The organism is Nocardia citri (assembly GCF_054065835.1).
Map to the genome: position 1 here is coordinate 1 of NZ_JBSUQM010000027.1, position 56,679 is coordinate 56,679.

56 protein-coding genes and 1 pseudogene (1 of these 57 only partly in view) are annotated in these 56,679 nt (G+C 66.0%); 15 read left to right on the plus strand and 42 right to left on the minus strand.

Translation table 11 applies throughout. The annotated features are described in order from the left end of the window. Positions 1-95: 95 nt before the first annotated feature. Both ACW2Q0_RS26300 and ACW2Q0_RS26305 read right to left on the minus strand, forming a co-directional pair. On the minus strand, positions 96-674 hold the full coding sequence (locus tag ACW2Q0_RS26300; RefSeq protein WP_457193590.1) for a recombinase family protein: 579 nt from the start codon (positions 672-674) through the stop codon (positions 96-98). Between the two features lie 191 nt (positions 675-865). Beyond that, a complete protein-coding gene (locus ACW2Q0_RS26305; protein WP_457193591.1) occupies positions 866-1,747 on the minus strand; it encodes an alpha/beta fold hydrolase in 882 nt (293 codons plus the stop codon). Between the two features lie 132 nt (positions 1,748-1,879). Here ACW2Q0_RS26305 and ACW2Q0_RS26310 point away from each other — a divergent pair, with 132 nt between their 5' ends. Further along, a complete protein-coding gene (locus ACW2Q0_RS26310) occupies positions 1,880-2,503 on the plus strand; it encodes a TetR/AcrR family transcriptional regulator (RefSeq protein ID WP_457193592.1) in 624 nt (207 codons plus the stop codon). 143 nt (positions 2,504-2,646) lie between these two features. Here the strand turns inward: ACW2Q0_RS26310 and ACW2Q0_RS26315 are convergent, their stop codons facing one another. The 3 genes from ACW2Q0_RS26315 to ACW2Q0_RS26325 all read right to left on the minus strand — a co-directional run bounded on the left by ACW2Q0_RS26315 (position 2,647) and on the right by ACW2Q0_RS26325 (position 6,708). Further along, a complete protein-coding gene (locus ACW2Q0_RS26315; protein WP_457193593.1) occupies positions 2,647-5,661 on the minus strand; it encodes a Tn3 family transposase in 3,015 nt (1,004 codons plus the stop codon). Between the two features lie 102 nt (positions 5,662-5,763). Further along, positions 5,764-6,228 (minus strand): nuclear transport factor 2 family protein, encoded by a 465-nt coding sequence (locus ACW2Q0_RS26320; protein ID WP_457193594.1) that lies wholly within the window; start codon positions 6,226-6,228, stop codon positions 5,764-5,766. Positions 6,229-6,429: 201 nt separating this feature from the next. Continuing rightward, positions 6,430-6,708 carry an SIS domain-containing protein gene (locus ACW2Q0_RS26325; protein ID WP_457193595.1) on the minus strand — a complete coding sequence of 93 codons (279 nt, stop codon included), beginning with the start codon at positions 6,706-6,708 and terminating at the stop codon, positions 6,430-6,432. A gap of 47 nt (positions 6,709-6,755) precedes the next feature. Between ACW2Q0_RS26325 and ACW2Q0_RS26330 the strand changes: the two genes are divergently transcribed. The 5 genes from ACW2Q0_RS26330 to ACW2Q0_RS26350 all read left to right on the plus strand — a co-directional run bounded on the left by ACW2Q0_RS26330 (position 6,756) and on the right by ACW2Q0_RS26350 (position 12,460). Continuing rightward, positions 6,756-7,406 (plus strand): hypothetical protein, encoded by a 651-nt coding sequence (locus tag ACW2Q0_RS26330; protein ID WP_457193596.1) that lies wholly within the window; start codon positions 6,756-6,758, stop codon positions 7,404-7,406. A 61-nt stretch (positions 7,407-7,467) separates the two neighbouring features. Then, a complete protein-coding gene (locus ACW2Q0_RS26335; RefSeq protein WP_457193653.1) occupies positions 7,468-7,875 on the plus strand; it encodes a TIGR03668 family PPOX class F420-dependent oxidoreductase in 408 nt (135 codons plus the stop codon). Positions 7,876-8,081: 206 nt separating this feature from the next. Continuing rightward, entirely contained in the window at positions 8,082-8,291 is a 210-nt protein-coding gene (locus ACW2Q0_RS26340; protein WP_457193597.1) for a TOBE domain-containing protein, read from the plus strand. Positions 8,292-9,155: 864 nt separating this feature from the next. Continuing rightward, complete coding sequence (locus ACW2Q0_RS26345) at positions 9,156-11,507, plus strand: arylsulfatase (RefSeq protein ID WP_457193654.1); 2,352 nt, start codon at positions 9,156-9,158, stop codon at positions 11,505-11,507. 47 nt (positions 11,508-11,554) lie between these two features. Further along, entirely contained in the window at positions 11,555-12,460 is a 906-nt protein-coding gene (locus ACW2Q0_RS26350) for a formylglycine-generating enzyme family protein (RefSeq protein WP_457193655.1), read from the plus strand. Between the two features lie 761 nt (positions 12,461-13,221). On the opposite strand, the gene ACW2Q0_RS26355 is transcribed toward ACW2Q0_RS26350, so the two are convergent. Further along, positions 13,222-13,782, minus strand: coding sequence for a DinB family protein (locus ACW2Q0_RS26355; RefSeq protein ID WP_457193598.1), 561 nt, complete (start codon positions 13,780-13,782; stop codon positions 13,222-13,224). Positions 13,783-13,845: 63 nt separating this feature from the next. Here ACW2Q0_RS26355 and ACW2Q0_RS26360 point away from each other — a divergent pair, with 63 nt between their 5' ends. Together ACW2Q0_RS26360 and ACW2Q0_RS26365 are read left to right on the plus strand one after the other, a co-directional pair. Next, positions 13,846-14,814: a helix-turn-helix transcriptional regulator gene (locus tag ACW2Q0_RS26360; protein ID WP_457193599.1), complete on the plus strand. Its 969-nt coding sequence runs from the start codon at positions 13,846-13,848 to the stop codon at positions 14,812-14,814. 413 nt (positions 14,815-15,227) lie between these two features. Then, positions 15,228-16,274 (plus strand): fatty acid desaturase family protein, encoded by a 1,047-nt coding sequence (locus ACW2Q0_RS26365; RefSeq protein ID WP_457193600.1) that lies wholly within the window; start codon positions 15,228-15,230, stop codon positions 16,272-16,274. Positions 16,275-16,625: 351 nt separating this feature from the next. On the opposite strand, the gene ACW2Q0_RS26370 is transcribed toward ACW2Q0_RS26365, so the two are convergent. The 26 genes from ACW2Q0_RS26370 to ACW2Q0_RS26495 form a co-directional block, all read right to left on the minus strand. Then, positions 16,626-17,366 carry a DUF6390 family protein gene (locus ACW2Q0_RS26370; RefSeq protein WP_457193601.1) on the minus strand — a complete coding sequence of 247 codons (741 nt, stop codon included), beginning with the start codon at positions 17,364-17,366 and terminating at the stop codon, positions 16,626-16,628. Beyond that, on the minus strand, positions 17,366-18,472 hold the full coding sequence (nicT, locus tag ACW2Q0_RS26375) for a Nickel transporter NicT (RefSeq protein ID WP_457193656.1): 1,107 nt from the start codon (positions 18,470-18,472) through the stop codon (positions 17,366-17,368). Before nicT ends, ACW2Q0_RS26370 begins: the two co-directional genes overlap by 1 nt. Positions 18,473-18,519: 47 nt before the next feature. Continuing rightward, positions 18,520-19,608, minus strand: coding sequence for a hydrogenase expression/formation protein HypE (gene hypE / locus ACW2Q0_RS26380; RefSeq protein WP_457193602.1), 1,089 nt, complete (start codon positions 19,606-19,608; stop codon positions 18,520-18,522). Then, a complete protein-coding gene (gene hypD / locus ACW2Q0_RS26385; protein ID WP_457193603.1) occupies positions 19,601-20,713 on the minus strand; it encodes a hydrogenase formation protein HypD in 1,113 nt (370 codons plus the stop codon). Before hypD ends, hypE begins: the two co-directional genes overlap by 8 nt. Next, positions 20,710-21,075, minus strand: coding sequence for a HypC/HybG/HupF family hydrogenase formation chaperone (locus tag ACW2Q0_RS26390; protein ID WP_457193604.1), 366 nt, complete (start codon positions 21,073-21,075; stop codon positions 20,710-20,712). The genes hypD and ACW2Q0_RS26390 overlap by 4 nt, the downstream gene beginning before the upstream one ends. A gap of 16 nt (positions 21,076-21,091) precedes the next feature. Beyond that, a complete protein-coding gene (gene hypF, locus ACW2Q0_RS26395) occupies positions 21,092-23,386 on the minus strand; it encodes a carbamoyltransferase HypF (RefSeq protein WP_457193605.1) in 2,295 nt (764 codons plus the stop codon). Beyond that, positions 23,383-23,628, minus strand: a complete 246-nt coding sequence (locus ACW2Q0_RS26400; RefSeq protein ID WP_457193606.1) for a HypC/HybG/HupF family hydrogenase formation chaperone — start codon at positions 23,626-23,628, stop codon at positions 23,383-23,385. Before ACW2Q0_RS26400 ends, hypF begins: the two co-directional genes overlap by 4 nt. 2 nt (positions 23,629-23,630) lie before the next feature. Continuing rightward, entirely contained in the window at positions 23,631-24,101 is a 471-nt protein-coding gene (locus ACW2Q0_RS26405; RefSeq protein ID WP_457193607.1) for a hydrogenase maturation protease, read from the minus strand. A 1-nt stretch (position 24,102) separates the two neighbouring features. Further along, positions 24,103-24,222 carry a DUF6893 family small protein gene (locus ACW2Q0_RS26410; RefSeq protein ID WP_457193608.1) on the minus strand — a complete coding sequence of 40 codons (120 nt, stop codon included), beginning with the start codon at positions 24,220-24,222 and terminating at the stop codon, positions 24,103-24,105. A 22-nt stretch (positions 24,223-24,244) separates the two neighbouring features. After that, positions 24,245-25,546 carry a hypothetical protein gene (locus ACW2Q0_RS26415; RefSeq protein ID WP_457193609.1) on the minus strand — a complete coding sequence of 434 codons (1,302 nt, stop codon included), beginning with the start codon at positions 25,544-25,546 and terminating at the stop codon, positions 24,245-24,247. After that, positions 25,543-26,187 carry a DUF6084 family protein gene (locus ACW2Q0_RS26420; RefSeq protein WP_457193610.1) on the minus strand — a complete coding sequence of 215 codons (645 nt, stop codon included), beginning with the start codon at positions 26,185-26,187 and terminating at the stop codon, positions 25,543-25,545. The genes ACW2Q0_RS26415 and ACW2Q0_RS26420 overlap by 4 nt, the downstream gene beginning before the upstream one ends. Continuing rightward, complete coding sequence (locus tag ACW2Q0_RS26425) at positions 26,184-26,816, minus strand: DUF5947 family protein (RefSeq protein WP_457193611.1); 633 nt, start codon at positions 26,814-26,816, stop codon at positions 26,184-26,186. Before ACW2Q0_RS26425 ends, ACW2Q0_RS26420 begins: the two co-directional genes overlap by 4 nt. Next, positions 26,813-27,760 (minus strand): NifU family protein, encoded by a 948-nt coding sequence (locus ACW2Q0_RS26430; protein ID WP_457193612.1) that lies wholly within the window; start codon positions 27,758-27,760, stop codon positions 26,813-26,815. The genes ACW2Q0_RS26425 and ACW2Q0_RS26430 overlap by 4 nt, the downstream gene beginning before the upstream one ends. Then, on the minus strand, positions 27,757-29,553 hold the full coding sequence (locus tag ACW2Q0_RS26435; RefSeq protein WP_457193613.1) for a nickel-dependent hydrogenase large subunit: 1,797 nt from the start codon (positions 29,551-29,553) through the stop codon (positions 27,757-27,759). The genes ACW2Q0_RS26430 and ACW2Q0_RS26435 overlap by 4 nt, the downstream gene beginning before the upstream one ends. 12 nt (positions 29,554-29,565) lie before the next feature. Next, complete coding sequence (locus ACW2Q0_RS26440) at positions 29,566-30,621, minus strand: NADH-quinone oxidoreductase subunit B family protein (protein ID WP_457193614.1); 1,056 nt, start codon at positions 30,619-30,621, stop codon at positions 29,566-29,568. Positions 30,622-30,734: 113 nt separating this feature from the next. Continuing rightward, positions 30,735-31,526, minus strand: coding sequence for a hydrogenase nickel incorporation protein HypB (gene hypB, locus ACW2Q0_RS26445; RefSeq protein WP_457193615.1), 792 nt, complete (start codon positions 31,524-31,526; stop codon positions 30,735-30,737). Beyond that, entirely contained in the window at positions 31,484-31,858 is a 375-nt protein-coding gene (locus ACW2Q0_RS26450; protein WP_457193616.1) for a hydrogenase maturation nickel metallochaperone HypA/HybF, read from the minus strand. Before ACW2Q0_RS26450 ends, hypB begins: the two co-directional genes overlap by 43 nt. 36 nt (positions 31,859-31,894) lie before the next feature. Next, a complete protein-coding gene (locus tag ACW2Q0_RS26455; protein ID WP_457193617.1) occupies positions 31,895-32,053 on the minus strand; it encodes a hypothetical protein in 159 nt (52 codons plus the stop codon). Positions 32,054-32,094: 41 nt separating this feature from the next. Further along, entirely contained in the window at positions 32,095-32,964 is an 870-nt protein-coding gene (locus tag ACW2Q0_RS26460) for a universal stress protein (protein WP_457193618.1), read from the minus strand. A 38-nt stretch (positions 32,965-33,002) separates the two neighbouring features. Next, positions 33,003-33,920, minus strand: coding sequence for a universal stress protein (locus ACW2Q0_RS26465; protein WP_457193619.1), 918 nt, complete (start codon positions 33,918-33,920; stop codon positions 33,003-33,005). Positions 33,921-34,355: 435 nt separating this feature from the next. Continuing rightward, on the minus strand, positions 34,356-35,522 hold the full coding sequence (locus ACW2Q0_RS26470) for a site-2 protease family protein (RefSeq protein WP_457193620.1): 1,167 nt from the start codon (positions 35,520-35,522) through the stop codon (positions 34,356-34,358). A 1-nt stretch (position 35,523) separates the two neighbouring features. Beyond that, the gene (locus ACW2Q0_RS26475) at positions 35,524-36,189 is read right to left on the minus strand and encodes a DUF2267 domain-containing protein (RefSeq protein ID WP_457193621.1); all 666 of its coding nucleotides are present in this window, start codon (positions 36,187-36,189) and stop codon (positions 35,524-35,526) included. A gap of 41 nt (positions 36,190-36,230) precedes the next feature. Further along, positions 36,231-37,229, minus strand: coding sequence for an Acg family FMN-binding oxidoreductase (locus ACW2Q0_RS26480; protein ID WP_457193622.1), 999 nt, complete (start codon positions 37,227-37,229; stop codon positions 36,231-36,233). A gap of 124 nt (positions 37,230-37,353) precedes the next feature. Beyond that, a complete protein-coding gene (locus tag ACW2Q0_RS26485) occupies positions 37,354-38,358 on the minus strand; it encodes an Acg family FMN-binding oxidoreductase (RefSeq protein ID WP_457193623.1) in 1,005 nt (334 codons plus the stop codon). A gap of 237 nt (positions 38,359-38,595) precedes the next feature. Beyond that, positions 38,596-39,450, minus strand: coding sequence for a universal stress protein (locus tag ACW2Q0_RS26490; RefSeq protein WP_457193624.1), 855 nt, complete (start codon positions 39,448-39,450; stop codon positions 38,596-38,598). Positions 39,451-39,461: 11 nt separating this feature from the next. Next, positions 39,462-39,914, minus strand: a complete 453-nt coding sequence (locus ACW2Q0_RS26495) for a CBS domain-containing protein (protein ID WP_457193625.1) — start codon at positions 39,912-39,914, stop codon at positions 39,462-39,464. A 309-nt stretch (positions 39,915-40,223) separates the two neighbouring features. Here ACW2Q0_RS26495 and ACW2Q0_RS26500 point away from each other — a divergent pair, with 309 nt between their 5' ends. From ACW2Q0_RS26500 to ACW2Q0_RS26510, 3 genes are all read left to right on the plus strand, one after another. After that, on the plus strand, positions 40,224-40,628 hold the full coding sequence (locus ACW2Q0_RS26500; protein WP_457193657.1) for a pyridoxamine 5'-phosphate oxidase family protein: 405 nt from the start codon (positions 40,224-40,226) through the stop codon (positions 40,626-40,628). A gap of 97 nt (positions 40,629-40,725) precedes the next feature. Beyond that, positions 40,726-41,658, plus strand: coding sequence for a universal stress protein (locus ACW2Q0_RS26505; RefSeq protein WP_457193626.1), 933 nt, complete (start codon positions 40,726-40,728; stop codon positions 41,656-41,658). 9 nt (positions 41,659-41,667) lie between these two features. Next, positions 41,668-42,141: a DUF2267 domain-containing protein gene (locus ACW2Q0_RS26510; RefSeq protein WP_457193627.1), complete on the plus strand. Its 474-nt coding sequence runs from the start codon at positions 41,668-41,670 to the stop codon at positions 42,139-42,141. Between the two features lie 158 nt (positions 42,142-42,299). Here ACW2Q0_RS26510 and ACW2Q0_RS26515 read toward each other — a convergent pair whose 3' ends face one another. From ACW2Q0_RS26515 to mgtA, 5 genes are all read right to left on the minus strand, one after another. Further along, entirely contained in the window at positions 42,300-42,899 is a 600-nt protein-coding gene (locus ACW2Q0_RS26515) for an Rv1733c family protein (RefSeq protein ID WP_457193658.1), read from the minus strand. Between the two features lie 5 nt (positions 42,900-42,904). Then, positions 42,905-43,216, minus strand: a complete 312-nt coding sequence (locus tag ACW2Q0_RS26520; RefSeq protein WP_457193628.1) for a DUF1918 domain-containing protein — start codon at positions 43,214-43,216, stop codon at positions 42,905-42,907. Between the two features lie 246 nt (positions 43,217-43,462). Then, positions 43,463-44,434, minus strand: coding sequence for an Acg family FMN-binding oxidoreductase (locus ACW2Q0_RS26525; RefSeq protein WP_457193629.1), 972 nt, complete (start codon positions 44,432-44,434; stop codon positions 43,463-43,465). A gap of 32 nt (positions 44,435-44,466) precedes the next feature. Then, positions 44,467-44,745 carry an SHOCT domain-containing protein gene (locus tag ACW2Q0_RS26530; protein ID WP_457193630.1) on the minus strand — a complete coding sequence of 93 codons (279 nt, stop codon included), beginning with the start codon at positions 44,743-44,745 and terminating at the stop codon, positions 44,467-44,469. A 203-nt stretch (positions 44,746-44,948) separates the two neighbouring features. Beyond that, on the minus strand, positions 44,949-47,666 hold the full coding sequence (gene mgtA, locus ACW2Q0_RS26535; protein ID WP_457193631.1) for a magnesium-translocating P-type ATPase: 2,718 nt from the start codon (positions 47,664-47,666) through the stop codon (positions 44,949-44,951). 497 nt (positions 47,667-48,163) lie between these two features. On the opposite strand from mgtA, the gene ACW2Q0_RS26540 reads away from it, so the two are divergent. The 3 genes from ACW2Q0_RS26540 (at position 48,164) to ACW2Q0_RS26550 (ending at position 50,649) form a co-directional block, all read left to right on the plus strand. Next, a complete protein-coding gene (locus ACW2Q0_RS26540; protein ID WP_457193632.1) occupies positions 48,164-48,841 on the plus strand; it encodes a response regulator transcription factor in 678 nt (225 codons plus the stop codon). Beyond that, the gene (locus tag ACW2Q0_RS26545) at positions 48,838-50,049 is read left to right on the plus strand and encodes a sensor histidine kinase (RefSeq protein WP_457193633.1); all 1,212 of its coding nucleotides are present in this window, start codon (positions 48,838-48,840) and stop codon (positions 50,047-50,049) included. Before ACW2Q0_RS26540 ends, ACW2Q0_RS26545 begins: the two co-directional genes overlap by 4 nt. A 102-nt stretch (positions 50,050-50,151) precedes the next feature. Continuing rightward, on the plus strand, positions 50,152-50,649 hold the full coding sequence (locus ACW2Q0_RS26550) for a hypothetical protein (RefSeq protein ID WP_457193634.1): 498 nt from the start codon (positions 50,152-50,154) through the stop codon (positions 50,647-50,649). Between the two features lie 27 nt (positions 50,650-50,676). Here ACW2Q0_RS26550 and ACW2Q0_RS26555 read toward each other — a convergent pair whose 3' ends face one another. The 5 genes and pseudogenes from ACW2Q0_RS26555 to ACW2Q0_RS26575 form a co-directional block, all read right to left on the minus strand. Next, positions 50,677-51,243 carry a universal stress protein gene (locus ACW2Q0_RS26555; protein WP_457193635.1) on the minus strand — a complete coding sequence of 189 codons (567 nt, stop codon included), beginning with the start codon at positions 51,241-51,243 and terminating at the stop codon, positions 50,677-50,679. 124 nt (positions 51,244-51,367) lie between these two features. After that, positions 51,368-51,550: pseudogene (locus tag ACW2Q0_RS26560) on the minus strand (universal stress protein); the annotation flags it as partial. Positions 51,551-51,853: 303 nt separating this feature from the next. Further along, positions 51,854-53,596, minus strand: a complete 1,743-nt coding sequence (locus ACW2Q0_RS26565; protein WP_457193636.1) for a GAF domain-containing protein — start codon at positions 53,594-53,596, stop codon at positions 51,854-51,856. A 67-nt stretch (positions 53,597-53,663) separates the two neighbouring features. Beyond that, positions 53,664-54,305, minus strand: coding sequence for a response regulator (locus ACW2Q0_RS26570; RefSeq protein WP_457193637.1), 642 nt, complete (start codon positions 54,303-54,305; stop codon positions 53,664-53,666). A gap of 27 nt (positions 54,306-54,332) precedes the next feature. Continuing rightward, a complete protein-coding gene (locus ACW2Q0_RS26575) occupies positions 54,333-55,904 on the minus strand; it encodes a bifunctional aminoglycoside phosphotransferase/ATP-binding protein (protein ID WP_457193638.1) in 1,572 nt (523 codons plus the stop codon). A 268-nt stretch (positions 55,905-56,172) separates the two neighbouring features. On the opposite strand from ACW2Q0_RS26575, the gene ACW2Q0_RS26580 reads away from it, so the two are divergent. Continuing rightward, a protein-coding gene (locus ACW2Q0_RS26580; protein WP_457193639.1) for an Acg family FMN-binding oxidoreductase crosses the window boundary here: on the plus strand, positions 56,173-56,679 show its 5' portion. Its footprint extends 483 nt past the window's final position; only the first 507 of its 990 coding nucleotides appear in the window; the start codon lies at positions 56,173-56,175; the stop codon falls past the right edge of the window.

Below are 56,679 nucleotides of genomic sequence, written 5' to 3' on the forward strand. Positions count from 1 at the left end.
GTGCCCGGCGCGACGAGGGGTCCCGGTAGTAACCGTGCGAAAAACAACGACAATGGCTTGACCAGCAGTGATGATCGGACCATGGTCCTGGTCAGCTATGGGGTTGTCTTGCCGAGGTGGCGATAGATGGTTGGGCGGGTGACGCCGAACTCGGCGGCGATCTGTTCGACGGTGTAGCGACGCTTGCCGTGTTCATCGAGTTCGTTGTACATCTGCTGGGCCAGTTCGACCTGCCTGGGGCCGAGTTTGGGTTTCTGGCCGCCGGTGCGCCCGCGTGCGCGAGCCGCAGCGAGCCCGTCGCGGGTGCGTTCGGACATCAGCGCGTGCTCGAATTCGGCTATCGCGCCGAGGATTTGGAAGAACATGCGGCCGACTGCGGTGGAGGTGTCGATGCCCTGGTCGAGCACCACCAGGTCCACGCTGCGGTCCTGGAGCGTATTGGACAGCTCGATCAGGTGCTCGAGGGAGCGGCCGAGCCGGTCGAGTTTGGTCACCACCAGCTGGTCCTTGGGCCGGTTCGCGACCAGCAGTGCCTTGGTCAGTTCGGGGCGGGAGGCGAGCTTGCCGGAGGCCTTGTCGATGAAGATCTGCTCGCAGCTGGCGGCGGTGAGTGCGTCGTGTTGGGCTTCGGGATGCTGGTCGCGGGTGGAGACTCGCCCGTAGCCGATGCGCATGCCGTGCAGCGTAATACGAACCCCCGACAGGTTGACATTGGCGCGTACACGGAAACCGTTACAGATTCGACGGTATCCGACCTGCGGGGACCTTCAGGGGTGCAACGTGTCTCGTGAACCTACGTTCACGAGACACCGTACCGCACGCATTTGCGGCTTCTTCTGTGTGCCGCTCGGTTGAACTCGCTTGCTTATGCCCGGACCGCATCGTGTTCGGCGATGAACCCGAGGAGCCGGGGTATCAACTTCTGTGGGAGTGCCCACAGAAGTTCATGTCCGACACCCGGGTAGACCTCGACGTCGGCTGCGGGAGCATGCTCGCGAAGGCGACGTACTCCGATCTCGGGATCGTTGGCGACCGTCGTCTCTCCGAACAGCACCAGCATCGGTGCGGTGATCGCAGCGAGTTGTTCGTCGGTGAACGGTTTCGGCCACGGCAAGGCGATTCGGAACTTGAACGCCGCCGTACCTATCGCCCATTCCTTGTCGCTCAACACGACACCTGGGGTTAGCCACTGGACGAACTTCTGCATGCGTTCACGGGTGGGCCGCATGCCTGCGATGACCATTTTCAGCAGCAGGCTCCAGCGCGGTTTGGCAAACGTTGCCCCGCCCGGTTCGAGCATGGACAGACTCGCCAGACGCTGTGAGCGGTGGACGGCGAGCAGGCAAGCCAGCCAGGCGCCGTCGGAGTACCCGGCCACGTGGACGCGTTCCTGGCCGAGTCCATCGAGGACCTCGACGAGCCACTCGACGATCTCGTCGTGGTCGCGGATCGGCACGGTCTGCTCAACGCGGCCGGCCCAGCCCATGACATCGGGTGTGTAGACGACCCTGTCGCGCGCCAGTTCGTCGATGAACGGCAGCCAGAACAGACTGTTTCCAGGCATGCCGGGCAGGAGCAACAGGGGCAGGCCTTCCCCTGTTCCCGACTTACGCACTCGCGTTGTCCCGAACTTCGTCTCGACGTCGATCTCGGTCGACGGCACAGGCCAGTCGGCTGCCAACGCATCGTAGGCCCGCAGATACGCCGTCTTGGCCTTGTCGCTGGTGAACCGCCCGATCTTCGGCATGAACCCTCCCTTGTCTTCGTTTTACGGTACGTCCGTATCAATCTTGATGATATGAACGTATCACAGATGCGGTATGTGCGTACCATCAAGGCTCACTGGATCGTTCGACACGACAGGAAGGCGGCAGGGCTCGTGCCACGATTGGTCGACCACGAAATGCGGCGTCGACAGATCACCGACGCCGTACGCCGGGTCATCGTCAGCGGCGGCCTGGAAGCCGTCACTTTCCAAACGGTCGCCGCCGAGGCCGGGATGTCGATACGGCTGGTGCAGTACTACTTCGGAACCAAGCGAGAATTCCTGCTGGCGACCCACCGCTCGGTGATGGAGGACGCCGGCGCCCGCTTCATGCGACGGTGGACCGCGCTGGGCGAAGACGCCAGCCCCCGCGCGATGATCCACGCGCTGCTCACCGAATTGCTCCCACTCGACGAGCAACGCCGCGAGGAAACGATCGTCCTCGGCACCTTCGGTTGGGCGGCCGTCACCGGTCAGAGCATCACCGCGGAACAAACCTTCGCCGCACCAAACGCCCTGACCACGATCGTCGCCGGGCAAATCGCACGAGTCCGAGGCACGGACCCATCACCGGAGCGCGACGCCGCACTCGTCACCGCGACGATCGGCGGGCTCGCCCAAGGCATGCTCCAGGGGTACGGCACCCCGGAGGAGGTACTCGATCTCGTCGACCTTCTACTGGATCGCGTGCTGGGAGCGACAACCGAAAGCCTTACCCATCAGCACGATCCCGAGTGACCGCGCCCCTGGCCGCCGACCGAAGAAGTCGCATCCACCCGCCGGTTCGGACATGCTCGAGGCCCGGACCCACGATCAGCCGCGTTACGCCACCTACACGTAACGATGCGAATACCCCGCCGCTTATCCCTACGAGGCGGACATCAGAACAGGGTGTCGCGGACTCGTAGCGGTCGGTAACCGGTGGGGCCGAGTTGGGCGAGTTCGGCGTCGATGTCGACCTCGATCGCGCCGAAGAAGTTGATGTTCTCGCTGTGTGCCGGGGAGATGTGGGCCAAGACCTCGTCGTCGACTCGCCGCCCGGCCCGGCGCATCTGTTCGACCGCGAGCCCGTAATACTCTGTGGTCCAGGCGATTACTGCGTTCGTGGCCAGGGTCAGGCACCACGCCTGCTCGGTCTGGGCTTCCAGATGTCGGGCACGGAAGGCGCCTTCGTGGGCGTAGGTGAGGTCGCGTTTGAGGGCATGGATGGATTCGCCCTTGTTGAGCTGGCGCGAGATCTTGCGCCGGTAGTCGGGATCGGTCAGGTATCGGCAGGCGTAGACGGTGCGGCGCATCGCGCCGTACTCCTTGAGCGCCGCTGCCAGAGCATTCTGCCGACCCGAGGCCGACAGCTTGCCGACCAGCAGGGACGCGGTGGCGTGCCCAAACTTCAGCGACCCGGCCAATCTGAGCAGGTCGTCGTAATGCTCGGCGATCAAGTCCAGATTCAACTTGCGGGTCAGCAGCGGTCCTGCGTGCGGGAACCTCGCTTCGGCATCGACGCGCGGTACCGGCCGGTACAGGGTGATCTTGCCCAGGTCCCGGATACGTGGGGACAACTGCATCCCGAGCAGGTCGAACAGCGCAAAGTTGACCAGGGTGACCCCGTGGGTATCTGTCGCATGCTCGGTGATCGGCAGATCGGTTGCGTTGCCCAGGATTTCATCGAGTACGTAGTGGGCTTCGCGGCGGGTGGTGACGATGATCTTGGTGCCGTAGGTGGTGTGCTGATCGGTGACGTGGGTGTAGGTCGATAAGCCCTGGTCAGCGAAGAATTGCGGCACAGTGCGAGCAGTGGTCGACTTGCCGCGCGTCAGGAACCGCTGACCGTCGCTGGAGGACAGGGTTCCGGTGCCGAAAGCCGCTGTCAGCGGCAGTCTCTGGTGGTAGCCGATGATCGCGAGATTCGCCGCGCGCAGCGTTTCCTCGCGCACATACCATTCCGCGGTCCAAGCCAGGATGTCGTAGGTGATGCCACTGGCCTCGGCCATCCGAGTGAGCCCCAGGTTCGTTGAGTAGGCCAGCAGTACCGCGATCAGATTGCGTTTGAGCTCCGGGCTGCGAGCCTGCTTGCCGCCGGCATGGGTGAAACAGTCCAGGTAGCCGGTGCGTTTGTCCAGCTCGATCAGCAACGACACGATCGGCGCGAACGGCAGCATCTCGGTCAACTCGGCCTTCAACGCGATCGCCTCGGTCGGAATGTCCTCGGCGGTCAACGGTGAAATCACCAGATCACCGGCCTCATCCAGGCGCACCGGCCCGTCACCAGCGGTGAGCATCTGCTCCAGTTCACTGACCGCCTCACCCCACTCATCGGACAGCGCGGCCAACGCACGAGCCGGATCAGCCGGTTTGCCGACCAGGCGGCAGAACTCGCCGCGTTGGGGCTCCCACTGCTGCCGGGTGAGCAGGTAGGCGGCTGGATCGGCGTAGCGCCGCGACCCTGGAACGAACACATCCCCACTACGCAGCCCGTCCCGCAGCCCGAGCAGCACACACAACTCCCAAAAGTGTCGGTAGGCCACGGCATTGCCGGTCTTGCGTGCTTCGTCGAGATATCCGCGCCACTTGGTCGGTACGAATCCTGTGGGCACGTCGTCGAACACCTTCCGGCGACCGGTCGCGTTGAGCTCGCGCAACATGTTGACCGCGATCAGCAACTCCGTTGCCGACGTTCCGCCGGCGAAGCGCACCGCCGACAATACCGCCGGAGTGAACTTCCGCAGATTCGAATACGACCCATCGAGGGCGGCCAGGTGCCCGTGATCACGCGGCAGTCGCGGCCGGGCCTGGGCGATCGCGGCCCGCAACCGCTCCCACCCGATGCCCTCACCCCGGATCAACGCACCCACTTCCTCGTCGGGAACCTGCGGGTCGGTGATGATCGCGAGCAGCTCGTCCAGCAGCGCCTGCCGGTTCTCTCCGCTCTTGCCGCGTTCGGCCAGTTCCTCGCGCATCCGGTTCTCGGCGGCACTGAACTTCGCCGACACCGCCTGGTCGAACAGCGCCACCACCTCATCGAGTACCTCGGCGGCCGACTGCGCCAGCACCGTCAACAAGATCGGATACCGGCGCTCGGGATCACGGCGTTCCAGGGCTTGACCGGTCAGGCGGCGACCCAGCGTGGCCAGGAACCGGCGGCGCTCGGCCGGAAGCACCGACAAATCCAGGGTGTCCGCCCCCAGACCACGAACGAACCCCAGCTTCTCGACCTCGTTCTTTACCGCGGCCGCCGACGCCTCCACCGGTCCGGTGGACAACCACCGCAGCCGCGACATCCGAATCGAGGCATCGATGACCAGCAACCGGTCCAGCTCGGCGCGTCGGTGCGGAGTCAGCTCGTGCGCGAGTCGATCGTAGGTCTCCCGTTGTGCCTGTTCGCGAGCATGCACAACGCGGCGCACGACGGTATCGGGGCTGGGGCGGATCACCCGCGCCGAGAGCAGATACTCACACCCCAACCGGAACAGCAGTGTCGGCGAATCATGTTCCATCGCCCGCGCCAGCAAGAACTCGTCCAACTCCTTGAGCTCCATCGCATCGGCCGACCGCCAGCCCAGATACTGAGCCGCCAATCGCAGGTGCTCGGTGCGCGTCTGCGCCCGGCGGCCGTACGAACGGATCAGCGACGCATCAACATCCAGTTGCTGCGCCAACCGGGCCACCGCCACCACAGGCGCGGCAGCCACCTTGTCCGGCACGAACCCCAACCACGGCAGCGCGCACAACGCCACCGACAAACCCAGCCGCTCCGCCGGGCCGCGCCCGCGTCCCGGCGTCAGAAAGGCGATGTCAGCCGGAGTGAGCGTGAAGTGCCGGAACAACTCCTCGCGGCTGATATCCGGGAACTCACGCAGCCGCGCCAACTCCTCGGCCGCGAACACCTGCATCGCCACGAAACCCGACCCCCTGCACGCCGACCAATCTCATCGGCAGTCAAGCCAAGCACCAATCACGATGCCCCGCAGGACAAACCAGAAGACCACTATCTCCGCTGATCAAGCCATTGTCGTTGTTTTTCGTCCGATTACTACTGGGACCCCGACGAACATGAAGCTCTTCTCCTCGACGCGCTGTTTGATCCGCCAGCGGCCATCGACGCGGGCGAAAGTGTCGTGATACCAGAGCCCACATAGCATCAGACTCTGTCGACCTTCGCCGGTCGAGACCAGCATCGGGTTGTGGCACATGGTGCGTCCGGTGGCACTGTCACCGTCGACGGTGATGGACGAATTGCTGATCAGATGTTGGAACGCGAGGAAGTTCGGCATGACGGTGGCCAGGAACTTCTTGGTGGATTCCAGATCACCGGCCGGGCCGCCCATGGCCGAGTAGTCGATGTGCGCATCCGCGGTGAAGATCTCGTCGAGCAGATCCCACTGGTGGGTGTCGACCGCATGTGAGTACTGGACCATGAGGTCCTCGATCTCCAGGCGGTCGGAAATCTCCTGCAGGGACAGCATGGTGCCTCCGAATTGCGGACACATCGTTCCGGCGTGGCGCGGAACTGCGGCTCAGGGTAGCGGTTGGCCGTGCAAGGTTTGGGCGAACGGCATATCGCCATTGCCGCGGAACGGAATCCGTTCTCGTGTCCATTGCCAGCACCGTGTGCGCGGCGCAATTCGTCAGTGCGGATCGTGCCCCGGCCGTCACCGCAACCGTGGTCACGCCCGTGTCGGCGGTCCGGCGCACGGCTTGATCGCCGCCGTCGTTTCGCCCGAGTGCGAGAACGTGACGGTGACATCACCGGCCCGCAGCAGACTCGCCCGGACCAGTCCATCGTCCTCAGATGTGCGTGCGCCGCAACACATTCCGATGCGGGTCAGCGTTTGTGCCATATCCGTCGCGAGGAGTCCGGAGGCGCCGACGCCGACCAGATACACCCGCCGTGATCGGCGAGCGTTCGTTGGGAGAAGCTGCCGATGATATCGGCGAACCCACACAAGAGCTGATACCGCGAATATTCAGCAAACATTTGGAACATCGCCGTATGATGCGTCAGGAATTCGGTTTGCCCTGCTGCGATGACGTCCAGGAGTTCATGCGCGTGGAAGACAACCGATGTCTGACCGAGGCGGAAGATGAAACGGCACGCGAAATGCGCCGCAGAATCGCGCTGGCGCTGCCCGCACTGGGCCTGATGCCACCCGTGGTCTGGAACGGCTCGAACGGTAACGCGGCAAAGTCGCCGACCGTCGAATTCTCGACCGTCCAGGACCGGTCCCCAGGGCCGGGCACGACGATTCACGGTTTGGCCGACCTGAGCTGGCAGCCCGCTCCCGGCGCACCACCGCAGAGCTTCGAAACTGCCGACGCGCTCGGTTCCTCGCGAAACCCCGGCTTCTACGCGAGCTATGCCCGTTGGCATCCCGGTTGGATGAGCGCGCCGCACGCCTACATCTTCGACCGCCACGCCGTGATGCTCTCGGGTGTCTGGACCCTCGGTGCGGGCCCCACCATCGACCTCACCACCACGCTGCCTGTGTACCCCGGCGAACTCGCCACGCGCACAGCGGGTATGCCGCACTACGACGGCTCGCTGTGCGACAGCCCGGAGCCCGCGGTCTTCATTCTGTTCGGAATCGGCCCTGCTGTACCGATTCCGGTGGACCCCACGCGGCCGCTGTTCGTTCGCATCTGATAGCAGAATGGGTCCACGGTCCGAAGACCTGTTCCGATCGTAATGTGGAGGTGCGGTGCGACTGAGTGCGAAGGTGGCGCGAGAACGGTTCATCGCAGAGCCGGTAGCCCGACTGGCCACCGCATCGACCGACCTGCGTCCACATATCGTGCCGATCGTGTTCGCGGTCGCCGACGACACCATATACACCGCTGTCGATGCCAAGCCGAAGACGACAACCGCCTTGCGCCGCTTGGCGAATATCACTGCCAACCCCGCCGTAGCCGTGCTCGTAGACCGCTATGACGGCGACTGGACGCACCTGTGGTGGACCAGGGCCGACGGCAGCGCGCGGATCGTCGACGGCGCCGAAGCCGAACATGCCCTGGACCTGCTGACCGCGCGCTATCCGATCTACCACACCCAGCCGCCACCCGGACCAGTGCTCGCCATCGACGTCACCCGCTGGTCGGGATGGTCCGCGAGCTGACCTACGCGCACCGGATCGCCTGCCTGGACGCGACCTTCCGACACGTCGCTCGAACCGATACCACCCACGCCTTTACCGCACCACCGGCCTTGAATCCGCCGAAGTACTCATCCGGCACCCGGTGCCGGTTGTTCGAGCGAACGCAGCGCACGCGACGTGCACGAAGATCCGGTGCATCGGCGCCCGCACTGCGTAGGATCACCGACATGCGACTATCCACACGTAACCAACTCGATGGAACAGTCGTCTCGGTCACCCGCGGCGAAGCGATGGCCGTCGTCCGCGTCCGGTTGACCGGCGGCGACGAAATCACCTCCTCCATCACCCGCGACGCGGCCGACGACCTCCAACTCAGCGACGGCTCCCGGGTCACAGTCCTCATCAAATCGACCGAAGTCGCCCTCGGGGTCGAGTAGGTCATCAGGGGACCGTCACCCCGCCTGAAGGAAGAACAAGCCAACGATGGATGTGTCCTTGTTGAAGTTCACTCGGCACAGAACATAGCTATTCCTCAGCGATCCGCGCCCACTTCAGCAGTGCCTCGGGGTCTTCCGGCTCGAAGCCGTAAATGTACGCGCCAGGCGCTTGTACCCTCGGTGATCAGGGAGGAGTGCGGCAATGGCAGGAAATCAGCGGTCAGTTGTTTCATCGGACGTTCGCGAAATTCTGAACTACTTCGGCAAGTGCCCGATATGCGAATACGCTGCCCGTGCTTTTGTTATCACCGCTGAGTTTTCCGACGGACACGTCGCGGAGGAAACCATCGCGGCATGTCAAGGATGGTGCGGATGGAAAGGGCGGGTTGTCCCCACTCCGATGACCGGTAGTTCGGTGGTGCTGGCACCGGGACGGGACACGGTGGCATCGACGGCGCCCGCACTTCCGCCGGCCTGACATCCGCCACCGACGTAGCCGACGAACTCGAGGCACGGTGGCCACAGACAAATCGCAACCTGTGTCGTAACCGGGCGATGTGAGCGGTTGCTGCTGTCTCTTCGATCCGATCGATTCGGAAGCACACCGCCGTATGTAGTCGTACGCTCTGAGTACCGAAGGTGTTGATCAGCGAATATCCGGACATCAGGTCCTGGAGGAGCATGACCACCACACATCGAATCGCACATCCGAGCCCTTCTCCGCGGTATCGCCGGAGCTGGGAATGCCCATCCCGACACGACAGCCGCGCCGATCGGCGTTCGTGGGTGTAGCCGACATGAGGTCCCGAGCCCGGATAACAGGGTGAACGGCAAATAATCAGCTTTCGTTACCGGAGGTGGATGATGGTCAGGAAGTTCGAGGGGGAGGTCGCGCTCGATATCCGTGATTCGGTGCCCGATTGGGGGCCCTACGCGGAACCGACGGCACCACGGGGCGCGCCGAATGTGCTGTATCTGGTGTGGGACGACATCGGGATCGGAACTTGGGACTGCTACGGCGGTCTGGTCGAAATGCCGAATATGAAGCGCATCGCCGACAGTGGTGTGCAGTTCACGCAGTTCCACACCACTGCCCTGTGTTCACCAACTCGCGCTTCCCTGATGACCGGCCGGAATGCGACCTCTGTCGGTATGGCGACCATCGAGGAGTTCACCGACGGCTTCCCGAGCATGTGCGGTCGCATACCGGCCGAAACGGCGCTGTGCTCGGAGGTGCTCGCCGAGCGTGGGTGGAACACCTACGCGGTCGGCAAATGGCATATGACACCGCTGGAAGAGGAGAATCTGGCGGCGTCCAAACGGCATTGGCCGCTGGGGCGTGGGTTCGAGCGGTTCTACGGGTTCCTGGGTGGCGAGGCCGACCAGTGGTATCCGAATCTGGTCTACGACAATCATCCGATTACGCAGCCGTACGCACCGGAAGACGGATATCACCTGTCGAAGGACCTGGCCGACAAGACAATCGAGTTCATCCGCGACGCGAAGGTGGTCGCCCCCGACAAGCCGTGGTTCACCTACCTGTGCCCCGGATGCGGGCATGCGCCGCACCACGTGCCACGGGAATGGGCCGACAAATACCGCGGCCGGTTCGACATGGGCTATGAGAAATACCGCGAGATCGTGTTGGCGAACCAGAAGCGCATGGGTCTGATACCGGAGAACACCGAACTCTCACCCATGAACCCGTATGTGAACGTCACCAGTGCCGACGGCAAGCCGTGGCCGCTGCTGGACACGGTGCGACCGTGGGATTCGTTGTCGGAGGACGAGAAGCGGCTGTTTCGACGGCAGGCCGAGGTGTTCGCCGGATTCCTGTCCTACACCGACGCGCAGATCGGCCGACTACTGGACTATCTCGAGGAAAGCGGTCAACTCGACAACACCATCATCGTCACGTTCTCCGACAACGGCGCCAGCGGCGAGGGCGGTCCGAACGGCACCGCCAACGAGATGAAGTTCTTCAACGGCTACCTCGACACGATCGATGACAGTCTGGCCAAGCTCGACGAACTGGGTTCGCCGACCACCTATAGCCACTACAGCATCGGGTGGGCGATGGCGTTCAACACCCCGTACAAGCTGTACAAGCGATATGCCTCGCATGAGGGCGGCATCGCCGACCCGTGCCTGATGTCGTGGCCCGCAGGGATAGCGGCCCGCGGCGAAGTGCGCCACCAGTACCTCAACGTCTGCGATGTCACCCCGACCGTTTACGACCTACTCGGCATCACACCGCCGGACACGGTGAAGAATGTGGCGCAGCGCCCCTTGGAGGGGGTCAGTTTCCGGGCGCTGTTCGACGACGCGAACGCGGACGTCGGCAAGCACACGCAGTTCTACTCGATGCTCGGCACGCGCGGCATCTGGCATCGCGGGTGGTTCGCCGACACCATTCATGCGGCATGCCCGTCCGGCTGGGGACATTTCGACAAGGACCGCTGGGAACTGTTCCATATCGAGCAGGACCGCAGCCAGGTGCACGACCTCGCCGAGGTTCACCCCGAGAAACTCGAGGAGCTGAGGGCATTGTGGTTCTCGGAGGCCGAGAAATACAATGGCATGCCCCTCAATGATCTCGACGTCATCTCCGCTTTGACCCGTTACCGTCCGACGTACGGCGCGAAGCGGGACAGTGCTGTCTACTATCCGGGCAGCGCGGAGGTGGGACCCGGTGCGGCACTGGAGATTCAGGGCCGGTCGTTCGCGCTGCTCGCGGAGACCACGATCGACCGCGCGGATGCCGAAGGAGTGCTGTTCGCCCACGGCGGCCGACTCGGCGGACACACGCTCTATGTCAAGGACGGCCACCTGCACTACACCTACAACTTCCTCGGCGAGGAAGAGCAGACCATCGTTTCGGATCGAACGGTACCGCTGGGTGATCACATCCTCGGGATACGGTACGAACGTCGTGGAACCCGCCCCGACAACTTCACCCCGACCGGTGAGGCCGTCCTGTACATCGATGAGGACCCGGTCGGCTCGTTCGAGGATATGCGCACCCAGCCCATCGTGTTCTCCGGTGTCGGGGAAGGAATCCGCGTCGGTCGCGACGGTGGTCAATCTGTTTCCGCACGCTATCGCGCACCGTTCCCGTTCACCGGGGGCACCATGCACCAGGTCATCGAGGACGTGAGCGGCAAACCGTATCAGGACCTGGAAATGGCTGCGGCTGCGGCATTTTCGCGGGATTGAGGCGGCGATTCGTGGCTACCGCGATCCGTGACGATATTCGGCGAGGCATGGTCCAGATATCCGGCGGCAGCTTCGCGATGGGATCGGAGGACTTCTTTCCCGAGGAGCGGCCGGTGCACCGGGTGCGGGTCGATGCGTTCTGGATCGACCCGCACCCGGTGACCAACGCCGCTTTCCGGCGGTTCGTGAAGAAGACCGGATACGTCACGGTCGCCGAACGCACTCCCGCAGCCGAGGATTACCCGGATGCGGAGCCGCAGAACCTGATCCCGGGCGGACTGGTATTCCGACCCACCCGGGGACCGGTGCCCTTGGACAACTGGCGCCGTTGGTGGCGGTACGTGCCCGGGGCGTGCTGGCGCCACCCACGCGGGCCCGGCACCACACTCGACGGGCTCGACCGCCACCCGGTCACCCAGGTCGCCTACGAGGACGCGCAAGCATATGCGGCGTGGGTCGGCAAACAGCTGCCGACGGAAGCCGAATGGGAGTATGCCGCTCGCGGTGGACTGGAGGGGGCCACGTTCACCTGGGGCGACGAATTCGAACCGACCGGCCGCCGCATGGCCAATGTCTGGGTCGGCGCGTTTCCCTGGCAATTCGACCCCGGTCGCGGGCAGGCTGGGACTCCTGGCACCACGGCGGTCGGCACCTATGCGCCGAACGGTTACGGACTGCACGATATGACCGGCAATGTCTGGGAGTGGACCATCGACTATTTCCATCCTCGGCATCCGACGCCGACCTGCTGCGCTCCACACAATCCGCAGGTGGAAACACCCGAATCGACAGTGCCGCAACGGTTTCCACGCCGCATCATCAAGGGCGGATCATATCTGTGCGCGGCATGCTATTGCCTGCGGTACCGGCCCGCGGCCCGACAAGGTCAGACCGAGGACACCGCTACCTGCCATCTCGGCTTCCGGTGCGTCGTGCGCGACGCAACTTCGTAGGGGTTCCGGACTGCCCAGATTCGGGCGAGGGTATGCGAAGACGCTGATTCTGCGCCGCGAGCTTGTGCCGGGGGAAGCGGTTTTTGCCTACGGCGACCGCCCTCGGGTACCGAATGGCTGAGTACGGTCCGTTGCGGCCGTGGTGACAGCTCTCCCGGCCCGGCGTATTCGCTTGTATGCTCCAGGGTGGGTTATTACTTTCGCGACGACGTTGCCGAGTCCGTGTACCTTCACGACGTCACGAAAGCCGAGGTCATGCAGGCCCTGGCGTATCCGGTGATCCGGCCAGGCCCGGTCACGCTCGTGGAGCGGGTCGCGCACGCGCGCAACCAGGCTCAGGCCGAGACGTACGACCGAGGGCCGCCGCGAGGGCGTTCTGCCGACCGGATGCGGACAACTTGCCGACCAGCAATGACGTGGTGGCGTGCCCGCCGGTGCACTCCAAGACTTCGATGATCAGGAGCGCGCTCAGAAGATTTACTCGTGGCTCAGAGGCGAGTCCTGACACCGCAGCCGCCACACGAAACGCACTCTCGTGCCGCCTATCGAGCGGTCGCAGACATTCCCACCATGCCTCAACACACCCGGCCCGCACCCCTACCGCCATCACCGTCTGGACCGGCACAGGTGCCGTCCAAATCCGCGGACACCACCCCTGTCCGATTTGCCAGTGCCGTCCAAATTCGCGGACAGACGCCGTCCAGATCAATGGACGTAGCCATCACTGGCCATTACGCGGGCCTGCCAATCCGGAACCCCGTTCAGCCCATGGATTTGGCGCCGTCCAGGGATTCGCGGATGATGTCGGCGTGGCCGGCGTGCTGGGCGGTCTCAGCGATGATGTGCAGCAGCACGCGGCGTGCCGACCAGCGGACACCCACTTCGAACCAGGGGGCTCGGGGCAAGGGGTGGTCGGCGTCGAGTGAGGGGAGCTCGGTGAGCACCTGGGTGGTGTGTTCGGCTGTTCGGTCGTAGTCGGCGAGTATGCCCGCGAGGGTCTCGCCCGGCAGCATTCGGAACTGGCTGCTGTACTCGGCGTAATCCTCGTCTGTCCAATCCGCCCAATCCTTGCCTCCGGACCTCATCGCGTCCGGGCCTTCCAGGATGAACGACACCCACTGTCGCTCGCCGTGCGCCACATGCTTGATCAGCCCGCCCAGGCAGAGCTCGCTCTTGGTGGTGCGCAGTCCGGCCTGCTCGTCGGTCAGGCCGCGAGTGGTGTTGGTGAGGAAGAACCGGTGCTGCGCCAGCGTGGCCAGCAGGTCTGCCCGCTCGCTGGTGAGAAGCGGGGAAGTGGTTTGAGTCTGCTCTGTGAAGGTCATGAAACCCAAGGTAGAGATAATAAGTGCCAGTTTCTGTCCGCAATTGGCCGCATACTGAAAGACATGTCGAACACCAGCTCACGGACCCTGCGCCTGCTCTCGCTGTTGCAGACCCACCGCTACTGGCCGGGCGAGGAACTGGCCCGCCGATTGGAGGTGTCCATCCGCACGCTGCGGCGGGACGTGGACCGACTGCGCGAGCTGGGCTACCCGGTGAACGCATCCCGCGGGGTGGAAGGCGGCTACCAGCTGGCCCCCGGCGCCGTGCTGCCGCCGCTGGTGCTCGACGACGAAGAGGCCGTGGCGCTGGTGGTCGGCCTGCGCGCGGTGGCGCACAGCGGTCTGGCCGGTGTGGCCGAGTCCTCGGTGCGCGCACAGGCGAAGGTCATTCAGGTCATGCCGCCGGCGCTGCGCCGACGCGTAGAGGCGCTGCGCGCGATGACCGTCTCGACCGGTTGGGACGGTGCCGGGCCGGATCTTGACACAGACCCGGATGTGCTCGTCGTCGTCGCCCAGGCGTGCCGAGACTCCGAGCGGATGGAGTTCGACTACGTGGCGGCGGACGGCCGGCCCAGTCGCCGCCACGTCGAATCGTTGCGCCTGGTGACCCTGGGTCGCCGCTGGTATCTGGTCGCCTACGACTTGGGCCGCAACGACTGGCGCAGCTTCCGGGCGGACCGCATGTCCGACCCGCGCGGCACCGGGGCAAGGTTCCGGCCGCGCACGCTACCCGCTGAAGACGCTGGAGCGTTTGTCCGGGAACGGGTTACCGCACTCCATCGACCGGTCGTGCACCACATCCAGGCCCTGGTGCACGCGCCAGCCGATGACGTCCGGCGCAAGATCGGCCGCTGGGCCGAGGTGAACGAGCGCGGCGACCACAGCTGCCTGGTGCGGATGACCAGTGACGCGCTGGAGTGGCCAGCGATGGCGCTGGGCTCATTGAACTCCGAGTTCACCGTGATCGGCTCACCGGCACTGCGGGAGTACCTGGCCGAATGGGCCACCCGATTCGACCGGGCTACCGCATAGCCCGGCAATTCCCGGCAATTCCCGGCACCGAGTAGGTGGCGACCGGGCAGGAGCGCCGCCGGAGAACCGAGCCGCCGCGCATCACGATGCCCGTCGCCCTGGCGCCGATCCTCAGGGTTCGCTACGGCTGACCGTCCTGCTCGCGCAAACCCGGACACCGTCCGGCTCGACACCATCAACTCGCGACAGTTGATTACGCGAGCTCACCAGTACGGAACCCCGATTCGTTCCGGAGTTTGACCGCCACGCCCTGCTGACGCTACTCTCCGGGCCGTCCGCACGAGTACGGGCTTCAGCGGCAAGTAACCGACCCCGAGCGTTCGCGCAGAGTGGGGCTGTTGTTCGGTTCCGGTCGCTAGGTTTGCGCACGCGGACATCCTTCGCAACCGGTGATGTATCGATAGGGCCAACGCGTGACACTGACCGAAACCAACCCGCGCGTCGAGCCCGAGCAGATCGCGGAGCGGGGCAGCGACTACGCCAGACTGTCTCGCCGAATGCGACAAGCGGGACTGCTGAACCGGCGGCTGCGGTACTACGGCTGGAGAATCGTGGTCTCCGTGGCCGGGCTGACCGCAGGGTGGACGGCGTTCGCTCTCATCGGCGACACCTGGTGGCAGCTGGTCACCGCGGTGTTTCTGGCCGCGATCTTCGCTCAGTTCGCCTTCCTGGGCCACGATGCCGGGCATCAGCAGATCTTTCGCACCCGGCAGGCCAACTATCTGTTCGGCCTGATTTGCGGGAATCTGGCCATCGGGTTGAGTATCGGCTGGTGGGTCGGCAATCACAATCGGCACCACGCAAACCCCAATACCGAGGGCGCCGACCCCGACATCATGGGCGTGCTGGCGCACTCCGGTGTGCGGGCGCGGGCCGGCCGTGGCATCCGGCGGCTGATATTCCGATACCAAGCATGGCTGTTCTTTCCGATGCTGTTCCTCGAAGCGGGCAGTCTGCACTACGCCAGTGTTCGAGCGGTGGCCCGACGGGCGACACCGTACTGGGGCCGGGAGGCCGCGCTGCTCGGCGCCCATGCGGCCTTGTACCTGTCCGCGGTATTCCTCGTGCTGCCCCCGGCCAAAGCAATTGCCTTCATTGTGGTGCAGCAAGGCCTGTTCGGGTTCTACATGGGGTGCACCTTCGCGCCGAACCACAAGGGGATGGCCGTGCTGCCGAATCCCGGTTCAACCGACTTCCTGCGCCGTCAAGTGCTCACATCCCGCAATGTCCACGGCGGCTGGTTGACCGACGCCGCTCTCGGCGGGCTGAACTACCAGATCGAACACCATCTGTTCCCGTCCATGCCCCGGCCCAACCTGCGCCGAGCCCAGCCGTTGGTTGCCGCATTCTGCGCCGAAATCGGTGTTCCCTACTGCCAGACCAGCCTGCTCGGCTCATACGCCCAAGCGCTGCGTCACCTGAACACCGTCGGTCGGCTCGCCCATCCGGCTGCTGATTGATGGTGTGCGGCGTGTAAAACGCTGCGCAACAGTAAGATCGGGGCGCCGGCGGACCCGATCGGTGGGCTCGCCGGTGGGTTCGCCACGAACGGCTTACTTCTCGCCGGTTGCGAACTGACCGGTGCTCAACGGACATGACGAGGGCGTCGGGTCGCCATCGCACTGGGCCTGATCGCCACGACCGCGGCGTCGACCATCACTGCGGTAGGCGCCGACGCCGCCACCCGAATCGCACCGTGGATCGCCGTCCTCACCACACTCAGCGGTTCGCTGTCGCCTAGCTCACCAGCAGGAACTCGGCCCCCTGCCCGGGCCCGCATACCGAGACCGTTCTGCCCGGAGCGGTCCCATTCAATCCGCAGCGTGTGCCGGTGCCGCCAGACGTCGATTCGTCACGCGCAGTTGCTGTTGCGTGCTGTTGGTGAGGTCGTCGACTTGTTCGGCCGTCAACCGCCCGCACGGTTGTCCCCAGTGCAGCGCGATATCGTCGCCAGGCGCCGCGTCCGGGAGCGCGGCGTAGCCGTCGGTCCACACCGGGATGGTGCGCCGTATCGTCTCCGACAGGGATAGGCGTGCGCCATCCCAGCGCAACCGGCGGGTGCCGACGGTGAGCTCGTCGTGGTGGCGATCCAGTACGGTCGCTGCGGTGATGCGGCAGTTATCGAGGATTCCCAAGGGCTGCTCGCCGCCGGTGGCGGCCAGCAGCCTGGTCCACGGGTAGACACCGAACACGTGGAAGCTGTGGTTCGCGGCCGCCTCCGAAGCGAGGGCGGGCCCCAGATGGGACCAATACACACCGGCGATCGGGGCGATGAGTCGCAGCAACTCGGCGAGGAATTCGGGGCCGTCGAGATCGGCGCCGATTCCACCACCCAGCCAATAGGATGCCACCAATCGCTCATCGAGCGGGTCGGTGATGCCGGTCAGCAGCGACATGGCCCGCAGGTAGGGCCAGGCGCCGGAGAAGCCGCGCGCCAGCACCCGCACTTGTTCGCGATCGCGTTCACGTAGCGCGGCGGCGTGCTCGGGCCCGCAGTAGCCGAGGTGGTTGGGCGCGTACGCGTAGCGCGCGAACATCTCCACACCGTCCATCAGGTCGGCTCCTCCGATAGCGTTGCGCTCCAGCGACTTTCGATATCGCCGTAATGCCAGATCGCGAGTGCGGCAGCCCAGGTGACCGCGAAGAGGCCGACGATGATGAAGCCCATCGTGGCGAGGTCGAGGCCCCCGATCCAGGCGAGTACGCCGCTGGTCAGATCGAGTTTCTCGGTGAGGATGGAGATGAGCTCCTGGACACCGATCAGCAAAGCGACCGCGACCGAGAGCCCGGTGACCACCATGTTGTAGTAGATCTTGCGGATCGGTCCGGCGAAGGCCCAGCCGTAGGCGTAGTTCATGAACGAACCGTCCAGCGCGTCGAACAGCGACATGCCTGCCGAGAACAGCACCGGCAGCACGAGTATCGCGTACCAGGGCAGCCCGGTGGCGGCCGCGCCGCCGGCGATCACCAGCAGACCCACTTCGGTGACGGTGTCGAAACCGAGGCCGAACAGCAGCCCTACCGGATACATCTGCCACGGCTTGCGCACCGCGCGCATGACCGGCGCCAGCACCCGGTTGAGCACACCGCGGGAGTCCAATGCGCGCTCGAGTTGCTCCTCGCTGTAGCCGCCGCGCCGCATGGCGCGCAAGACCTGCCAGATACCGATCAGCGCGGTCAGGTTCAGCAGTCCGATGAGGATCAGGAAGGTGCCCGAGACCGACGTGCCGAACACCCCGGTCCACCGCTGCAGCCGCGAGTCCTCGTTTTCCAGGTTGCGCGCCAGCGCGGTAACACCGAAGGCCAGCAGCGCGACGAGTACGAAGACGATGGTGGAATGTCCCAAGGAGAACCAGAAGCCGACCGCGAGCGGTTTCTGCTTGTCCGCCACGAGTTTTCGGGTGGTGTTGTCGATCGCGGCGATATGGTCGGCGTCGAAGGCGTGTCGCATGCCCAGGGTGTAGGCAGTGACGCCGAGCCCGGTGCCGAAGATGGCGCCGTCCACCCGGTAACCGTCGGGCACGACCAGCAACAGCAGCGTCCCCCATCCCACGATGTGCAAGGTGACGATCGTTGCTGTCATGCCAAGGATGCTGCGCCGCTGCCCGCCGTCGAATCCGGTCCAGGCATCGCGCAGCCTCGTGGTGACTGTTGCCATCCCCACGGTCCCATCTTTCCCACTCGTCGCCGGAGCCACCGCCGTGTTCAACAGATTCGCGGTAGCTGCTCTCCCGCGGGGAGGTCGACGACGCGGGTACCCCCGAGGGCCGTTCGGGCTACCACCATCCCAGGGTGTTCGGCAATGCAATGACCCACGATAGCCGCGCGGGCCCCGAGCGGATGCGCATGCATGGCGTCCAGGACGCGATCGGCGTCCTCGGGTGCTACGAACGCGACGAGCTTGCCTTCGTTGGCGACATACAGCGGGTCGAGACCGAGCAACCCGCAGGCATCGCGAACCCCGACGGGCACGGGGATCGCCCGTTCGTCGAGCTCGACACCGATGCTCGCGGCGCGCGCGATCTCGTTGAGGGAGGCGGCCATTCCGCCGCGCGTGGGATCACGCAGCACGTGCACATCCGCGCCGGTGGCGAGCATGGCCGCGACCAATCCGTGCAGTGGCGCGGTATCACTGCACAGGGTCGTGCCGAACTCGAGGCCTTCCCGGCAGCTCAGCACCGCGATACCGTGCAGTCCGATCTCACCGCTGACCAGCACGATATCGCCGGGCCGCGCCCGTTGAGGCCGGATGTCGACGCCTTGCGGGACGAGTCCGATGCCCGCGGTGTTGATGAAGATGCCGTCGCCGTGCCCGGCATCGACGACCTTGGTGTCGCCGGTGACCAGCCGGACTCCGGCCGCGAGCGCGGCGGTGCCGAGCGCCTCGGCGATGCGGGCGATTTCCGAGAGCGCGGTGCCCTCTTCGAGAATGAACGCGGTCGACAGGGCCACCGGCCGAGCGCCGGACATCGCCAGATCGTTCACGGTGCCGTTCACGGCGAGGTCACCGATCGAGCCGCCGGGGAATACCAATGGTTTCACCACGAACGAGTCGGTGGAGAACGCCAGCCGCACGTCGCCGAGGGCGAGCACCGCCGAATCGCCGAGCTCGGTGTCGGCGGCCGCACCGAACGCGGGCAGGAACAGATGCTCGATCAGCTCACCCGACATCGCGCCGCCACCGCCGTGTCCCATCACGATATTGGGCGCGTCGCGCAGCGGCATGGGGCAGACCCAACCGTCGATGTCGAGTGGGGGCGATGCGGCTGCCCCAGCGCCATTGGTCTCAGGCATGGGCGACCTCCGAGGGAAGATCGAGACGTCGGTACAGGTAGTACGCGGCGCAGGCGCCTTCGGAGGAAACCATTGTGGCACCCAAGGGGTTTCGCGGGGTGCACGTCGTGCCGAACGCGGCGCATTCGTGCGGTTTGATCAAGCCTTGGAGTACTTCACCGGACCGGCATACCGAAGACTCTTCGGTATGCAGATCGCCGACGGAGAAGCGCTGTTCGGCGTCGTAGTCGCGGTATCGCGGCGACAGTCGCCAGCCGCTGCTGGGGATCACACCGATGCCGCGCCACGCCCGGTCGGTGACCTCGAAGACGTCCTCGAGCATCGCCTTGGCCGCCGGATTCCCGGCCGCGGCGACCGCGCGCGGATAGGCGTTCTCGACCTCGTGACGTCCTTGCTCGAGCTGAAGCACCGTGCGCCGGATGCCTTCGAGAATGTCCAGCGGTTCGAATCCGGTGACCACCATCGGAACCCGGTACTTCTCGGCCAGCGGCGGATATTCGCCGGTACCCATCACCGTGCAAACGTGCCCGGCGGCGAGGAATCCCTGCACCCGGCAGCTGGGCGATTCCATGATCGCCGCGATGGCCGGTGGGACGAGCACGTGCGAGACCAGCAGCGAGAAATTCTCCAGGCCGAGTCGTCGGGCTTGGTACACCGTCATCGCGTTGGCGGGCGCGGTGGTCTCGAATCCGATACCGAAGAACACCACCTGGCGATCCGGGTTGTGCTTGGCCAGTTCCAGCGCGTCCAGCGGAGAGTAGACCACCCGCACGTCGCCGCCTTCGCTCTTGACCCGGAACAGATCCTTGTGACTGCCGGGTACCCGAAGCATGTCGCCGAAGGAGCAGAAGATCACCCCCGGTCGCGCGGCGATCTCGAGGGCCTTGTCGATCACCTCCAGCGGGGTGACGCAGACGGGACAGCCGGGCCCGTGGATCATCTCGATCTGGTCGGGCAACAGTTGGTCGATGCCGTGGCGGATGATCGAATGTGTTTGTCCGCCACACACTTCCATGATCGACCACCGCCTGGTGGTGGCCGCGCGGATGCGGTCGAGCAGGTGCCGCGCCAGCTCGGGATCGCTGAATTCGTCCAGGTATTTCATGACTTCGCCTCCTGGTCGTCGACGGTCGCTGCCGACGCGGACGCGCCGGAATTGTTCGCCCCGGACGGTGGGGCATCGGGGTTGTCGACACCGGCCTGCTTCGCCGCGATCGAGAAACCGTCGCCGAACTCCTCCTTCAGCACGCCGAGATGTTCGAACTCGGCCAGCGTCCGCAAAGCGGATTCTTCGTCCAGACGTTGGATCGCGAACCCGACGTGCACCACGACGTAATCGCCGACCACCACGTCCGGAATGTATTGCAGGCACACGTCCTTGTGCACGCCGCCGAAGTCGACCTCCGACATCAGCGTGCCGTCGCGTTCGTGGACACTGAGCACTTTTCCGGGAACCGCAAGACACATCGTTTGCCTCCTTCGCTCACACCGCACCGACTACCAGGAGCTGACCGAACGCGATCCCGCCGTCGTTCGGTGGCAGTCTGCGATGACTGATGACGCGGAATCCGTCGCGTCGCAGCAGACGGGTGCAACTCGACAACAACAGCGCGTTCTGGAACACACCGCCCGACAGGGCGATCACCGACCGTGGCGCGGCGAAACGCCGTGCCGCGTCGTACACGAGATCGGCGACGGCGGCGTGGAAACGGGCACCGACAACCGCCGGCGGTATGCCGCGCGCGGCGTCGGCGACGACATCGGCGAGCACCTGGGCTGGGTCGAACCGGGCAGGATCGCCGTCGTGCCAAGTGAATCGGTATCGGCCCGGCGCATCGCGGGCCCCGCGGGCCAGACCTTCGAGTTCGATCGCGGCTTGGGCCTCGTAGTCGACGACGTGGCGTACCCCGGCCAGGGAGGCGACCGCGTCGAACAGCCTGCCGATGCTCGAGGTAGGCGCGCAGCCGAGGCCGGTGGCGAATTGATGCTCGAGCACGGCCCGTTCGGCCGCCGGGCAGGCGTCGACCGAGGCGATGCCGGGGGACCACTCGATGCCCGCGGCACGCAGATGCGACAGCGCCATCCGGTAGGGCTTGCGGACGCTGAGGTCGCCGCCCGCCAAGGGCACATAGGACAGATGCGCCATACGCCGGTAGCCCTTGTATCCGGCGACGAGCACCTCACCGCCCCAGACCGCGCCGTCGGGTCCGTATCCGGTGCCGTCGAAGGCGATACCGAGCACCGTCTCGTTCGCATCGATCCCGTGCTCGCCCATAACCGCGGCCAGATGCGCGTGATGGTGTTGCACGGTGTGCACCGGTCGATCGTCGGCATGCGCACGGGCCCACGCGGTCGACCGGTAGCCGGGGTGCGCATCGGCGGCGAGTTGGGTCGGGTGCACACAGGTGAGTTCCTCCAGATGGGCTCGCGCCGTGTCGAAAGCCTGCAGAGTTGCCAGATCGTCCATATCGCCGATGTGCTGACTGAGCCAGGCGTAGCGGCCGTCGGCGACAGCGCAGGTGTTCTTCAGGTCGGCACCCACCGCGAGGGTCGGAGGAACCGGGATGGGTAGCGCCAGCGGCAGTGGCGCGTAGCCGCGCGAGCGGCGCACCGGCAGTTCGGCGCCGTCCACGACTCGCACCACCGAGTCGTCGCACGGGACGAGAATGCGCCGGTCGTGGCCGAGCCAGGCATCGGCGAGCCCGGCAAGGCGGGAGCGGGCGTCATCGTCGTCGTAGCAGATCGGCTCGCCGCCGAGATTGCCGGAGGTCATCACCAGCACATCGGGACCCGGTGGGTCGCCGGGCAGGCCGAACAGCAGCAGATGCAATGGGGTGTAGGCAAGCATCACCCCGAGATCCGGATTACCGGGGGCGACCGCGTCGGCGACAGGCCGTCCGTCGCGCGGCAGCAGGACGATCGGCCGCTGCGGACCACTCAGCAGCGCCGCGCCGGTGGGGTCGATGGTCACGATGCGCGCCGCGCGGTCCAGGTCGGCGACCATGATGGCGAAGGGCTTATTGCCGCGCCGCTTGCGGCGGCGCAATTCGGCCACCGCCGTTTCATTGTCGGCGTCGCAGGCGAGGTGGTAGCCGCCGATCCCCTTGACCGCGAGAATGCCTCCGGCGCAGAGCAATTCGCGCGCAGCGGCCAGCGGCCGCGCCGAATCGCCGGGCCCGATATAGGACAGGGTAGGCCCGCAGTCGGGACAGGCGATGGGCTGGGCGTGGAACCGCCGATCGGCGGGGTCGGCGTATTCGCGGGCGCAGCGCGCGCACATGGTGAAATCGGCCATGGACGTGCGCTCGCGGTCGTAGGGCAGCCCGGCGATGATGGTGAATCGCGGGCCGCAGTTGGTGCAGTTCACAAAGGGGTGGCGGTAGCGGCGGTCGGCGGGGTCGCGCAGTTCGCGCGCACAGTCCGCGCAGATCGCCACGTCGGGGGAGACCAGGGTCCGTCCGGCGCCGCGGCGCCGGGTGTCCGCGATGAGGAATCCGGTACCGCCGCGAATGTCGACCGGTTTCTCCTCGACCGAGACGACGGCGGCCAGCGGTGGCGGGGACTCGCGCAGCCGGCGGATGAACTCCCGCACCGATGCCTCGACGCCCTCGATCTCGATGACGACGCCGTCCGTGTCATTGGCGACGCTGCCGGTCAGCGCCAGCTCGACCGCAGTGGTGTAGACGAACGGCCGGAATCCGACGCCCTGCACCACGCCGCGCACGAGCAGGCGGCGGCGGACGCGGTCGGCGGCTGCGTTTTTCAGTCGCTCGCTCACGGCTGCTCTCCGCTGCCGAGCAGGCGCAGCCCGGCCATCGCCCGCTGCGCGCCATCCGCGTCGGTCTTCTCGACGACGAATCCCATGTGGATGATCACCCAATCACCGGGCACAGCAGGGTGATCCTCGTCGAGCAGACCGATATTGACCTTGCGCTTCTCACCGGACACCTCGACCACGGCGATCTGCCCGTGGTAGCCGTCCGGAATCTCCACGACCCGTCCCGGAATGCCCAAGCACATCCTCACACCTCCTGTCCCGCGCGCAATCGCGCCGCGATGCGCGCGACCTCGGCCGCCGCGGGATCGACGGCCGCCGCGACGGCAGAGCTGAGGCCGATTCCCTCGGCCACCGAATCGACCTGGCAACCGACAACGACGGTCGGCGGCACGACACCGCCGAGTGCGCGCACCGCCGCGAAGACGGCCTCCGGATTCATCGCGTGCGCGTCCATGGCCGTCGTCGCACCCGACTCGGGGTCGGCGCGCAGGATCTGCACGCGGCCGGGTTCGCCGGTATTCGGTAGGGCGTCCACCAACACCACGGCATCCCACCCGTCGAGCAGGTCGTAGGCCAAGTGCAACCCGCGGATGCCGTAGTCGACGATCCGCTGCTCGTGCGGCGCCGTGGATATCCGACGGACAACCTCCGGGCCGAATCCGTCGTCGCCGAGGAAGATATTGCCGATCCCGGCAACGAGCACGCGGGCGCTCATCTCACATGTGGCGAATCTTCAGATAACGCCGGAGGTCGGGGATCGACCGTGCGCCGACATACGCGCCGACCACGACGATGACTGCCACCACCGCGGTGGCGACCACACCAACTGCTTCCATGACCGTCTTCCTTTCACTCGTCTCACTCGTCGCCGTTGACAATCGGTTCGAGCTCATCTGGTGCGAAATACAGGTAGCGGCCATACCATTCGTGCAGATCGGCCGCCGGATCGTCATCGATGACCACACCGACATGCGTTTCACCATCGACATCGGCGTGCACCGAGGCGACGCGCGCCGCCCTGCCCTCGTAGAACAGGTCGTGCGCGTCGGCGCGCCGCGCCGGACGCAGCCGAACCCGGCTGCCCTTGCGTACCAGCACCCCGGCGATCGGGACCGCGTCGGACTCCGGGCGCACCGCGCCGTCGGCGGCGGGATCCCACCAGCTCATGCCGGCTGGCACCTCGGGCACCAGGCGCGGGGCTGGCTCGCGCCACAGTCCGTGCAGATCATGCATGGCCTCGGGCGTCATGCCATCGCAACGGTCGATGATCTCGGCGGCTCTGGGGTCGGTGGCGCGGGCGCGTTCCTTCTCGTCCTCGGTCATCGTCATCACGCGCAGGGTGAGGATTTCGTCGATCTCGGTGGAGTCGAACAGTTGGCCCGCGCTCTGCTCGGCGATTTCGGGATGGTCGTAGAGGATGATCGGCGACACCAGGACAATGCCGTTGTGGCCGGGCGGTCCCGCCAACACCGGGAAACAGCGGTGCCGGGTGCAGTGCTCGACGGCCGTCTCGGCACCGGGTTCGGAGTCGAGCAGCGAGATGAACTCACCGCCCTCCAGTTCGGCGATCACGTGGGCGCCGAGCATGGATCGGACGGTGGCGTCGTCCGCGCTGGTGGCCGCGCCGCCGCTGTTACGCAACCGTATTCCGACACGCCGATATTCGCCCTCGGGTGCGACGGTCACTTCGAGTGTGCCCTTGATCGGTGCTCGGGTCCGCACCAATGCGCCCGCCGTCGAGCCCGGAATCGGTTCGACCGACTGCCAGCCCGGTACGTCGATCGGCATCGTCATATCCGCCAGTGGCGATGGGCCGCAGGGGATTTCGCATTCGGCGGCTTCATCCCAGCTGACCCAGCGGCGTCCGTCGATGATCAACTCGGCGTGCGCGGTTCCGTCCAGTTCGACTGTTCGGCGCTGCAACTGCAGAAACCGCGCGGTGAGCGTGATCCGCACGCCCGGGGACGCGCGGACGAGGCATTCGGCGGCCAGCGAGTCGTCCTCACCGAATCCGGCCGCGGCCGCGCCGGGCGGGCCGAGCACACCGAACTGCCAGCGGGACTGGTTCTTTCGGGCATCCGACCGGTACGGGTACAGCAGGTACCCTTCGTACAGCACGGCGTCGGCGACGGCGCGGGCGCGGGTCATGGCGGCGTTCACGGCGTGGGCTCCTCGGTGAGGAGTTTCGCGACGGCATCGTCGAATCCGAGCAGCCCGTGCGAGGACTTGTAGGCGGCCAGCGCTTCGACATTCTCCCGGCGCAACCGTACCCAGCCGGAGTTCGGATAGTGGGCGTCCATGAGAGCGCGCCATACAGCGACCGGCATGTCGAATTTGTCCTCGCGGTCCCAGGGCACCTGCTGAATCGCGAAACCCGTTTCCCCTCGGATGAATACGGTCCCACTGAACAGGAAGATCAGCGGCACGGTGCCCTCGCGCAGGGCGTGCAGATATTTCGAGCCGGTGACCTCGAAGTCATAGGTGCACGGCATCGGCAGTTCCACCTCCGCGCCGCCGGAGAAGCCGGGCACCATGGTGGCGCAATGCATCCAGGTGAACGATTTCTGGGTTTCGTGCCAGCGTTCGCGCGGGCCGAAAAGGTCGATCAGTCCCGCGCCTTCGTCGTCGGTGTAGCCGCGCCGGAAGGGTTCGATGCGCACCTGGGCGCGCAGCGCGATCGCGTGTACCGGCTCCTCGGCCAGCGCGGCGATGCCGATGCGCGCCGACAGATTCGGGGTGACCGCGTACGGCTCCGGCCGCACCTCGAGCACCGCGAAAGTCATCGCATAGGCCGGACTCATGACGCCACCTCCGGCCGCGCGCGTGCCGACATCGCGGTGAAGAATTCCGCGATGAAGTCTCTGGCTTCCTTGCCGCCGTCGAATCCGCGCCACAGCATCCGCATCCGCCCGACGAACTCGTAGCAGGCATCGATCGGCAGCAGCAGCACCGCGCCGGGACCGCCGCGTTCGGGCATGCGGATGAGCAGCGCTTCGACATCCGGTGCGAGCCGGTCGAGTTCGGGATGGCGATCCAGGATTGCCCGCCAATCCCGCAGCGGCAGTTCGGATTCGGTGGCTCCCGCCGGTCCCGGATAGAACGCGACAGTGCGCCCGAGCGCCGAATTGACGAAGAAGAACGCCAGCCCGACCGGGATGTCGAGACCATCCCATTCACCCTGGCCGATCACACAGTCCGGGAACGAGACGTAGTGGTCCGGCACCGCGCGGAAGCGCAGCTCGGCATGCTGGTCGGTGAACAGCAGATAGCAGCCGGTGCACACGCACATCAGTTGCCTGCCTTCGACATCGACCACATGCCGGTGCTGCGCACCGACCGGTTCGGCGCACATTTCGCACCGCTCTCCGACCGCCGGGGGCGGGGCCGGGTCGGTCGCGATACGACGCAGTGCGCGCAAGCCCTGGTTCATCCGTGGACCTCCGCGGGCACGGCCACCGAGATCTCGCCGGACCGCACCAACACGGGGAACGGCTCCAGATGCCCGTCGCCGTCCAGCCGTGCTCCGGCGTGCACCACGTCGAAATGGGCCAGACAGCCGGGACACCGCAAGACGGCCGAGCCGGTCGGGGCACCCATCTTGCGGTGCAGCGCGGCCCCCGCCATCGAACGCCCACACGCCGCGCAGCGGTCGCGATAGACGAACACGTCCGCGCCGACCCTGCAGGCCAGCACCGCAACCCCACCCACCGTGAACCCGCCGACCTCGCCCGCCGCCAAGTCCGCGAGCTCCGGGACCGAGATCCAGCTGCCCGCGGGCGGATCGCCGGTGTGCACCCGCGTGAACAGCGCCTCGGCCGGTATCACGCCCGACTGCTGCTGCGCCGCCGCCGCGACCACCTCGATCGACTCGATTTCCGGTGCGGCCGCGCGCACCGCGTCCTCCACCGCCAGTTCCAGCGTCACCGATGACGAAGGGCAGCTGCGGCAGCTACCGGACAGCTCGAGTCGCACGACACTGTCGACGACATCGATGAGCGTCACATCGCCGCCGTGCGAACCGAGGTAGGGGCGGACGCTGTCGAGCGCCACTGCCACCCGCGTTCGCACGTCGTGCGGGTGCAGGCCGTGCACCAACAGCAGGCTCGCGACCAGATCGTCGCGGGTCAGCTCCTCGACGGTCCGGTCTTCGAGCACCGCCATGATGCGGCCCAGGGCCGCGCCATAAAGGTCGACGACCTCACGCACGAGACGCTCGGCGCGCTCACGCGCTACCGGGCCGGCTGCCGAGCTGGCATCCAGCAGGGTGTCGATGCGATCACCCGCGCCCCGCCACTGGTTGTCGTCGGTCGGTCTGGCTCGCTGCTGCGGGCCACCATCCACGCTGTGCCTCCCGTCGTCGGCCCGATCTGTCATTCCGCGGTCAACGTCTGGGTGGGTGAATGCACCTTGTCCAGGCTCACGCCGTTGCCCAGATACATGTGCACACCGCACGGCAGGCACGGATCGAAGCTGCGCACCGTGCGCATGATGTCGATGCCCTTGAAGTGCTCCCGATCGTTTTCCTCGAAGATCGGCTGCCCCTGTACCGCGTCCTCGTAGGGCCCCGCCGTACCGAAAGAGTCACGCGGACTGGCGTTCCACGGCGTCGGCGGATACGGATGGTAGTTGGCGATCTTGCCGTCCCGGATGACCATGTGGTGCGACAGCACACCGCGCACCGCCTCGGTGAAACCACAGCCGATGCCCTCGTCGGGCACCTCGAAGTGTTCCCAGGTCTTGGTGTTGCCCGCCCGGATCTCACCGAGCGCCTGCTCGGCGAAGTGCAGTGCGCACGCCGCCGCGTAGGCCTGGAAGTAGGTCCGCGCCCGGTCGCGTTCGATCGTATTGCTGCCGTGCCTCGGAATCTTCCATTCCAAGGTGACCGGGCCCTTCAACGCGGTCTTGGGCAGGTTGATCTGCACGCTGGATCCGGTGGATTTGACGTAACCGATATCCACCAGCCCGGCCAGTGCCGTCGTCCACAGGCGAGCGAGCGGCCCACCGCCGGTGTCGAGCGCGAGATGGTCCTTGCCATCGAACCAGCGGGGGGACATCACCCAGCTGTACTTGTCGTCCAGGTCGCGCTTCTGCGGTTTGGGGTTGGTGTGCTGATTCCACGGATGGCGCCGGTCGACCGGATTGCCGAGCGGATCGGTCGTAACGAACATTTCCTGATCGGTCCAGTCCTCGTAATACGAACTGCCCAACAGGATCCGGAGGCCGAGATTGATGTCGACCAGCGAGGTGGTGATCAGCTTCCCGTCGACGACGACGCCGGGGCTGACGAACATCCGCCGACCCCACTGTTCCATATCCTTGTAGTCGAAGTTGCACACCGCGGGATCCTGGAAAGATCCCCAGCAGCCGAGCAGTGTACGACGCAGACCCACCTGCTCGTAGCCCGGCAACGCTTCGTAGAAGAAGTCGAACAGGTCGTCGTGCATCGGCACGACCTTCTTCATGAACTCCACATAACGCATGAGCCGCGACATGTAGTCGGTCATCAGCTGAATCGTGGCCACCGTGCCGACCCCACCGGGATACAGCGTCGAGGGGTGCACGTGCCTGCCCTCCATGAGGGAGAACATTTCGCGCGTGTACCGACTGACCTGCAGCGCCTCCCGGTAGAACTCACCGCTGAACGGATTGAGTGCCCGCATGATGTCGGCGACGGTGCGATAGCCGTGGTCACCGGCGTGCGGCGCCTCGGTGCGCTCGGCGCGTTCGAGCACGCCAGGATTGGTTTCGGCGACCATCTTCTCGCAGAAGTCCACCCCGACCAGGTTCTCCTGGAAAATATTATGGTCGAACATGTACTCGGCGGCCTCGCCGAGATTGACGATCCACTCGCCGATGGGCGGTGGTTTGACCCCGTAGGCCATGTTCTGGCAGTAACACGAGCAGGTCGCGTGGTTGTCACCGCAGATGCCGCAGATGCGGCTGGTGATGAAGTGCGCGTCGCGCGGGTCCTTGCCTTTCATGAAAATCGAATAGCCACGGAAGATCGACGAGGTGCTGTGACACTCGACCACCTCGCGACTCGAAAAGTCGATCTTGGTGTAGATGCCCAGACTGCCGACGATGCGGGTGATCGGATCCCAGGACATCTCTACCAGGCCCTCGGGTTCGATCTTGCGAAGCGACGGATCGGGAATGATCTCTGTCATCGAAATATCTCCCTACCAGGTGCGTGTCGCGCCGGATTCGAGCTTCCCGCCCTTGTGCCGCCAGCGCGGTTCCTTGTCGACGGTGCGGCCGGTGATGTGGCGAAGACTGCGGATCACCGACCCGTACAGCCCGGAAGCGGTCGAGGAGATCTTGCCGCCCGGCGGTTCGTCCATGAACGGCATGAACTTGTCCGGGAATCCCGGCATCGTGCAGCCGATACAGATACCACCCACATTCGGGCATCCGCCCACGCCATTGACCCAGCCGCGCTTGGGCACGTTGCACTTGACGACCGGACCCCAACAGCCCAGCTTCACAATGCATTTCGGCGATCCGTACTCCTCGGCGAAATCACCCTGCTCGTAGTAGCCCGCGCGGTCGCAACCTTCGTGCACGGTGGCGCCGAACAACCACTTGGGACGCAGCACTTCGTCCAGCGGGATCATCGGCGCCTGTCCCGTGGCCATATACAGCAGGTAGGTCAGGGTCTCGGACAGATTGTCGGGCTGGATCGGGCAGCCGGGCACGCAGACGATCGGTATGCCCGCTTTGCTCTTCCAATCCCAGCCGAGATAGTCGGGGACACCCATGGCGCCGGTCGGGTTACCCGCCATCGCGTGGATACCGCCATAGGTCGCGCACGTGCCTGCGGCGACCACTGCGATCGCCTTGGGCGCCAGCCGATCGAGCCATTCGCTCGTCGTCATCGGCTGACCGGTCGCAGGATTGTTGCCGAAGCCGCACCAGTAGCCCTCTTCGTGGAGTTGCTCATTGGGGATAGATCCCTCGACGACCAATACGAACGGATCGAGTTCGCCGCGATCTCCCTTGAAGAACCACTCCAGGAAATCGTCCGCGCCGCCGGTCGGACCGCATTCGAAATCGATGAGCGGCCAGTGCACGGCGATCTTCGGCAATCCGGGGAGTGATCCGAGTGCGATCTCTTCGATGCTCGGCTGAGTGGCGGCGGTGAGGGCCACCGAATCGCCGTCACAGCTGAGTCCCGCATTGATCCAGAGGACGTGGATCAGCGTGTCTTCGGCTTTTACTGCTTCCTGAGTTGGCATCGGACTGCCACCTTCCGCAGCGGGGGGCACGCGGATGCCTCTCCGGTCAGCTTCAGCGACGCATCCGCGCGTGACTCTGATCACATGAGTCTAGGTCTGAGAGCCAATGGCTTTCAAGGTATCGGTATGCCGACAGTTAGCCGTGCGGTGAGCCAGTCATACCAATCGGCCAGCCCATCACCGGTGGTCGCCGACACCGGAAGAATCATTACGCCGGGATTCACCGACCGCGCGTAGTCCGCGCATCGCTCCAGATCGAAGTCCACATAAGGCAGTAGATCGGTTTTGTTGATCAACACCAGCTCTGCCGCAGCAAACATGTGCGGATATTTCAACGGCTTGTCGGTCCCCTCGGTGACCGAGATGATCACGACCTTGCCCGCCTCGCCGAGATCGAACAATGCCGGACAGACCAGATTGCCCACATTCTCCACGAACAGCAGGCTGCCCGGCTCCGGTTCCAGCGCGTCGAGCGCGCGCCGCATCATGTCCGCGTCGAGATGACAGCCCGCCCCGGTATTCACCTGCACGACCTTGCATCCGGTTGCCTCGATGCGCCGCGCGTCCAGCATGGTGGCCTGATCACCCTCGATGACCGCCACCGCAACAGCTCGGAGCTCGCGGATGGTTCGCTCGATCAACGTCGTTTTCCCCGCGCCCGGCGAACTGGTCATATTCAGTGCCAAGATCGCGTGTTCGCGCAGCCGCGCACGGTTCGCCGCGGCGAGGTCGTCGTTCTTGGCGAGCACCTTCTGCTCGAGGGTCAGCGTGGTCAGAGCGTGCTCATGGGTGTGTTCGTGTTCATGTCCGGGACCATGCTCATGATCGTGTGGGTGATCGTGGTCCTGGTGCCCGACGGTGATCACAGCGACCCCGTCGCCCTCGCATCCGCAGGTTCTGCACATAGCTCACTCACCTCCATCGATACGATTCGAAGTTCTCGCCCCGCGGTTATCTCGATATCGGCGCTGCCGCAACGGCACAGCGCGATGAAATCGGGCAGGCCGAATTCCGCCCCGCAGGCCCGGCAACGCGCCGCCCCGTCGACAATGTGCAGGTCCAGTCGCGCGCCCTGGGCGATCGTCCCCTCGGTGGCAAGCTCGAAACAGAACTGCATGGACTCGGGCACCACCGCACACAGCGCGCCGACCTCGACCGTCACGTTGTGCACCGCGCGCCCGCGCGCATGCTCACCGACGGCGTCGACAAGGTACTGGGTTATCGCCATTTCATGCATCCCGACCTCGCCTTTCGACAAGCCCCGGGATGGATCTTACTCCGCGGGCAGGGTGTGCCGAATGCCTCGCCAGCCCAGCGGGAGTTGGACGCGGCCTGCCCGGATATCACCGATGAGATGCGCGTAGCCCTCACGAACCTCGCCGAGATGGACCCACGCCGAGTGCCGAAGCTCCTCGCGGTCACTGTGCAGCACCGTCCACCACGCCTCGGCGTAGGTCTTGGCCCAGTCCGAAATCAGGGGCGGGCGATGATGAGTGGGCAGTCGGTAGCGTGCAGGACCGCTTGGCTGACCGAGCCGAGGGTCATGCCGGCGAAGCCGCCTCGGCCGTGGCTGCCGACGACAATCAGTTGGGAGTGTTGGGCCTCGGCGAGTATGCGTCTGGCTGGTCGATCTTCGACGACCACGCGCTCGACCTTCAGGTCCGGATACTTTTCCGCATAGCCCGCGAGGCTTTCGGACAACACTTTCTCGGCCTCTTGCTGCATATCGGCGCGGGAAAGGTAGAGGTTGAATTCGGACCAGGTGAGCACCGCAAGCACCGCGACGTTGCGATGATCGGCCTCGTCGAAGGCGATCTCGATGGCGCGGGTGGCGCTGGCCGAGCCGTCGACACCCACCAGCACCGGGCCGAGCACCCGATCCGGTGTGTAGTTCTCGGGTTCGGGGATGACGGCGACCGGGCAGTGTGCGTGCATGGCCATGGCGGTGCTGACCGACCCGAGCAAGCCGCGGCGGAAGGCACCGAGGCCACGAGTGCCGACCACCAGCATGCGGGCGTCCTCGGAGCGTTCGAGCAGGACCGGGATCGGCGGTGCCTCGACAACGAAGGTGGCGATGTCGAGCTCGCCGACGGGCGCGGCTGCCGCGGTCGCGAAAACACGTGCCGAGGCGACGGCTGCCTTACCGGCCTCCCGATAGAGGTCGTAATCGATCTGGTCGAAGGCAACTCCGGGACCGAAGGCCATCGGTGCGCCGATGCCGTACACGATGTGCAGGGGTGCGCGGTGGTGGACCGCATCGACCGCGGCCCAGCGCACGGCCTCGGTGGCGGCGTCGGAACCGTCGATGCCGACGAGCACGGGGGGATTGATGTCTGTGGACATGGGATTTCGCAGCCCTTCTGCGTGACGGAGGACGGGTGCTAATGCGGGTGGACGACCATGACCGGACAGTGCGCGGTCTGTACCAGCGCATTACTGGTCGAACCGAGCAGTAGCCCGCGGAATCCGCCGCGACCACGGCTGCCGACCACGAGCAACTGCGCGGATCGCGACCACTCCAGCAGGGCCTGGCGCGGCCCCGACAGGTACACCTTGCGGATGACCTGGACATTCGGATATTTCTCCGGCCAGCCAGCGAGCTGATCGGACAGGATTGCCTGGCCGGCGGTTTCGGCATCGCGGTCGGAGATAACGCAGGGAAGTCCGGCGAAGCGGTCGTAATACGAGTCGCTCCAAGCATGGACGGCGATGAGTCGCGCATTGCGCTCGCTGGCTTCGGCGAACGCGGCCCCGATGGCGGCCGTGCTGATAGGCCCGCCGTCGACACCGACCACGACCGGCCCGACGCGTCGAGTCTGCTGCTCAGTGCCGGTATCACGCACGACCACGATCGCGCCGTGGCCATGGCTGGAGACCGCGAGCAGCGTCGACCCGAGATGGCTCAGGGTGCCGCCGGCGCCAGCTGAGCCGATCGCGACGAGATGCGCCGCCTCGGACAGCTCGATCAACCGGCGTGCCGGATTCGCTTCGGACACTTCGGCTTCCACTACCAGGCCCGGGTCGACCGCATGAGCGAGCCGGCGCGCGGTGCGCACCATATCCGTACCTTCGTCGCGGATCGTATCTATTACCGGCGGCGTGATCACATCGTAGAGTCCGTAGACGGCTCCCGCCGCGGAGAGGTCCAGGCCGTGCACGATGCGCAGTCGGCGGCCCCGCTGGGCGGCGGTCTCGGCAGCCCATCGGACGGCGAGATCGGCGGCCTCGGAGCCGTCGATACCCACCACTATTTCGGCCGACGCCAGCCGGTGCGGATCATCGTGTTGCTGTGTGGTCATCAGCGGTGTTCCTTCGGGTAGATCATTGCCATGTTTCGTGCGCCTGATCAGGTGCGACGAGTGCCAAACCGGCTGTGGCACCGCCATTCGTCCGGTGCCGGCCGAGAGCCGAAACTCTGTTGATCTCGACGCTACGGCCAGGCACCGCCCTCGCACAGTGCCGAACCGACGCTTGCCGAGGGACCTTCGACCATGGGTGAAATAGGGCGAACCCTGACCGAAACGACCCGTTCACGCGACCGGAGCGCCACCGCGCTGCCGTCCGAGTATCAGGGACATCCGGATCGAAGCGATAGCGTTCGAGCAGACCTGCCAGCACCCCCGCCCGCCTCGTGCCGATTCCGGAAAATCGGTCGAGGTGGTTCCTGCTGTACTCGTGTATGGCCCATCGCCAGCCTCCCAGCAGCCTGACTCGGCGCGGGCCGAATTATCTTGTCAGAGTGCAGTATTCGGCGGTCGATACCGTTCGGGCCGCCGGGCGGGCAGACCGAGGGCACTGCGCTGCACGGCCAGCGTCAGATCCGTCGCGGTGACCACACCGATGAGTCGACCGTGCGGATCGATCACCGTGACGACACCGAAGTCGGGGCGCAGCACCACCTGGGATGCCACGGTGGCGAGCAGTTCGTCGCCCGATACCCGGGCCGTCGGCGGGAGCGGGCGGGCGACTCCCCGCACTGCGGTGGTCTCGCGCGCTGTCGCGGACAGCGCCGTGAGATCGGACAGGGCGAGCTCGCCGATCGGCCGACCTGTCTGATCGATCACCGGGAATACCCGATGATCGGAGTGCACGATCTGGGAGCGCAGCAGATCGGCCACGGACCAGGTCGCCGGAACCGACAGCGGATGTTCGGTCATGACATCGCGAATCCGGGTGTCGCCCAGTCGGTGTCGCAGCCCGGCGGCGGTCAGTTCGACATTCGCCGCCGAGTACAGGAACCAGCCGAGCAGCATCAGCCACAGCCCACCGCCCGCGCCGACCACCAGCAGTTCGACGCCACCGAGGATCATCAGGCCCAGTCCGACGATTCGGCCGCTGCGCGCGGCAACGGTGCTGGCGCGCAACCGATCTCCGGTGCGCCGCCAGATCAACGCGCGCAGTACGCGGCCACCGTCCAGCGGCGCGCCGGGCAGCAGATTGAAGATCGCCAGCATGACATTCATCGCGCCGAGCCAACCGAGCATCTCCGGCACCGGCCCGCTGACCACCGCGCCGATCACCGCGGCAACACCGAGAAACCCGGCGCCGAGCACGAAGCTGGTGAGCGGTCCGGCCACTGCGATGCGCAGATCCGAACGCGGGTCCTTCGGTTCGTCGGCGAGTTCGGATACGCCGCCGAGTAGCCACAGCACGACCACTTCGACGCGGGTGCCGCTGCGGCGGGCGATGATCGAATGGGCCAGCTCATGGCTCAGCAGGGAGACGAATAGTCCGACCGCGCCCGCCCCGGCGACCAGCCAGACCGCCACCGAGTTCCCGTGCGCATCGGCGAGCGAGCGGCCCAGCAGATAGGTGAACAGGCCGAGGGTGACCAGCGTCGACCAGTTCGCGCCGATGCGAATGCCCGCGACCCGCCCCAGCGGGATCGTCGCACGCAACATCTCAGTGCTCCCGTGCCTCGGCGCCGACCAAACCTTCGGCGAGCAGAATGCGGTGTGCCTGCTGGGCCGCACGGGTCGACCGGTCGCTATCGGATCTGTCGGCGGGCAGTCGCTCGAGGCCGCGCGCGAGCACCGCGACGGCGGCACCGAGGGCCCGAATGTGGTCTCTCAGATCGGTGAGCGGATCGGCCTCGCCGGGCTCGGCGACCGGCTGCCGATCGAATGCCGGCTCCTCGGCCGGCATTCGCGCGCCGCACAGTGCGCCGTACAAGTGCATCGGCAGGACCGCGAAGATGCGGTCCATCTGGCCGGGGGAGAACAGCTCCGACAGCGCGAGGGTGACCGCACCCGCGAGCGGACCGACCTCGTCGTCGTCGATACCGGCCTCGCGAGCGAACTGCCTGGTGAATCCAGCGATGCCATGCCGGACCGGCACATGGCCGGGCACCCAGCCCTCGTAGTAGGCCCCGCGCAGTACCTCGGGCAGTTGCGCGGCGAGATGTGCCGAGCTGCTGACACTGATGCGGTCTCGCACCGTGTGCAGCCAGGCGCGCAACGCCCGGTAGGCAAAGGCACGGTCGTCGGTATCGAGACTGTCGGCAACGGCACGCAACCAGTCGTGCGCGGTCTGCACGGCGGGCGCGAGGGGATCGTCGTGGTGCGGCATCGCTGGCCTCCTGGAAGTGTATTGGTGTTATGGGATCTGTCTCAGGAACGAAGCGAACGCACCTCGAGCACCTCGTCGAGTGGTCGGCGTGGTGTCGGGGCCGGTTCGCCGTCCTCGGGCGCGATGCCGATGCGGATCACGACCTGGGGCACGTCCGGGTTGGGAATGAGATCGGCGATTACCGAACGGCCGGCGACAAGTTCGGTGATATGGGTGAGCGCGCAGGTGGCCAGGCCGCGGGCGGTGCATTCGAGCAGCACCTCCGACAGCGCCTCGCCGGTACGCAGCCACTGTGCCGGCGTCTCACCGAGGGTGCTGAGCACTATCAGCCGGGACTGGTCCTCGAGCCCATCGCGGCGCAACGAATACGGTGCGGGCGGAAAGCCGCGGCCCACATCTACCCGGGCTGCCTCGGCGTCCGATGCCAGCGCCGCGATGGGGACACCCTCCTTGACATCTGAATGTCCACTCCACCAATGCAATTCGTTCTGATACGGCATATCGTAGCGGCGCAATGCGGTGGCATGCTCGGTGGCAGCGGCGACCCGGGGCCGATCGCTGTCGGCGATCTCGTCGACCGCGACATGGTGTGGTCTGGCCAGTTCGCGAATGGTGTCGAATGCGTCGATCCAGCCGGGCGGAGCCAGCATCGGTAACCGGTCGGTGCGGCGTTGGTGGATGGCGCGGATCCGAGCGGCCGTCGTATTCAGCGAGCCGGGCCATGGCCGGAACTCGAGCATGGCCAAATGCTCCGCCAGATTCGGATCAGGGGCTCGGATTACATCGGCGAACCAGCCCGTCGACAGGAAAGCCAGGCGGGCATGGTCGAGCACGGCGCCGCAGCTGATCACCAATTGCCTGCCGAGCGGATCGGCTGACCGCAACAGTCGGCCGGTATCGCTGAACAGGTGCAATCGTTCACCATCGAACACCCAGCGCCACGGCTGGGTGTTGTGCACCGAAGGGGCCCGGCAGGCGAGCATCAGCGCCATTCGTACAGTCCGCAGCTCGGGAATGTCGGTGCGATCGCTTGCGTTCATGCCTCGAGTCTCGCCTTCGCCGCCTTGCCCCACCACGGCCACTGCGCACCCATTCGAGGGTCAATGGTCACCGCATCCTCGCGTCGTCGATATCGTGCCAATGCCTGATCGACCGGCAGTCGGCCTATTCGTGCTTCATCGTCAGGAAGTCGGTAAGAGGACGGCGAGGGGTCGGCGGGACGCCGGGTTCATCGTCCGGGGCAGTACCGATGCGAATGAGCACCTGGGGGATCCCAGGATGGGGGAGCATGTTCGCGATGATCTTTCGGGCCGAAGGCATTTCGGTGATGTGGGTCAACGGGCAACTCGCCAGCCCGGCGGTCGTGCATTCGAGCAGCACCGCGGAGAGTGCTTCACCAGTATGCAGCCACACGGAGCCGGATTCGCGGGGCGAGCTCAGCACCAGCAAGCGGGCCTGGTCTTCGAGGGTGCCGCGGCGCGCTGAATGTGATGCGGACGGAAAGGTGCGGCCCACGCCGACACGGGCGAATTCGGCATCGGAGACCAGGGATTCGCGGGGGACGCCCTCCAGATCGCCGGAATGTCCGGTCCACCAATGTAATTCGGTCTGGTATTCCATGTCGTAGCGGCGGACCGCGGTGGTGTGTTCGGAGGCCGCGCTGAGTTTCGTATGCGCGGTTTCGTCGAGGAGATCGAGTTCGAGGTCATGGGGTGTCACCAGCATGCGCCCGGTGTGCAGGAGTTGGGGTAAGCCGGTCGGGGCGGACAAGGGTAGTCGGTCGGTGCGCCGCTGATCGATGGCGCGGGCGCGGGCGAGGACACCGGTCGGCGGTTCGGGCCACGGGCGGAATTCGATAACCGCCAGATAGTCGGTGCGATCGCGATCGGGCAGCCGGGTGGTATCGGTGTGCCAGCCGTTGGCGGCGAATGCGGTGCGCACGTGGTGCAGCATCGCGCCACAGCTGATCACCAACTGCCTGCCCAGCGGGTCCGCCGAGGTCAGCAGGCGGTCGTCGTCGCGGTACAGGTGCAGCCGGTCGCCGTCGAATACCCAGCGCCACGGTTGGGTGTTGTGCACTGACGGCGCTCGGCTGGCCATGCGCATGGCCGCCAGCACCGTCGGATGGTCCGGCACAGAACGTACGGGGGAGGGGCTGGTATCGGTCATACCCCTGAGTTTCGCCAACTACTGTGCCGGTCGGAATGGGCCTTGCGCCCGTTCTCGAGGGTCCATGGTCACCCGCCGACTCCGGTCGGTGCGTCCTGTTTCGCGACGATGTCGGCCTAGGTTGGCGGCGGGGTATGGATACGGACCGATCGGTGCGCTGAGCAGGTCTTACGCTCCTTGGGCGAACACCGCCGCCCGGACCACTAACGTGCGCGGTCAATGACCGCCCTGTTGTCCTCAGGACCGGCACACCAGGACCGGGCAGGTGGTCTGGTGGAGCAGGTCACGGCTCGTCGATCCGAACAACAGCGCCGTCGCGGTCGGGTGGCCGTGGCTGCCGACGACGAGCAGTTGCACATCCTGCGCCATGTCGTTCAGCACCGAGCGGGCCAGGCCGGGGACCGGCATTTCGATCACCTCGACATCCGGATATTCCGTGCGCCAGCCCGCCAGTGCTTCGGCCAGCAGGATGCGTTCCTCCTCGCCGCGGTCGAGATGGTGGCCCACTGGTTCAATGCGTGACGGCCAGCAATGCACTGCGGTCAGTGGCACCTCGAGCGCTGCGGCGATCTCGAAGGCGTGCCCGACGGCCGGGATACTGAGTTCGGTTCCGTCCACGCCGACCGCCACCGGCTTGCCGCGCGGAATCGGTCGACCGATCGCGCCGCGCCACACTCCGACCGGACAATGCGCACGCTGGGTGACACGCATGGTGGTCGGCCCGACCAGCCGCTGTCCGAAGGCCGTTCGTGCGCCGATCACAACGATGCGGGCATGTGCGCTCAATGCCACCAGCGCATCGGCGGGCGGCCCCGCGGGGCGTACCGCGCTGACTATCAACTCCGGATCGCACGTGTGCACGAGGCGGCGGATGCGGTCGAGGGTTACGCGGGCAGCATCGGGAGGGTGTGGCGGATGGACATGCGCGGCCAACTGCTGTGCGGGCGTAACTCCATGCGGCAGCGCATAGGTGAGCAGCAGCGACGCGCGCAGGGCAGAGGCCAGATAGGCCGCCCAACGTGCCGCGTTCATCGCCGTCGGTGTTTCGTCCACGCCGACAACGATCATGTTGCGGTCGGCTCCGATGCTCATGCGGTCTCGCGCTATTGCACACCCTCGTCGGCGGATGCCGGAAGATGTTGTGCGCATACGGCTTCCACGAACTCACCAACGGTGGTGTCGGGCAGCCGGCGCGACAGGTCGGCCTCGGTGATGATGCCGACCAGCTTGCCTGCCTCGGTCACCGGGAGTCGTCGGATCCGATGCCGCTCCATCAGTGCCAGTGCGGCCTCGATGTCGGTACCGATATCGACGGTGTGCAGGTCGTCGCCCTGGGCCATTTCGCCAGCAGTGGTCGTGCGCGGATTCGTGCCGGTGGCCACGCATTTGACGACGATGTCACGATCGGTGACGATCCCGACCGGATGTCCTTCGCCATCGCAGATCGGCAATGCGCCGATATCGAGTTGACGCATCCGCTGCGCCGCGGTTTCCATGGTGTCGCGGACCGTAATGCACGCGACGTCGGGCTGCATGATGGCCTGTGCGGTGGTCATGGCTGGTCCTCCCTTTCCGAATAGACCGCTCGCGCTCATCATCGACATATCCAAGTCGATTAGCGAGGGCCGAAAGTCACCCCTGGCGGGGGAATCGACATTGGTATGGGCGGCTGCCGCAGCGTCGCTGGGATAAAGCCCGAGTCCTCGATTAATAGGACCTTAGACCCTGTTCACCGCCGTTGCCGCACGGTGAAACTGCTCAGATCGTCTGCTGAGGAGAGGGGTTGTCCGGTGAGTACGTCCGAGCTGTGGCCGACCAGAGAGTACTCGAGTGAGTTCGCTGCGCCCGGCTACCCCGGGCACGCCATTGTCGAACTCGATCGCGCGACGGCTTTGGACCTGATAGCGACCGTCCCGATCGGTCGAGTGGTATTCAGCCGCAACGCATTACCAGCGATTCGCCCGGTGAACCATCTGGTCGAGACCGACGGCCGCATCATCGTGCGCACCCGCCTCGCGTCCAAGCTCACCTCGGCCGTGCGCGCCAACTCCGATGTAGTGGTCGCCTACCAGGCCGACGAGATCGACCCACTCCGGCGCACCGGCTGGTCGGTCGTGGTGACCGGACTGGCTCGCCCGGTCACCGATCCCGAGCGTATCGCCCGGTACGAGCAACTGCTGCAACCCTGGGTAGACCGGCTGAGCGATACCGTCATCGAGATCGAGCCCTCGATCGTGTCCGGTATCCGGCTCGTCGACAACGCCGCGTAAGCGTATTCGGATTGCCGCGCGGCGGCGTCCCGGTCGATGGCCGCCCCGGATCCGCCCGTCCTGGTGACCCATTCGTAGTGGAGAGGCTCGAAATCCGATGTCCGACAGCAAGAGTCCGTCGAGCACGACTGATCCGCACCGGATGGCCGCGGCCTTGGTGGTCGTCGGTACCGACGGCACCGAGGGCGCGGACGTCGCGGTGCGCTGGGCCGCCGAAACCGCAGCGCGGCGCGGGCGCGGGCTGCTCATCACCCACGGCCTCGATCTGAGCGCGGCGCCGTGGGCACAACACGGCCGCGGGGTCGCGTTGCCGTCATTGATGGACGAGTTCCGCAATCGCGGTGCGCGACTCGTCGCCGCGGCACGACAGCTCGCGCACGAAATCGCGCCGGAGCTCACCATCACCACCGAGGTGTCCGAGGCGAACCCGGCCGAACTGCTGGTCCGGCAGTCGCGGACCGCACATATGGTCGTGCTCGGTGTCACCCCGGGTATCGGCTCCTTTCGCCATCTCGGTTCGACCCTGCTGGCGGTGGTCGCCCATGGCTCGGGCGCTGTAGCGGTCGTGCGCACCGCGGATCCGGCACAGCTTTCACGGACCGATGGTCCGGTCGTGGTCGGCATCGGTGGCAGCGCGACCGATGAGTCCGTCATCGGCGCGGCCTTCGCCGAAGCGGCCGACCGCGATACCGATCTGGTCGCGGTGCATGTCTGGAGCGACCTCGACTTCGCCGAGTTCGGCGGATACGAGTTCCTCGACATTCCGCAGGAGGACATCGCGACCGCCGAGACGGTGCTGCTGACCGAACGCCTAGCCGGGTGGCAACAGAAGTTCCCGGATGTGCGATTGACCCGCGAGGTCTATCCGTCCGACGTGCGGACGCACCTCATGGAGTGGTCGAAGAAGGCGCAATTGGTCGTGGTCGGCAGTCGAGGCCGCGGCGGATTCCATGGCCTGCTGATCGGTTCCACCAGCAATTCGCTGGTGCAGCACGCGTACTGCCCGATCCTGGTGGTACATCCCGAATAGGTAGTGACGATGCCCGACTCCGTCGACCCCTTCGCCCATGCCGTGCACACGGCGCATGTGTGGCTGCGGCGCATCACCGACGATCTCGCGACCGAGGACCGTGCCTTCGCCTATCGGGTGACCCGCGCCTGGCTGCACACCGTGCGAGACCGGCTCGAAATACCCGCTGCCGCGCATTTGAGCGCGCAGCTGCCCGAATTGCTGCGCGGCATCTTCTTCGAGGGCTGGATACCCACCAAAGTGCCGGTTTCGCACGGTGTCTCGGAGTTCGTCGAGCAGTTCGCCGCGGAAGCCGGGGTAACCGAGGACGAAGCCGCCGGTCTGGCTTGGCTGGTGACCGACGCACTGCGTGACCTGTGCTCACCGGGGCAGTTGGATCGAGTTGCCACGGTATTCCCGGCGGACCTGCGCACTATGCTGTTCGGCGTGAATACCGGTCCGTTCGATGAGGAAATCGACGAAGACACTGTCGACAAGGTGTGAGCGCCACCGCGAAGAGCGTCTGTGGACGGTGTCCGCCGACCGGGGGGTGACGGCACCGGCGCGTGGTGACCAACAGTGCGCGACGGCTGTGTCACCGGCTCGATGCCCCGCGGCGGGCCGAGGTCATCGATCGGCAGCGGGCGGGTGCGTCCCGGTCGTCATGAGTCTTGTCCGACCGGTGGGCTCATTCCACGCCATTCCCGGTCCATGGCCGCGTAGCTGCGGGTGCGCAGTAACTGGCCGGTGCCGTAGCCCAAAAGGATTGCGCCACTCCAGATTACGGCGAGCACCGTGATGCCGATACCGATGCCGCTGGTGGCGGCGTTGACAGGGCGCACCGGCGGGGTGGTCACTTTGCCATCGGCATCGAGCCACATTCGGACCTCATCGCCCGGCGCGGATTTGTGGGGTACCTCGGTAGTCGTCGCACCGGAGCGGCCGTTCTGATCCCAACGCACGGTCGCGTCGAATCGTTCGGTGCTCGACCCGTAGGCGTCGACCGTCACGATCCGTTCCGGCTTTGTCGTGATCGTCGCGGGCACAGCGACTTTCGTCGCGTTCTCGACCCGGATTCGGTTCGCGGCGGCGGTGTAACCCGCGGTACCCGCCGCGCCCGCGACCGGCACCGCGACGAGCATGACAACGATCGCGAACAGCCACACCAGTGCCTCGACTCGGTCCGATACCCGCATCAGCGAACCGGTGCGCCACGGTCGTCGCCGCCACAATCGGGTCGGCATGGACGGGTATTCCGACATTTCGGTCACCTCGTACCTCGTGCCGTGGCGTCCGGCTCCGATAGCGGTTCCGCTGCCGTGTGCGGATGCGATAGCTCATCCCGAAGTGCCGCGAAGCGGGCCGCGGCGCGCTGCTCGCGCTCATGCAGTTGCGCACTGTTCAGCACGTAGGAGTCGGGACCGGGGAAGGTCAGTGCCCGATGCCCGGTATCGGACCAATGCACCAGGTAGGGCGGCGAGCCATCGGGTGAATGCACCTCCTCGATGAGGCCGCGCCGAGTCGGGCCGCGGTTGGCGCCGCCCTCGACGATCAGCCAGTCGCCTGGTTGTGCGTGCATGACCGGACCTCCGAGTAGTTCGAACTGCCGTGTGGGGTGCGTTGGATGTGGACGGGGAATAGCCGGTGACGCCTCGCAGCCCGTGGGCAGGCGGGGAGCACAGCGCCGAAACATCCCGGATGCGCCGAATCCCGGTGCCCCGATATCGAGTCGCGTCGGTCGTCATCATGTGTCAATCGTCATGCCGTCGCGTGGTGCGCCGACAGGACCGAATGACACCGACTGCGCAGCCAGAGGGCCTTTCGGCTACAGTGGGCGCACTACATCATCGAGTGGGCGTCGCGGCGTGAGTGGCACCTGCTCGGCACTCGTCGCGGCCCAGCCGATCCGAACGATCAACTGCGGGAAACCGCTATCGGACAGCACATCCGCGCGCACCAGGTCGCGAGTGTCCGCCAGCTCCATCGGTTCGGTGAGCGGGCAGGTGGCCAACCCGAAGGCGGTGGCGGCCAACAGTATCGCGCTGGTGGCCTCGCCCGCCCGCAACCGGGACAGCGGATCGTCGGCGGTGGTGTGCACCAGCAGCAGCACGCCGCGGTCATCGAGGTCGTGGAGCACCGCCTCGGTCAGGGTGGGACTGTGGAACTCGCGGGTCAGGGGGTCGGCAGCGGTGACGGCGCTGCGGGCGGGCACGCCCTCCGCAGCGCTATGCCGGCCGCTCCACAGCGCCAGTTCGGTTTGGTACGCGGCATCGTCGTGATGCACCCGCGCGGCTTCCTGAAATGCCTGTACCAGCCGGGTCCGGGTGGCACCACCCACGATCTCGTGTACCAGTGCCCCCTCGGCGATACCGGCCTCGACAATATGTTTCGTATGCGTCGGCGGGACCTCCCAAGAGGTGACGCGCCGCCGATCGGTGCGGCGCCGGGTGATGGCTCTGGCCACCGTGATGACGTCGGCGGTGGGTATGGTCTCGGTGAATTCGATCGACGCGAGGTGTTGCGGCTGGGCCGGATTCGGGAACCGATGCACCACCGTGTGCCAGCCGAAAGACCGTGCGGCCACCCGGAAATGATGCAGCGCCGCCCCACAGCTGAGCAGCAGATCTCGCCCATCCGGGTCGGCCAGCGGCAGCTGCCGTGTCTGATCGGTGTACAGGTGCACCGTGCGGTCGCCGATGCGCCATTGCCATGGCTGGGTGTTGTGCACCGACGGTGCGCGTACCGCCAGCGCCAGGGCGGACCGCACGGTATCGGGATCGGGATGCGCTTGGGCCATCGCCTTTTCCTTTCGTCCTCGGATTCGAGGGGTCAACCGTTTGTCGTCTTGCGGGCCACAGTGTGTCCACGCAGGGTTTCCAGTCGGCTCAGGTACTCGTCGCGGTCGATCTCGCCGCGGGCGAAGCGTTCGGCCAGCAACTGTTCGGCGGTGAGAACTTGCGGGGTTGGCGGTCGGCCTTGGTAGGGCTGTGCGACAGATCGGACCAGCAGTATGAAACCCGTGATCAGCAGTCCCCAGAACACCACCATCCCCAGGCCCATCCAGGCGTATCCCCACCCGGTCATATCGTGGTCGTACCAGAACATCATTGCGTGCCATCTCCTCGAGGTGGGTCGGGCGTGACGCCGGGCCCGCTGCAAATCGTCGAATTCAGCATGTACTGCGGACCCGCACCGGTGCAGGGGAGAAACGCCCCGCTTACAGGGCCGATGGTCAATCGTCGATGTGCCCGGCATGACATCGGCTACGAACCGCTCGGTCGTCGTGTTCAGGGTTGCTCTTGTGGGGCGGGTCACCACGGTGCCGAAATACCTATCGGGCGGGACTTCGGTCGAACGCGTGTCCGGTCCGACGTTTGCCTGCGCCCGGTATGCCCTTGTCGCACAAGAGGATTGGTTGTGCTGAAACGTGCCGCCCTGCGCTCGATCCGGTGCCCGCCCGCGCGTGGCCGCTGTTCGCTCACCGACGGCGGAATACGGAAGAACCAGCGCTTACCCAGTTCCGCGAGGCCGAGATAGGCCACCACCATGATTGTCAGGGCCAGGAAGAAGCCCTCCGGCAGCGGACGAAAACCCAGACTGTGGGCCAGTGGTGTGGCGGGTAGGGCAGCGCCTATCCCGACCGCGGTGAGCGCGGCCGTCATGAGAGCCACGCTGGGGTGGCTGCGGAAGAACGGGCTGCGCCGGGTGCGGATTACGAACAACACCAGTGTCTGAGTGGCGAGGGATTCGACGAACCATCCGGTGTGGAACAGGCTTTCGTCGGCATCGAACACCGTCAGCATCACCGCGAAGGTCGCGAAATCGAACAGCGAGCTGATCGGGCCGAAGACCAACATGAACCGGCGGATCAGGCCGATATCCCAGCGGGCCGGGCGGGCCAATTGCTCCGGATCGACGTTGTCGGTGGGGATCGCGAGCTGGCTCGCGTCATAGAGCAGATTGTTGAGCAGGATCTGCGAGGGCAGCATCGGCAGGAAGGGCAAGAATGCGGAAGCGCCGGCGGCGCTGACCATATTGCCGAAGTTGCTGGAGGTCCCCATCAGGACGTATTTCATGGTGTTCGCGAAGATGCGCCGGCCCTGCACGACACCGTCGGCGAGTACTTGCAGATCCTTCTCCAGCAGCACCACGTCAGCGGCGTCCTTGGCGACATCGGTGGCCGAATCCACGGAGATGCCGACGTCGGCTGCGTGCAGGGCGAGAGCGTCGTTGACGCCGTCGCCGAGGAAGGCGACATCGAGTCCGGCGCGGCGTTGCACGCGCACGATCCGCGCTTTCTGTTCGGGGTCGACACGCGCGAAAATGGCTGTCTTCTGGATCTTTTCAGCGAGTTGGCGATCATCGAGCCGATCGAGATCGGCGCCGGTCAGGGCATTTCCCGGCGGTAGGCCGAGCTCATCGCAGACCCGGGCGGCGACGGTCGGGTGGTCACCGGTGATGACTTTGACGGTCACGCCGAGCTCGGCCAACCGTGCCAGTGCCGTGCGGGCGGAGGTCTTGGGCGGATCGAGGAATACCAGGAATCCACGCAGGCGCAGCGCGTTCTCGTCGTCGTGTCGCAGTGAATTCCACCCTGGCGCGGGACGGTCGGCGACCGCCACGATGCGGTGCCCGGCGGCGAGTTCGGTATCGAGGACCGCGTGGACGGTGTTCGGTACGCTCGTACAACGCGACAGCACCGCCTCCGGTGCGCCCTTCGTGATGATCGACCGACGGCCGTCGGAATCTTCGGTCAACACCGAGACCAGGCGCCGTTGATGATCGAAGGGTAGGACCGCGATTCGGTCGTACCGCACGGCGGAATCACGCGGTGCCACAGTCGAATCCCACAGCGCGGTGTCCAGCGGGTCACCGCCGGTGAGTCGGCCGTCCCGCACGACCGCATCCGTGCAGACCAGTCCCAGCAGCATCGCCTCGTCGCAAGCGGAACCATCCGGCCCCATCGACCGCATGAACTCGATGTGTCCCTCGGTCAGCGTTCCGGTTTTATCGGTGAACAGGATCTCGATATCACCGAGGTCCTCGATGCACACCAGCCGCTTGACGAGTACCTTGCCTCGGGCAAGCTGGCGGGATCCGGCGGCGAGACTGGTGGACACGACGGCCGGCAGCAACTGTGGTGAAATGCCCACCGCGATCGCCAGCGAGAACAGCAGCGCGTCCAGCAGTGGCCGCCGCAAGACCACGTTCACCGCGAAGATCCCGATCGTGAGCACGGCCGCGACCCACACCAACAACAGAGAGAACTTGCGCAGGCCGATCTGGAATTCGGTATCCGGCTGACTTTCGCCCAATCCCACAGCGATTCGGCCGAATTCGGTGGCTGCGCCGGTCGCGACGACAACCCCGCGCCCGCGCCCCGAACTCACCACTGTGCCCATCAGCGCACACGAATCCCATTCGGCCAGTGCGCTGTTGGCTGTCACCGGAGCGGTCGATTTCGCTGCGGGCGTCGGCTCGCCCGTCAGCACCGATTCATCACAGTGCAGCTCGGTGACCGAGAGCAGCCGCAGATCGGCCGGAACCAGTTCACCGGCCCGCAATTCGACGATATCGCCGGGTGCCAGCTCGACGATATCGACCGATCGCGGCCGCCCGGCACGCACGACGACTGCGCGATGCCGAATCCGATCGTGCAGACTTTCCGCGGCCTTCTCCGCACGATATTCATTGCCCGCTCCCAAACCGACAGAGGCAGCGAGAATTACCCCGATGATCATCGCGTCGGTGCGCTCACCGACGAAGAAGGACACGACCGCGGTGAGCGCGAGCAACTGCAGCAGCGGTGAACGCAACTGGCGCAACAACACCGGAGCCAGCCTGGCGCGATGGGTGCGCACCGCATTGGGTCCCCATCGGCGCAGACGGCGTGCACTCTCGTCCTCCGTCAGCCCGGTATCGGTGCCCGCCAGCGCCGTCAGCACATCGGAGGCGGGCAGCGCGGCGGCCGTGGCAGCCGACAGTGGTCGCACCGCCCCCGACGGCAGTGTGATGATGCCTGATTCCATACCTCGATCGTCGTCGCAGCGGATGTCCGCGAACCAGGGGCCAATGGCCCCGCACTCGCGGTCCTACGACGGCACCTTCTGGGCGCCGGTTCGATTCGAAGCGGCGGCCAATGGCACCTCCCACGCCTGCCCCGACGAAAGGGTACGTTCGACATCCTCGACGCAAAGGTGGATGGGTGAGGCGATCGAAGATGGCTCGCAGTTCCTCGGCCCAGAGCCCTGACCCCGGCGGTGGCATCTTCGATAACCACCGCGTCGACGGGTTCGACGCCGAGACGGCGGGCCGCTTCGATGAACATGGTGGGATCGGTTTGCCGGCACCGGGAAATTTTCGAGCCACACAGCAGCTACGGTTCGCTGGACCCGATGGCGTGGGCTAGTGCCTTAGGTCCCGGTTGCGGGCGCGCTGGGCCTTGGACAAATGCCCCGGCATGGCGGCTGCCCGGCGTGGGTGATGCGCGCCGCTCGAGCGTTCGCACGAGTGCGAGAATGCGCGGGTGATCGATACCGATCTGCCAAGGGTGCTGATCGTCGAGGACGACCCGCAACTGCTGGCGATGCTGGGTGCGTTGCTCACCGAAGAGGGGTATCGGGTCGATGCCGCCCGTGACGGTCAACAGGGTCTGCATCTCGGTCTCACGCGCGAGTACGACGTGCTGCTGTTCGATCGAGGGCTGCCCGCGATCGATGGGCTGGATCTGCTGACGAGGTTGCGGGTACGCGGCATCGTCACCCCGACATTGATCCTGTCCGCGCTGGCCAATCCGGCGGATCGGGTGGCGGGACTCGACGCCGGCGCCGAAGACTATCTGGGCAAGCCGTTCGATGTGACGGAATTGCTCGCCAGACTGCGGGCGCTGCGGCGCAGGCACCTGGATGCGGCGCGCTCGCTGCCGGTGCCGAAGGGGCGACTCGAACTGGACAGCCGGTGCGTCGTGCTGGCCGGTACCGCGGAGGTGGTCAGGCTCTCCGAACGGGAATGCGATCTGCTTGCCACGCTGGCATCGCGGCCGGGAGTCGTATTCTCGCGCAAACAATTGCTGGCGATCGTGTTCGACGATGCCGAGAGCCCGGTGGTGGTCGATACCTATGTCCACTATCTGCGTCGCAAGCTCGGCCGCACGGCGATCGATACGGTACGCGGCCGCGGATACGAACTAGGGCGCGCTCGGTGAGACGGCGCCGGACCGACTCGGCGGACGCGCGGGTGATCCGGCGGACCATGCTGCGGATCGGACTGCAGTCCGCCGCCGCCGTGCTGGTGACCGTGCTGTTGCTCAGCGTAGCCGTGATCATGGTCGTAGCGCACAGTGCGCGTGCCGACCAGAACAGGTCGCTGGCCGCGGCCATCGCCGAGGCTGACGATGTGGACGACCCACCCGCGGGGACCTGGCTGGTGATTCGGCGAGCAGGCAGCACGCAGGTCAGTCCGGGACTGCCACCGGGTCTGCCCGACGAGGCCGCCATACGGCAGGCCGAACACGACGGTGCACCGCGAAGCGCACAGGTGTCGATCGGTGACCGGCGGTACCGGATCCGCACCGAGCAGCGCGGCGACGCGATGATCCAGGCGGTGTACGACCTGCGGGCGGCTGAGCGCGAGGCGCGGCGACTGCTCACAGCGCTGCTGGTGTGCGGCGCCATCGGAATGCTGCTGGCGGTAATGACCGGTGCCTGGGTCGCGCGCAGAGCGGTGACCCCGCTCATCGCGGCACTCACGTTGCAACGGTGTTTCGTCGCCGACGCGGGCCATGAACTGCGCACCCCGCTGACCCTGTTGAGCACCAGGGCCCAGTTATTGCGGCGGCACCTGCGCGGCCACGCCGCCGAAGCCGAGGTCGACAGCTTGGTGGCCGATGCGGGTCAGCTGGCCGACATCCTCGACGACCTGCTGCTGGCGGCTGATCCCCGACAGGAGCCTCAACGCCGGCCCTTCGATCTGACTGCACTGCTACGGGCGGCGGTGGCCGCCGCCGAACCGGCTGCCGGCCAGCGTGGTGTCCGACTCGAACTGATCGCCGCACCGGCCCGACTGGAAGGCTTCGAAGCCGGGCTGCGGCGAGCCGTGAACGCATTGCTGGACAACGGAATACGACACGCGGATAGCCTGGTGCGGGTGGTGCTCGACAGCGACGGCCGACAGGTGCGGATCGATGTCGCCGACGACGGGCCGGGGATCGATACCGACGTTCTGCCCCTTCTGTTCACCCGTTTCGCGTCCTCGCGGACCACCACGAGTACGAGCGAACGACGGCGTTACGGCCTGGGTCTGTCATTGGTGAGCGAGATCGCCGCCCGGCACGGCGGTTCGGTTTCGGCTCGCAATCGCGACGGTGGCGGCGCGACGCTATCGATGACACTGCCCATCGGCGCGCGGCGCTGAGCTGCCGTCGCCTGACCGTGCGGGTCCCAAAAAGCTCCAAGAATCGGCTCATAGGGTTGATCGCGCCGCACTACCCGCTTGACAGAGGAGATTCGAATCGCTATGGGGCTCAGTACGATCAACGGGCTACCAACCCACATCCTGCTGGTCCACGTTGTCGTCGTGCTGGTACCACTGGCCGCATTGATGCTGGTGGTGTCCGTGCTATGGCCTGCTGCTCGACGCCGATTGGGCCCGATCACGCCTCTGGTGTCATCGGTCGCACTGGTGGCGATTCCGTTGACGACCGATTCCGGCGAATGGCTGGAACACCACACCGCCCGCGACCCGTTGGTACGCATCCATACGCACATGGCGGATGGTCTGCTGCCGTGGTCAGCAGCGACCTTCCTGTTGGCGATCCTCTGGTGGGCCATGCACAGCGAGTGGGTCGGCCGCTGGTCTCGGACCGCCGGGAGCACCTCGGTGACCGCGAACCGCGTTTTCCTGATCGCAATGGTTGTCGTCGCGGTGGCGGTGTCCGCCGGTTCGGTGGTGCAGGTCTACCGAATCGGTGACAGCGGCGCGAAGGCCGCCTGGCATGACCGCATCGGATCATAGGCGGCCGGAGCGGGATCGGCGCGTCGGTCAGTCCCGGGGGCGGGCGATGATCACGGGGCAGTCGGCCGCATGCAGGACGGCCTGGCTGGTGGAACCGAGTGTCATGCCGGCGAAGCCGCCGTTGCCGTGGCTGCCGACCACGATCAGTTGTGCGCGTTCGGCGGTGGCGAGGATGCGCCTTGCGGGGCGGTCCTCGGTGACCACTCGCTGGACGCGGACATCGGGGTACTTCTCGGTGTAGCCCGCCAGACTTTCGGCGAGCAGTTCCTCGGCCTCGTTCGCCATATCTGTGCGGGGGATATAGCGATTGAACTCGGACCAGGCGTGCACCGCGACCAGGGCGGCACGGCGCCGCGACGCCTCATCGAAGGCGATGTCGAGGGCACGGATGCCGCCCGGAGAGCCGTCGACACCGACCACGACCGGGCCGAGCGCCCGCTCGGGCGCCACCGTCTCCGGGACCACCCCGACCGGGCAGTGTGCATGCCGGGCCAGCGAGGTGCTGACCGAACCGAGCAGTCCGCGCCGAAACGCGCCGAGGCCGCGGGTGCCGACGACCAGCAGCCGGGCCTCCTTCGATCGGTCGCACAGCACGGGGGGTCGGCGGTGCCTCGGCAACGAATGTCTCGATATCGATGGGGTGGATCGAATCCGATACGGTGACAGCGGATTTGCGTGCGAGCGCGACCGCGGTGGCGCCGGCTGCACGATAGATGTCGTAGTCGATCTGATTGAAGGCGATGCCAGGTCCGTAGTCGACGGGTGCGCCGATTGCGTAGACGATGTGCAGGGGCGCACCGTGGCGGGCCGCGTCGACGGCAGCCCATCGCACGGCTTCGACGGAATCGGCGGATCCGTCGGCACCGACGAGGACGGGCGGATTAACGGTAGTGGCGGACATGTGATTTCTCGGCTTTCTAGTGCGGAACCAGCTCGGGCGAACGATCACGTCGGCATCGACAACCACTGCGGCCGAGGCGATTCGACGCGGATCGCTGTCGTACGGGTGGTCACGGGCTGCCCTTCGGTGCCACGATCGGGTACCGGTAGGTTAGGAACTCCGCGGGGTCCCGCACGCCGGTCCAATGTCACGAACCCCAGGGCCAAAGGGGCACGAACCGGAGGGCCAAAGGCTGCGGATGCTCGCCGACCGCGAAATGCGAATGTGTATGCCTGCCGTGAAATATGCCTGCCGTGAAATATGTCAGGGCAGCGGCGCCGACCAGCGCAGCACCGTGCCACCACCGGGGCGGTTCTCGATGCTGAATGTGCCGCCCGCTTCCTTCGCCCGCGCCGCCATATTGGCCAATCCGCTGCGCCGCGCGATGTCATCGGGGACGCCAACGCCGTCGTCGATCACCTCGATGCTGACATCGTCACGCACTTTCAACTCGACCGACAGGGCGCTCGCCGACGCATGCCGCACCACATTGCTCACGGCCTCGCGCAATACCGCCTCGACATCGTCGGACAGCGGCGGTGCGAGGACCGTCACCGGCCCGGCCAACCGCACGGTGGTGCGGAGCCCGGAATCGGCGGTCATTTCGACAATGATCCCATGCAGGTGTTTGCGATATTTGGAGGAATCCGCGGCGGTGTTGCTCTGCAGGTCGAAAATCGAATGGCGGATGTCCTGCACGATCGCCTGCACGTCGTCGATCGTCTCCAGCAGCCGAGACCGTACCTCGGGTGCCCGCGACCGCTGCGCGGTGCCCTGCAGGGACAGCCCGACGGCGAACAACCGCTGGATGACGTGATCGTGCAGGCCCCTGGCGATTCGATCGCGGTCGGAGAGCACGTCGAGTTCGCGCATACGCTCCTGGGTATCGGCCAACTGCAAGGCAAGCGCGGCTTGGTCGGCGATGGCGGCCATCATTGTCTGCGCCGCGGCGTCGAGCGGGGGCGCGCCGGCCGGACGCAGGGTGGTGAGCACTCCCATCACCGAACGTCCGGCTCGCAGCGGGAGTATCAGCGCAGGGCCGAATTCAGGGAAATCGCTGAATGGGTTATAAGACAGTTTCTGGACCGACAGAGCCCGCCCTTGGCGAAAAACCTCACCAGAATTCGACGCCCCGACCGGTAGCCGTTGGCCGGTGAGCAGGTCGGCGTCGACGCCCGCGGCTGCGGCCACCACCAACTCTGTCACCTCCTCGGCTGGAATATCGGGATCTTCGGGCCGGGCGATGAAGGTACACACCGATCCGGTCAGATTCAGGGCTCGATGGACGACGAGTGCGAGGACTTCGCTCGATTCACTGGCGACCAGCAGTTCGGTAGCCACATCCCGGGTCGCTTCGAGCCACTGCTGGCGCGCGCGCGACTGCTCGTAGAGACGGGCGTTCTCGATGGCGATACCCGCAGCCGCGGCCAGCGCCTGCACCACTACCTCGTCGTCCTCGGTGAACTCCAGTCCGCCCGCTTTCTCGGTGAGGTAGAGGTTGCCGAACACTTCCTCACGGACCTGGACCGGTACGCCGAGGAAGGTGTGCATCGGCGGATGGTGTTCGGGAAAGCCGACCGAGGAGGGGTGATCCGAAAGATTGGTCAGCCGAATGGGTTTCGGCTGCTCGATGAGCAGCCCCAGCACACCGTGCCCGCGTGGCAGATCGCCGATCAGTACGCGGGTGCGGTCATCGATGCCCTCGTATACGAATTCGGCGAGCTGATTGCTCGTCGGATCGGTCTCCCGGACACCCAGCGCGCCGTATTCCGCGTCGACCAGTTCGATGGCGGTGTGCACGATCGTGCGCAGCGTGTTGTCGAGGTCCAGACCGGCGGTGACGACGAGCATGGCTTCCATCAACCGGTCCATCCGGTCACGCGCATCGACGATCTGCGCGATACGATCCTGGACCTCGATGAGCAGTTCACGCAACCGCAACTGAGATAACGTCTCCGTCACAGGTGGCCGACTGCCGTGCGGCGCTTCGGATGCCTGGCCTTCCATAGCCGACATTCTTTCACGATCGGCCCGCCGCGTCCGGTGAGCATCCAGGGATGGACCAGCCGGCCGCCTACTCTCCCCGCTGGTTCAGTTTCGAGGCCAATACAGCTGCCTGCGTGCGACGTTCGACACCGAGTTTGGTCAACAGCCGCGAAACGTAGTTTTTGACGGTCTTCTCGGCCAGGAACATTCGGTTCGCGATCTGCCGATTCGTCAGCCCCTCACCGAGCAGGGACAACAGGGTGCGCTCCTGTTCGGTGAGGTTCGCCAGCGGCCCGGTCTTCGCCTCCGCCTCCGCGCGCAGTTTGGCCATGAGCGCGGCAGCGGCCCGATTGTCGAGCAGGGATTTACCCGCACCGACCTCGCGGATCGCATCGATCAGCTCCAAGCTCTTGATGTCCTTGACAACGTAGCCGCTGGCACCGGCCAGGATGGCGTTGAGCATGGCCTGCTCGTCGGTGAACGAGGTCAGGATCAGGCAGCGCAGCTCCGGATTGGCGGACAGCAGTTCACGGCACAGTTCGATGCCATTGCCATCCGGCAGGCGGACGTCGAGGACGGCGACATCGGGACGCAGCGCGGGAATCCGGGCGAGCGCCTGCGAGAACGTACCCGCCTCACCGACCACCTCGAGGTCGGTTTCCAGGGCGATGAGGTCGCCGACTCCGCGGCGGACGATTTCGTGATCGTCGACCAAGAACACCTTGATCATGTACTACGCCTCTCCCTGAAACCGAATTCACTCAGCGTACGTAGCGGTCCGCTTCGATGGATCGGCATTGGACCCCACTTTGGTGCCCAAAGTCTCTTGATCGGTCCGATTCGGCTGCTGCGTGGTCGTCGGTCCACATTCTGCGCCGATTCGCCAGGCTCGGCATCCCGCGTCCAGCGTGTCGGCCAGGGATCGGCCGGTGTCGAGGGCGACGGCGTCCGGCCAGGGCGCATCGGCACTGGACATGGCGGTGGCGATGGCCGGTGTCGCATCCGAATCCCCGGCCGGGCGCTGCCGGATGCGATCGTTCGCCAGCGATTGCGAGCAGTGGCATCGCAGTTGGACCAGCTCGGCACTCGTCTCATCGGCGAGTAGGGCGGCGCGTCGTCGCTCGTCCGGGTCGATCCAGCTCGCATCGAGGATCACCGAGACACCCGATTCGAGCAGTGCTCGGGCACGGCAGCGCAATTCTGTATAGACGCGGGCCTTGTCGGCAGGGGAGTACATTCCGACGCCGTATCCGCCGACGGTACCGGTCACCTGGCCGACCGCCGACAATTCCCTGCGCACCCCGTCGGTGCCGAGCACTACTGCACCGGTGGCCGACGAAAGGTGTTCGGCGACTGTGGATTTCCCGGTGCCTGGTAATCCGCCCACAAGCGTGAGGCGGACCGCGGCCCGATCCAGATGGTGCGCCGCGATCCCCAGGTGGTGCCGGGTATGGTCGCGGGCCGCCGTATCGCCCTGCCCGAGGCGGATGACGTTCACCTTGGCCCGGACAAGCGCACGGTAGGCGATGTAGTGGTCGCGCAGGGACGCGGGCGCCGAATCTCCGGTCACGCGTTGGTATTCGTCGAGCAGGCTGGTGCCCAGCTCATCGTGGCCGAGGAATTCGAGATCCATCGCTAGGAAGGCGATATCGTCCAGGCAATCGACGTGGCGCAGCCGATCGTCGAAGTCGAGGCAGTCGAGCACCCGGAAGCCATCGGGTAGATCGAAGATGTCCTGAGCTTGTAGGTCGCCATGTCCGTCCACGATGCGGGCCTCGGCGATCCGGCGAGCGAGCAGCGATCTTCGACCCTCCAGATAGCGCATCGCACGCTCCTCGATCCGCGCGAGCAGTTCCGGAGCCACGAGATCGGCGGGTTGGGCCCGTAGGGTGCGCAGCAGCGCCTGCCATCGGTCACGCAGCGCCTCCGGGGTTCCGGCGCGGTCGATCTCCGGCCCGCGACGGGCCGTGTGGTGGAACTGTGCCAGCACTCGGACCAGCGCTGGGATTTCCGAGCCGCCGGCCGCCGGGTCGGCCAGGAGGTGGTTGAGCCTGCGGTCGTCAGGCATTCGCCGCATGACGAGCACCGGTTCGCTCGGGCCGCCGGTGGGGTCGCTCAGGTGAGCGATGCCGAGATACACGTCCGGGGCCATGCGGCGATTGAGCTCGAGTTCGCGGGCGCACGCCCGTTCGCGCAGTTCCGGCGTGCTGAAGTCGAGGAAGTCGGTAGCGATCGGCTTCTTCCATTTGTACGCGCGGTCCCCGCACAGCACCACGACGCCGGTATGGGTTTCGCGCAGATCGGCGGGCGAGCTGTATGAGGCGATCACGACGCGCGCCATTGCGGCGGGGTGGTCACGACCATGCCACGGATGTCGGACATGACGGCTGGATCCTCTCGAGTGGGTGCAGTTACCAGATTTGCGCACCGACCGGGTGCGCGGTGATGGTCGAAGGTCCTGATCCGCAGGGTCCTCTGGTTCGAGTCCAGCGAACAGCCGACAGGCATCCGAAGTCCCGGCGAATGAGGCCGTCGTGCTCTTATCGGTGGCGTCCCGTCGGTGGGACCGTTGGTCGAAATCGACCAAGGAAGGCGAGATGGACCGCGGATTGCCCGATGACAGCACCGTCAAGACAGCACTGGCGCTCGCAGTGCGGGCGCCGTCGGTACACAATGTTCAGCCGTGGCGGTGGCGGATCGGCGGCCGTTCCATCCATCTGTACCTCGATCCCGCGCGCACACTTACCGTGACCGATCCGGATCAGCGTGATTTGGTGCTGAGTTGTGGTGCGGCACTGCATCATCTGCGCATCGCATTCGCGGCGCTCGGCTGGTCGGCGGTGGTGCGTCGACTGCCGAATCCCGCGGATCCGAACCACTTGGCCGCGGTCGAGTTGGTGCGGCATCGGCCGACACCACTGGATGTCGCACTGAGCGCGGCGATTTCGATACGCCAGACCGACCGCAGGCACTACTCCTCGTGGCCGATCCCGCATGGATATCTCGGGCTGGTGACCGAACGCGCCGCGGCACTGGGTGCAATCGTGACACACGCCAGTGACCGCCGCCGCGACGTGCTGGTCGAGACAACGCGGATCGCCGCT

Coding starts and splice junctions, on each gene's coding strand:
- ACW2Q0_RS26300 (WP_457193590.1), bottom strand. CDS start 674: ATGCGCATCGGCTACGGGCGAGTCTCCACCCGCGACCAGCATCCCGAA.
- ACW2Q0_RS26305 (WP_457193591.1), bottom strand. CDS start 1,747: ATGCCGAAGATCGGGCGGTTCACCAGCGACAAGGCCAAGACGGCGTAT.
- ACW2Q0_RS26320 (WP_457193594.1), bottom strand. CDS start 6,228: ATGCTGTCCCTGCAGGAGATTTCCGACCGCCTGGAGATCGAGGACCTC.
- ACW2Q0_RS26330 (WP_457193596.1), top strand. CDS start 6,756: ATGATGCGTCAGGAATTCGGTTTGCCCTGCTGCGATGACGTCCAGGAG.
- ACW2Q0_RS26340 (WP_457193597.1), top strand. CDS start 8,082: ATGCGACTATCCACACGTAACCAACTCGATGGAACAGTCGTCTCGGTC.
- ACW2Q0_RS26345 (WP_457193654.1), top strand. CDS start 9,156: ATGGTCAGGAAGTTCGAGGGGGAGGTCGCGCTCGATATCCGTGATTCG.
- ACW2Q0_RS26350 (WP_457193655.1), top strand. CDS start 11,555: ATGGTCCAGATATCCGGCGGCAGCTTCGCGATGGGATCGGAGGACTTC.
- ACW2Q0_RS26355 (WP_457193598.1), bottom strand. CDS start 13,782: ATGACCTTCACAGAGCAGACTCAAACCACTTCCCCGCTTCTCACCAGC.
- ACW2Q0_RS26360 (WP_457193599.1), top strand. CDS start 13,846: ATGTCGAACACCAGCTCACGGACCCTGCGCCTGCTCTCGCTGTTGCAG.
- ACW2Q0_RS26370 (WP_457193601.1), bottom strand. CDS start 17,366: ATGGACGGTGTGGAGATGTTCGCGCGCTACGCGTACGCGCCCAACCAC.
- nicT (WP_457193656.1), bottom strand. CDS start 18,472: ATGGCAACAGTCACCACGAGGCTGCGCGATGCCTGGACCGGATTCGAC.
- hypE (WP_457193602.1), bottom strand. CDS start 19,608: ATGCCTGAGACCAATGGCGCTGGGGCAGCCGCATCGCCCCCACTCGAC.
- hypD (WP_457193603.1), bottom strand. CDS start 20,713: ATGAAATACCTGGACGAATTCAGCGATCCCGAGCTGGCGCGGCACCTG.
- ACW2Q0_RS26390 (WP_457193604.1), bottom strand. CDS start 21,075: ATGTGTCTTGCGGTTCCCGGAAAAGTGCTCAGTGTCCACGAACGCGAC.
- ACW2Q0_RS26400 (WP_457193606.1), bottom strand. CDS start 23,628: ATGTGCTTGGGCATTCCGGGACGGGTCGTGGAGATTCCGGACGGCTAC.
- ACW2Q0_RS26405 (WP_457193607.1), bottom strand. CDS start 24,101: ATGAGCGCCCGCGTGCTCGTTGCCGGGATCGGCAATATCTTCCTCGGC.
- ACW2Q0_RS26410 (WP_457193608.1), bottom strand. CDS start 24,222: ATGGAAGCAGTTGGTGTGGTCGCCACCGCGGTGGTGGCAGTCATCGTC.
- ACW2Q0_RS26420 (WP_457193610.1), bottom strand. CDS start 26,187: ATGAGTCCGGCCTATGCGATGACTTTCGCGGTGCTCGAGGTGCGGCCG.
- ACW2Q0_RS26425 (WP_457193611.1), bottom strand. CDS start 26,816: ATGAACCAGGGCTTGCGCGCACTGCGTCGTATCGCGACCGACCCGGCC.
- ACW2Q0_RS26430 (WP_457193612.1), bottom strand. CDS start 27,760: ATGACAGATCGGGCCGACGACGGGAGGCACAGCGTGGATGGTGGCCCG.
- ACW2Q0_RS26435 (WP_457193613.1), bottom strand. CDS start 29,553: ATGACAGAGATCATTCCCGATCCGTCGCTTCGCAAGATCGAACCCGAG.
- ACW2Q0_RS26440 (WP_457193614.1), bottom strand. CDS start 30,621: ATGCCAACTCAGGAAGCAGTAAAAGCCGAAGACACGCTGATCCACGTC.
- hypB (WP_457193615.1), bottom strand. CDS start 31,526: ATGTGCAGAACCTGCGGATGCGAGGGCGACGGGGTCGCTGTGATCACC.
- ACW2Q0_RS26450 (WP_457193616.1), bottom strand. CDS start 31,858: ATGCATGAAATGGCGATAACCCAGTACCTTGTCGACGCCGTCGGTGAG.
- ACW2Q0_RS26460 (WP_457193618.1), bottom strand. CDS start 32,964: ATGTCCACAGACATCAATCCCCCCGTGCTCGTCGGCATCGACGGTTCC.
- ACW2Q0_RS26465 (WP_457193619.1), bottom strand. CDS start 33,920: ATGACCACACAGCAACACGATGATCCGCACCGGCTGGCGTCGGCCGAA.
- ACW2Q0_RS26470 (WP_457193620.1), bottom strand. CDS start 35,522: ATGTTGCGTGCGACGATCCCGCTGGGGCGGGTCGCGGGCATTCGCATC.
- ACW2Q0_RS26475 (WP_457193621.1), bottom strand. CDS start 36,189: ATGCCGCACCACGACGATCCCCTCGCGCCCGCCGTGCAGACCGCGCAC.
- ACW2Q0_RS26480 (WP_457193622.1), bottom strand. CDS start 37,229: ATGAACGCAAGCGATCGCACCGACATTCCCGAGCTGCGGACTGTACGA.
- ACW2Q0_RS26485 (WP_457193623.1), bottom strand. CDS start 38,358: ATGACCGATACCAGCCCCTCCCCCGTACGTTCTGTGCCGGACCATCCG.
- ACW2Q0_RS26490 (WP_457193624.1), bottom strand. CDS start 39,450: ATGAGCATCGGAGCCGACCGCAACATGATCGTTGTCGGCGTGGACGAA.
- ACW2Q0_RS26495 (WP_457193625.1), bottom strand. CDS start 39,914: ATGACCACCGCACAGGCCATCATGCAGCCCGACGTCGCGTGCATTACG.
- ACW2Q0_RS26505 (WP_457193626.1), top strand. CDS start 40,726: ATGTCCGACAGCAAGAGTCCGTCGAGCACGACTGATCCGCACCGGATG.
- ACW2Q0_RS26510 (WP_457193627.1), top strand. CDS start 41,668: ATGCCCGACTCCGTCGACCCCTTCGCCCATGCCGTGCACACGGCGCAT.
- ACW2Q0_RS26515 (WP_457193658.1), bottom strand. CDS start 42,899: ATGTCGGAATACCCGTCCATGCCGACCCGATTGTGGCGGCGACGACCG.
- ACW2Q0_RS26520 (WP_457193628.1), bottom strand. CDS start 43,216: ATGCACGCACAACCAGGCGACTGGCTGATCGTCGAGGGCGGCGCCAAC.
- ACW2Q0_RS26525 (WP_457193629.1), bottom strand. CDS start 44,434: ATGGCCCAAGCGCATCCCGATCCCGATACCGTGCGGTCCGCCCTGGCG.
- ACW2Q0_RS26530 (WP_457193630.1), bottom strand. CDS start 44,745: ATGATGTTCTGGTACGACCACGATATGACCGGGTGGGGATACGCCTGG.
- mgtA (WP_457193631.1), bottom strand. CDS start 47,666: ATGGAATCAGGCATCATCACACTGCCGTCGGGGGCGGTGCGACCACTG.
- ACW2Q0_RS26550 (WP_457193634.1), top strand. CDS start 50,152: ATGGGGCTCAGTACGATCAACGGGCTACCAACCCACATCCTGCTGGTC.
- ACW2Q0_RS26565 (WP_457193636.1), bottom strand. CDS start 53,596: ATGGAAGGCCAGGCATCCGAAGCGCCGCACGGCAGTCGGCCACCTGTG.
- ACW2Q0_RS26570 (WP_457193637.1), bottom strand. CDS start 54,305: ATGATCAAGGTGTTCTTGGTCGACGATCACGAAATCGTCCGCCGCGGA.